The 40,486-nt window shown below is 43.8% G+C and carries 30 protein-coding genes and 1 pseudogene; 13 read left to right on the forward strand and 18 right to left on the reverse strand.

What is annotated here, in order from left to right; all coding sequences use genetic code 11:
• Nucleotides 1-223 (forward strand): hypothetical protein (locus tag LYNGBM3L_RS47515; protein WP_207554322.1); only part of this gene is annotated, 223 nt, incomplete at its 5' end.
• A gap of 39 nt (nucleotides 224-262) precedes the next feature.
• Here the strand turns inward: LYNGBM3L_RS47515 and LYNGBM3L_RS16560 are convergent.
• Nucleotides 263-742 (reverse strand): cupin domain-containing protein, encoded by a 480-nt coding sequence (locus LYNGBM3L_RS16560; protein WP_131827237.1) that lies wholly within the window; start codon nucleotides 740-742, stop codon nucleotides 263-265.
• 632 nt (nucleotides 743-1,374) lie between these two features.
• On the reverse strand, nucleotides 1,375-3,645 hold the full coding sequence (locus LYNGBM3L_RS16565; protein ID WP_008185526.1) for a zinc metalloprotease HtpX: 2,271 nt from the start codon (nucleotides 3,643-3,645) through the stop codon (nucleotides 1,375-1,377).
• 851 nt (nucleotides 3,646-4,496) lie between these two features.
• On the opposite strand from LYNGBM3L_RS16565, the gene LYNGBM3L_RS16570 reads away from it, so the two are divergent.
• The 3 genes from LYNGBM3L_RS16570 (at nucleotide 4,497) to LYNGBM3L_RS16580 (ending at nucleotide 8,604) form a co-directional block, all read left to right on the forward strand.
• Nucleotides 4,497-5,594 (forward strand): hypothetical protein, encoded by a 1,098-nt coding sequence (locus LYNGBM3L_RS16570; RefSeq protein WP_008185528.1) that lies wholly within the window; start codon nucleotides 4,497-4,499, stop codon nucleotides 5,592-5,594.
• A gap of 532 nt (nucleotides 5,595-6,126) precedes the next feature.
• Nucleotides 6,127-6,411, forward strand: coding sequence for a hypothetical protein (locus tag LYNGBM3L_RS16575; protein WP_008185529.1), 285 nt, complete (start codon nucleotides 6,127-6,129; stop codon nucleotides 6,409-6,411).
• Between the two features lie 42 nt (nucleotides 6,412-6,453).
• Nucleotides 6,454-8,604 carry an ABC transporter substrate-binding protein gene (locus tag LYNGBM3L_RS16580; RefSeq protein ID WP_008185531.1) on the forward strand — a complete coding sequence of 717 codons (2,151 nt, stop codon included), beginning with the start codon at nucleotides 6,454-6,456 and terminating at the stop codon, nucleotides 8,602-8,604.
• A gap of 11 nt (nucleotides 8,605-8,615) precedes the next feature.
• Here LYNGBM3L_RS16580 and LYNGBM3L_RS43725 read toward each other — a convergent pair whose 3' ends face one another.
• From LYNGBM3L_RS43725 to LYNGBM3L_RS16600, 4 genes are all read right to left on the reverse strand, one after another.
• Entirely contained in the window at nucleotides 8,616-8,765 is a 150-nt protein-coding gene (locus LYNGBM3L_RS43725) for a hypothetical protein (protein ID WP_154659825.1), read from the reverse strand.
• A gap of 1,113 nt (nucleotides 8,766-9,878) precedes the next feature.
• Nucleotides 9,879-10,112: a pentapeptide repeat-containing protein gene (locus LYNGBM3L_RS16590; RefSeq protein ID WP_008185533.1), complete on the reverse strand. Its 234-nt coding sequence runs from the start codon at nucleotides 10,110-10,112 to the stop codon at nucleotides 9,879-9,881.
• Nucleotides 10,113-10,250: 138 nt separating this feature from the next.
• Nucleotides 10,251-11,249, reverse strand: coding sequence for a 7,8-didemethyl-8-hydroxy-5-deazariboflavin synthase subunit CofG (cofG, locus tag LYNGBM3L_RS16595; protein ID WP_008185535.1), 999 nt, complete (start codon nucleotides 11,247-11,249; stop codon nucleotides 10,251-10,253).
• A gap of 285 nt (nucleotides 11,250-11,534) precedes the next feature.
• Nucleotides 11,535-12,212: a helix-turn-helix transcriptional regulator gene (locus tag LYNGBM3L_RS16600; RefSeq protein WP_008185536.1), complete on the reverse strand. Its 678-nt coding sequence runs from the start codon at nucleotides 12,210-12,212 to the stop codon at nucleotides 11,535-11,537.
• A gap of 1,098 nt (nucleotides 12,213-13,310) precedes the next feature.
• On the opposite strand from LYNGBM3L_RS16600, the gene psbA reads away from it, so the two are divergent.
• The 4 genes from psbA to LYNGBM3L_RS43730 all read left to right on the forward strand — a co-directional run bounded on the left by psbA (nucleotide 13,311) and on the right by LYNGBM3L_RS43730 (nucleotide 15,367).
• Nucleotides 13,311-14,390 (forward strand): photosystem II q(b) protein, encoded by a 1,080-nt coding sequence (gene psbA, locus LYNGBM3L_RS16605; RefSeq protein ID WP_008185538.1) that lies wholly within the window; start codon nucleotides 13,311-13,313, stop codon nucleotides 14,388-14,390.
• A gap of 343 nt (nucleotides 14,391-14,733) precedes the next feature.
• Nucleotides 14,734-14,919: a hypothetical protein gene (locus tag LYNGBM3L_RS16610; protein ID WP_008185541.1), complete on the forward strand. Its 186-nt coding sequence runs from the start codon at nucleotides 14,734-14,736 to the stop codon at nucleotides 14,917-14,919.
• 2 nt (nucleotides 14,920-14,921) lie between these two features.
• Nucleotides 14,922-15,182: a hypothetical protein gene (locus LYNGBM3L_RS16615; RefSeq protein ID WP_008185542.1), complete on the forward strand. Its 261-nt coding sequence runs from the start codon at nucleotides 14,922-14,924 to the stop codon at nucleotides 15,180-15,182.
• Nucleotides 15,183-15,190: 8 nt separating this feature from the next.
• Nucleotides 15,191-15,367 carry a hypothetical protein gene (locus tag LYNGBM3L_RS43730; protein WP_154659826.1) on the forward strand — a complete coding sequence of 59 codons (177 nt, stop codon included), beginning with the start codon at nucleotides 15,191-15,193 and terminating at the stop codon, nucleotides 15,365-15,367.
• A gap of 260 nt (nucleotides 15,368-15,627) precedes the next feature.
• Here LYNGBM3L_RS43730 and LYNGBM3L_RS16620 read toward each other — a convergent pair whose 3' ends face one another.
• From LYNGBM3L_RS16620 to LYNGBM3L_RS16655, 8 genes are all read right to left on the reverse strand, one after another.
• Complete coding sequence (locus LYNGBM3L_RS16620) at nucleotides 15,628-15,891, reverse strand: four helix bundle protein (protein ID WP_008185543.1); 264 nt, start codon at nucleotides 15,889-15,891, stop codon at nucleotides 15,628-15,630.
• 83 nt (nucleotides 15,892-15,974) lie between these two features.
• On the reverse strand, nucleotides 15,975-16,925 hold the full coding sequence (locus LYNGBM3L_RS16625) for a formylglycine-generating enzyme family protein (protein WP_008185545.1): 951 nt from the start codon (nucleotides 16,923-16,925) through the stop codon (nucleotides 15,975-15,977).
• Between the two features lie 145 nt (nucleotides 16,926-17,070).
• Complete coding sequence (locus LYNGBM3L_RS16630; protein ID WP_008185548.1) at nucleotides 17,071-17,334, reverse strand: four helix bundle protein; 264 nt, start codon at nucleotides 17,332-17,334, stop codon at nucleotides 17,071-17,073.
• Nucleotides 17,335-17,401: 67 nt separating this feature from the next.
• Nucleotides 17,402-18,337, reverse strand: a complete 936-nt coding sequence (locus LYNGBM3L_RS16635) for a formylglycine-generating enzyme family protein (RefSeq protein WP_008185549.1) — start codon at nucleotides 18,335-18,337, stop codon at nucleotides 17,402-17,404.
• A 27-nt stretch (nucleotides 18,338-18,364) separates the two neighbouring features.
• Nucleotides 18,365-20,986, reverse strand: coding sequence for a formylglycine-generating enzyme family protein (locus tag LYNGBM3L_RS47520; protein ID WP_008185551.1), 2,622 nt, complete (start codon nucleotides 20,984-20,986; stop codon nucleotides 18,365-18,367).
• 12 nt (nucleotides 20,987-20,998) lie between these two features.
• Nucleotides 20,999-22,096, reverse strand: a complete 1,098-nt coding sequence (locus LYNGBM3L_RS16645; protein ID WP_008185552.1) for an AAA family ATPase — start codon at nucleotides 22,094-22,096, stop codon at nucleotides 20,999-21,001.
• Between the two features lies 1 nt (nucleotide 22,097).
• Nucleotides 22,098-24,032 (reverse strand): VMAP-C domain-containing protein, encoded by a 1,935-nt coding sequence (locus LYNGBM3L_RS16650; RefSeq protein WP_008185555.1) that lies wholly within the window; start codon nucleotides 24,030-24,032, stop codon nucleotides 22,098-22,100.
• A gap of 9 nt (nucleotides 24,033-24,041) precedes the next feature.
• Entirely contained in the window at nucleotides 24,042-24,899 is an 858-nt protein-coding gene (locus tag LYNGBM3L_RS16655) for a lipase family protein (RefSeq protein WP_008185557.1), read from the reverse strand.
• Between the two features lie 886 nt (nucleotides 24,900-25,785).
• On the opposite strand from LYNGBM3L_RS16655, the gene LYNGBM3L_RS16660 reads away from it, so the two are divergent.
• On the forward strand, nucleotides 25,786-28,695 hold the full coding sequence (locus LYNGBM3L_RS16660; protein WP_008185559.1) for a glycerol-3-phosphate acyltransferase: 2,910 nt from the start codon (nucleotides 25,786-25,788) through the stop codon (nucleotides 28,693-28,695).
• Between the two features lie 104 nt (nucleotides 28,696-28,799).
• Here LYNGBM3L_RS16660 and recG read toward each other — a convergent pair whose 3' ends face one another.
• Both recG and LYNGBM3L_RS16670 read right to left on the reverse strand, forming a co-directional pair.
• Nucleotides 28,800-31,286, reverse strand: coding sequence for an ATP-dependent DNA helicase RecG (gene recG, locus LYNGBM3L_RS16665; RefSeq protein ID WP_008185561.1), 2,487 nt, complete (start codon nucleotides 31,284-31,286; stop codon nucleotides 28,800-28,802).
• A 65-nt stretch (nucleotides 31,287-31,351) separates the two neighbouring features.
• Nucleotides 31,352-32,227 (reverse strand): hypothetical protein, encoded by an 876-nt coding sequence (locus LYNGBM3L_RS16670; protein WP_008185564.1) that lies wholly within the window; start codon nucleotides 32,225-32,227, stop codon nucleotides 31,352-31,354.
• A 1,627-nt stretch (nucleotides 32,228-33,854) separates the two neighbouring features.
• On the opposite strand from LYNGBM3L_RS16670, the gene LYNGBM3L_RS16675 reads away from it, so the two are divergent.
• From LYNGBM3L_RS16675 to LYNGBM3L_RS16685, 3 genes are all read left to right on the forward strand, one after another.
• Entirely contained in the window at nucleotides 33,855-35,333 is a 1,479-nt protein-coding gene (locus LYNGBM3L_RS16675; RefSeq protein WP_131827441.1) for an ammonium transporter, read from the forward strand.
• Between the two features lie 134 nt (nucleotides 35,334-35,467).
• Nucleotides 35,468-36,337: a GDSL-type esterase/lipase family protein gene (locus tag LYNGBM3L_RS16680; RefSeq protein ID WP_008185568.1), complete on the forward strand. Its 870-nt coding sequence runs from the start codon at nucleotides 35,468-35,470 to the stop codon at nucleotides 36,335-36,337.
• A 168-nt stretch (nucleotides 36,338-36,505) separates the two neighbouring features.
• The gene (locus LYNGBM3L_RS16685) at nucleotides 36,506-37,714 is read left to right on the forward strand and encodes a 4-hydroxy-3-methylbut-2-enyl diphosphate reductase (protein WP_008185570.1); all 1,209 of its coding nucleotides are present in this window, start codon (nucleotides 36,506-36,508) and stop codon (nucleotides 37,712-37,714) included.
• Nucleotides 37,715-37,933: 219 nt separating this feature from the next.
• On the opposite strand, the pseudogene LYNGBM3L_RS50425 reads toward LYNGBM3L_RS16685, so the two are convergent.
• Together LYNGBM3L_RS50425 and LYNGBM3L_RS16700 are read right to left on the reverse strand one after the other, a co-directional pair.
• Nucleotides 37,934-39,054, reverse strand: a pseudogene (locus tag LYNGBM3L_RS50425) (LptF/LptG family permease).
• A gap of 598 nt (nucleotides 39,055-39,652) precedes the next feature.
• Nucleotides 39,653-39,865 (reverse strand): helix-turn-helix domain-containing protein, encoded by a 213-nt coding sequence (locus LYNGBM3L_RS16700; protein ID WP_008185577.1) that lies wholly within the window; start codon nucleotides 39,863-39,865, stop codon nucleotides 39,653-39,655.
• Between the two features lie 133 nt (nucleotides 39,866-39,998).
• On the opposite strand from LYNGBM3L_RS16700, the gene LYNGBM3L_RS16705 reads away from it, so the two are divergent.
• Entirely contained in the window at nucleotides 39,999-40,193 is a 195-nt protein-coding gene (locus tag LYNGBM3L_RS16705) for a hypothetical protein (protein WP_008185579.1), read from the forward strand.
• The last annotated feature ends 293 nt before the right edge of the window (nucleotides 40,194-40,486 follow it).

Here is a 40,486-nt window from a genome sequence, read left to right on the forward strand (position 1 = left end):
ATGTAACGAATATTTAGGAATAACGCAACATTTCTTAATGTTTTTTTCGGGAGTCGGGAATCGGGAGTGTGGGGAGTGTGGGAAGTGTGGGGCGCGGGCGCGGGGAGATCGGGAGATGGGGGAGATTTTTATTAAGGGTAATTGTCATAAAATGATATTAGCTTTCTATGACCGAAGAGTGTTTTTGCATCCATTGAAATGCACCCTAGAAACTGACGGCTGACCGCTGACCGCTTACCGCTTACCGCTTACATTTTATTCTTCACTTTTCCGGTTCAATTAAAATAGTTTTTGGTTGCTCAACATCAAATAGGGAAGCGGACAGAAGAATAACTGGTTTGTTTGTTTTGTTTTCACCATAGTGAACCATTCCGCTCGATTCAACTAGAGAATCTCCAACCGTTAGTTGTGTAGTTTGCCCTGCTTGCAGAATTAATTCTTTGCCATTAGCTTTCCTTACTTTAGCCTCTCCTTTCACAACAGTAAACGTTAACGTGCCAGCCTCTACTAGTGCAATTTGCATGCCGGTATGAGTATGAGTAGGCAGTTTTGTTCTGGGTTTGATGGTATGGCGAATAAGTTCCAGAATTTCCTTTTTTTCTTGAGTCGGATAACCACTGCCTAAAACGTCACTTGTAACCGATTGAGTGTAACTATTGGGTGAGGAGGTTTCTTGACTGTTAACAACTACACATCCAAAAGCTAGGATGGCTAATGGTAAAATTATAGACAGTTTTTTCATACTATAGTGTTTGGATTTTGGTTGTGAATACATGAACTAGAAACATGGTCTAGCAACTATCATCCCAGTGATTGATCCGTTCTGCGACCCTGCCGACCCTACATCTATATCAACCCCATCCGATGGTGGGCAGTGTCTAGAAACTATCATCCCAGTAATTGATCCGGTCTGTTCACTCCCTACATCAACCCCATCCGATGGTGGGCTGCTCTACTATTCCGATGATGGGCAGTGTTTAACCCAGCACCTTACGCAACTATGGTGGGCAGTGTATAGCAACTATCCTCGCAGTGATTAATCGAGTCTGATACACTGCCCACCCTACATCAACTATTCCGATGCTGGGCTGCTCTACTATTCCGATGGTGGGCAGTGTTTAACCCAGTGGTGCGTTACGGGGGGGACTTTCCCAAGGCTGGCTACGAGGTTGAAAATGACGGCGAGCCCCCCTAACGCACCCTACGCAACTATGGTGGGCAGTGTATAGCAACTATCCTCGCAGTGATTAATCGAGTCTGATACACTGCCCACCCTACATCTACTATTCCGATTCCCGATTCCCGATTCCCGATTCCCGTTCCCCTCCTGGGAGGGGTTAGGGGTGGGTTCCGATTCCCAATTCCCTAGTAATTTCAGGCTCCCACTTGGGAAATCAGATAAGCGCCGGATAGGGCTGCTACTGTGGCGAGGATGGTAATCCAAATGGGATAGTAGCTGCGAATTGGTTTATCTCCTTCGATACTGATGGTTTCAATATCAATCCAGGGATTAACACCCCGGCGAAACCAACCGGTGACGATTACGGTCTGGTTAACTAAATTACTAACACGGGTGGGTTGAGGTAGGATATTACCTAGTGGTCCGAGATAGGAACAGTAGTTTAGTCTGACTAAACCTGTCGAGGTTTGTAATATTAAATCTTGTCCGAGCCAATTGCGTAATCCCGAACGTCCTAATAGTTTTCCGCTTAAGAGAACAGGACGACTATCGGGAGGTAGAGTAGCGTTAGTGGCGAAATAATCTCCTAAGTCGGGGTCAGTACCGATATTGGTAGGTTTGAGGTCGGGAAAGTAATTATTAATCCAGAGAAAGACACTGATACTAAAGGCAATTAAGATACAAGCATCGATAAAGGAATTGGCGTTATGTAGCCAAATTAACTGCCAAATGTCGAACATGTCAGACAGTTTACCAATCATCCAAAGTATCCCTCTTAATGCTGCGCCCATAATTACGCCAAAAATTAGGGTACTTTGTAGCAGGGGTAAGGCTTTGTAACTGTTGCTGAGTTTAGAGAAAAATTCAGCTCGATTGCGACTGGCAGGAATTAAAGCTGGTAAATCTAGTTCGGCATGAAGCTTGAGAAAGTGGGCGTAGCGCTTAGGTAAATGTAAACGTTCTCCGAGTAGGGGATGGGCAGAGTTGATGATTAACCAGTAGCGGTAGGGATTAGTACAGTCCCATTTCAAGATGTCTTCAAAGGGGGTGGTGGGGGAAAAACTGCCGATAACCATGGCTTGCTGATAACCGACGGGGAGTAAGACATCAAAGCTTTCTAATAGCCCACTGGTTTGGCCGGAAATTTGGATGTCTTCGCTTATCCCTAGGGCAATTTTTAGTAAGGCGCGGGTCAAGCCATTGGGATTACCTGTGGTTGAGATGGCGATGCGATCGCTATAGTAAACCCTAGCTCTAGATAACCATAGCAGGGGTAAGCTCAATACCCAATAAATGCTGTAACTGAGGGAAGCAACAGTACCAGTAATTCCTAAAAGGATTGCGCTTAACCATCCCCTAGCACCAGGTAATTTAACTAGCAGTAATTCCTTTAGCTTCTCTGCCCACTGAGGGATTTGCCAATAGATAGTGTAAGGGATTTGAATAATTAGTACCCCTAGGGACATCAAGATGAAATCCCGATTGATAATATGTCCTAGCTGACCGGCGTAGATGTTGGCAATTTCATCATCTTTGAGCTGGTCTAATAATCCCTGACTAACTACAATCCGAGCAGTGCGAGGTAAGTTACCATAGGTCAGGGCTACGGTGGCGTCTGTGGGTAAGACTTTTAAGCTCGGTAAGGGCAGACGACGTTTGCGGCAAACCTTTTGTATAACTTTAGCGGATTCTGGATGGCGGGAAGCTAGTTGGGTCAAGGATAGGGCTTCAAGACCATGAAACTGCTTTAGCAATCCATCCATTAACCAGGGCGATAGGATAAATAGGATGGCTAAGGTAATTTCTAGGGCTACGGTTGGGTCACGGTATAACAATTGGAAGGGTTGGAACCAGGGTAACTCTACCAAGATGGAATTGATGGTTTCCATGGCGAATTCCACTAGAACCCGCAGTAGCCAGAAAAATGCGATCGCAACCGTGATTGCGACTAACCACAACCGTTCCATCTTGGCAGATTTCAGGGGATGCCAATGCTGTGCTCGTCCACAGTTGCGCCATCGAGGACGAGGAGTGTAGAGGGTGGGAATATCCGGGGGAGAGTAGGGAACTGGTAATAGGGAAGAAGATGAAGCAGTCTGGTTTGGTTTACGGCTCAGTTTCAGTGGGCTAGAAGCCTGATCCTCTAGGGGGGTAAACCCTGTGGCATCAGTAGGGGATTTAGCAGCAACCGGATACTTGGTAATTAACTCAGCCTCAGTTTTAGCTGCCCATTCCTGTATCTGGGGGTCAGGGTGTTCCCTCAGGTGTTGGCAAAGTGCGATCGCTTTTTCTGGCTGACCATGCTTAGGATAAGCCTCGACTAGGGATTGAGAGGCTTCCGTCACAATGGAGTCATCCAACTCCATCTCACAGACACCTTCTAAGTGTGCGATCGCATCCTGGTAATTGCCCTGTTTGAGAGCTGCTAGACCAGCTGCCAGAGTTGGATTAGGAATAGATGCCATGAGGTTAAGAGTGTTTGTCCCTATCTTCCTTTAAGATAACCTTGGGCTACGGATTTGATCGCGCCTCAGTTCGATGTAATGATTTCACAGGTGTTGAGCAGTAGGCACGATCCAGACTTCAGTAATAATATAGCTTTTATGAATAGGTCATAAAAACTTAGGCTCATTTAGCCTACATCAAAAAATCCTCGAATATCTTTCCTAGTCTTAGCTGGTCTTTGATCCGAATTTTTATTGCTCCATCATCTTTTGTTTACATTTCATTTAAAAACCATAATAGCCCCATTGATTAGGGTGTATGCTAATATTTTTTGCTGCTGAAATTAAGGATTAATGATTGAAAGCATCAGCCTCTACATCAGCCTCTACATTCACAACGTATGGGTGAATTTTAGATTTTTTTTCAAAAAAAAGTGGGGTTATAGGATAGCTTAATTATACCATAATTAAGCTACGCATGATAATGATATGTTGCTATAAACAACGCTTTTTCAGGGTGGAAAAATAATCTTTAAGCTGTTATTTTGTTACAAAAACGTTATTCCTTCGTAAATTAAGGAGTATATCTAGCGTTTATCGCCGTTATGAGGTACAGTATTCTTTGACGTTGATTCCCTGTTTTGATGCAGCGCATTCCTATTCCCTGTTCCCAGATCCGCTGTTCCCTAAAATCCCGAAATTTTGTACCTCATAGCTAGGATAATTGCTAGGAGGTACCTTTATTGATCCAATTCAGTGTGATATACTCATTTGAAAGTTGTGATCAAGGGAATGCATAATGTTAAATTACTAATCCAAGGGCTAGATAAATTACCCCGATTTATCCCATTTAATATTAAGGACATCATGCCATGACTTCACAAAATCCAATCCCGCCACAGTTAGGTGAGATGCCAAACCCAGAAATTCAGTCCACGGATAAAAATCCGTCTACTGAAGCACTAATAGAAGAAGGTGTTAACCGCATCGTCACCGAGATTGTTGATTCAGCGCTAGCACGGATTAGGGACCAGCAAGAGCGGCAACTAGTGCGCGATGGTATTGCTGATATCCTCGGTAACACACTCCAGGAATTGGTTGAGGAAAAACTGAATCAGCAGCAATCTCAGATATCCATGGTTGGAGGCATGGCTATCGGTGATGCTGTTAATACCGGTATTAATGCCGCCAAGCAAGTACAAGACCTAGGCTTTGTGGAGTTTACTGCTGGCTTAATTAACGGTACTTTCGATGCTATTATCGCTGCGACAATCAGACAGATCGAAGCCTATGCTGAGCTGGTTGCTAACCTAGCCAAAACCCTCAAGCAGTTTGAGGCTGAGAACGTCTCTGATGCGGAGATTAAGGCACACCTTAATGAAAACTACCCGGATGGAAATGGCGGCACTCTTGTACGGGCGAACTATATATTTCCAAACACACCTACAGACCAAAACACCGGCAATCCTGGCAAGGCTGGTGTTACTAAATTAAAGGAGGTAGCAAGAGCATTAGAAGCAGAAACGGTCAACCTGGAACAACCCCTTAAACTCACTATCACACCAGAGCAGAAGAATTCTTTCACAGTTCCTCAAGTCCAAGTAATTCGTCGCAAACTCTCTGAGTCACTGGCACAGAGCTTGATTGATCATCTCCGGGAGATGGCACGGCAGGGTATGGCACGGATTGTGATCACCGATGGTGAAATCCTTTCTAAACTTACCTTTAACGTTACTGCTACCGAAACAGAAACTAGACGAAAAAGCGAGTACGACCGTTTACAAGCTGGCGCTTCTATCCGAGCCAGTGCTAGGTGGGGATGGGGTCGTGCTTCTGTTGGAGCAAACTTCAACAAACTAAAAGTCAAAGCAACTAATGAAAGTTCATTTGATAACGTCACCATGAGTACTGAAATCATTGGTCAGGTTAAAATTCGCTTCCGCACCGAGACCTTCCCAATAGTAGAATAAAACGGATAAATTGATTACCTAATCACTTAAGTATTACAGCGGGATGATTGTTGCGATAGGTTAGCGCCTAGGGAATAGGAAAAGAGAGAGGAGTTTGGGGAGATTTGTTCCCTACTCCCTGCTCCCTGCTTCCTTATTAAGTAACTTCAATCATCCCCTATCTATCATTAGAGCACTACGCATTAAGAGGATATCTGAAAAGTTTTTTGATACTGAATTTTGCCCCCCTAGCCCCCCAATTCTGGGGGGAACAAGAATCCATTTGTTGGTAAAAGTCCCCCAAAATTGGGGGATTTAGGGGGCTTGAATGTAGCAAATGAGACTTCTCAGACAACCTCTAAGGTGTTTGACATTGTCTTGATGCAGTCGCTCATGGGGGGAACCCCCAAAACCGCTTAGGTGCGCTTTCCGCATTAAGAATTAAATTCGCCACGGGTCGCACCTCTGCATCGCTCCTAAACTCCGAAACTTAGTCATAACTTACTTCTAACTTCTGACTTCTAACTTCTGACTTGCGCGTAGCGCTATACCTATGGCTGACATCACACTAGGCAACTTGATTGCCCTGATCCTTGAAGAAGTATCTGACACCCTCGACCAGACAAATTCTGACAGCACTACAGAAACGAATTTAGAGGTTACAGATGTTTATTTTGATATTCCAGCCCATTTATACCTAAAAACCGATGGGCAATTTTTAAGTCAAGAGAAAACAAAATCACGAGTAATGATTAGTTTACCTTCAACTATAGAAACTCCCCCTGTCGGTAAACTAGGTCGCATCCGCATGACTATCGCTCCTGAAAAATCACGATAAGACTACTATTCCGAAGTTAAACACTTTTGCTAGTAAACTACTATGACTAATGAGGAATCATTAACAGCCAGCAACGGCAATACAAAAGGTAATACAAAAAACAATACAAACAGCAATACAGAGGAAAACACGGAATGGCAGCTAGCGGAGATGGTTGATGCGATCGCTGCTGAAATTGACCGTGCTGAAGATACTCTTTCTTTGAAATCTTATGCCCGTGGCAAGTCTATGGCGATTAAACAGCTTCAACTCGATATAGAAGTTAAGCTGCGCCGTACCTCTGACGGTAAAATCTTATTTCGGACTACAGACCCTGGGGAAAATAGCGCTACTGTTATCAAACTGGATTTTGCCCAAGTCCTAGAAAGCCAGTTACAAGGAGTGCGTAAGCAACTTGATCAACCGATCAGCACTAGGCCCCTGGCTACTCTACCTGGTATTACCGAGGCTGAGATCAAACAATTAAATGGCATTGGGATTTACTCAGTTAATGACCTTGAAGGCTACAGCCAAACAGCGGCAATGGTAGCTGAACTCAGCCGCAAAACTGGAATTGCTGATTCACGGATTCGGATATGGCGACAGCTACCGTTCTTGAGTGAGGTGAAACCAGCAAAAGGACTACCCGGAAGCCAGGTTGTGATTGAGGGAGGTAATTTTGGCGATCGCGACCCTAATGCCGCAGTTTTCTTCCAAGGTCAAGCAGTACAGATTCTTGAGTGGAGCAAGTCCCGTTTAATTGTTACCATGCCCGAAGTAACAGGCTCTGGTGTCTTGTTTGTAGTTATCGATGGTCAAAGCACCAATCTGCTGTCTTGGGAAGCAATCACCGTTGATTTACGAGTGCGAAATATTACTATCACACCAGATCAACCATTAGCAGGAGACCTGATTACCATTGAAGCGGATCTAATCAATCAAGGGAATAGTTCTTCTGATACCTTCGAGGTACAGTGGACAGTGGATAACAAGCCGCAGCCAATCCAATCCCACGGTCCGTTGCAGCCCAATCAGCGATCGCAAGACAGCAGTATCCGTCGCCAGCTCAGACTCGACCCTGGTTCCCACACCATCCGCTTCACTGCTGATCCACACCAGAAAAATTTAGACCTAAACCGAGCTAACAGCACCTTTACCAGAGAGATTGAGGTTAAAGGTCTAAACCAACTAACCATTGCTGATTTTCGTGATATCAATACCCTTGACCCACTACTCAATATTAACTACCCTTCAGCGAATATGAACTACGGTCCAGGGGATGTGTTGAGCCTAGTCTTCCGTGGTTTGGGTCGTCTTGATCCAAAAACAGGAGCTTTCGTAACCGATATTGCTACTCGTTGGTGGTGGATTGAAAATAAGGAAAATAATACTCGAATAATTTATTTCCAGCTTTCTGAAGAAGTGAGTTTCCATGACGGAAAACAGCTTACTGTAGCTGATGTAGAGTTTACCTATCAGGTATATAAAAAACTTAACTCAAGCCCAAATAAGCGGGTGATAAACATAATCAGAGATATCAATGTCGTTAATGATCGGATAATCAGCTTTGAAGTACTGTGGCCTTTTCTCAAAGAAGAGGAACGCAAAGACGATAATTCTGATCAAGTTGATATTGACAAAGATGATACCATTACGCCCATTGACCGGGAGCAGATTCAGTCTATCGAGAGCATTGATCAGATTGAGTCTATCGAAATCGTTGACCAACCACGCCCCCGCCCCATCGACATTGCTGAGTCTCCACTACCACGCTACATTGCCTCTGTGATGACTATCGGTATAGTACCGCGCCACGCTTACAATCAAAAAAGTTTTCAGCTGAAGCCCATTGGCAGTGGACCTTTCCAGGTTGAGAGATTTGACTCAGGCCAAGAAATTGTACTGAATGCTTTTCCCAAGTATGTAAAAGGTGCGCCACGATTGGATCGTATTGTTATTTCTGTCCTAGGGCAGCTTGATGCAGTCACAGAGGTAGTAAGTAGTAACAAGTATAATGCTGCGGTGCTACCATATACTGAGAAACTCTATAGCCAGTTCAATAACAGAAAAGATTGGACTGTAATCCCAACTCCCCTCAACAAACCGGAGCTACTTCACCTACAATCTTCTAGTCTTCAGGAGCGATTACCCAACGATTTCGATACTAATTGGAATGCCCATCTTTGGTACTTTTATAGGGAAATCGTATTATAGTGGTTATGCTATTATGAAGGTTGGCGACGGGTTTTTAGTGCGTAGGGTGCGTTAGGGGCGGACTTGCCCTTATTTTTATCCTCGTAGGGTGCGTTAGGGACGGGCTTGCCCTCATTTTCTGCCTCGTAGCCAGTGTTGGGATAGCCCGTCCCGTAACGCACCGTCAAAGTTGGGATAGTCCGCCCCGTAACGCACCACCAAAAGTGTAAAAAAAATCCCAATTAAAGTAGGGTGGGCAAATTGATATTATCTAGAATACTCACCCATAACCAAAATGTTTTTTTTTGCCCACCCTACAACCTACAAGTCAGTAGGGTGGGCAAATTGATATTATCTAGAATACTCACCCATAACCAAAATGTTTTTTTTTGCCCACCCTACAACCTACAAGTCAGTAGGGTGGGCAAATTGATATTATCTAGAATACTCACCCATAACCAAAATGTTTTTTTTTGCCCACCCTACAACTAATGTCAAAAAAAATCCCAATTAAAGTAGGGTGGGCAAATTGATATTATCTAGAATACTCACCCATAACCAAAATGTTTTTTTTTGCCCACCCTACAACCTACAAGTCAGTAGGGTGGGCAAATTGATATTATCTAGAATACTCACCCATAACCAAAATGTTTTTTTTTGCCCACCCTACAACCTACAAGTCAGTAGGGTGGGCAAATTGATATTATCTAGAATACTCACCCATAACCAAAATGTTTTTTTTTGCCCACCCTACAACCTACAAGTCAGTAGGGTGGGCAAATTGATATTATCTAGAATACTCACCCATAACCAAAATGTTTTTTTTTGCCCACCCTACAACCTACAAGTCAGTAGGGTGGGCAAATTGATATTATCTAGAATACTCACCCATAACCAAAATATTTTTGCCCACCTAATGTCAAAAAAAATCCCAATTAAAGTAGGGTGGGCAAATTGATATTATCTAGAATACTCACCCATAACCAAAATATTTTTGCCCACCCTACAACCTACAAGTCAGTAGGGTGGGCAAATTGATATTATCTAGAATACTCACCCATAACCAAAATGTTTTTGCCCACCCTACAACTCTGAAGAATAGGGGATTCTGATTCCAGAAATTTCAGGGAAATATGACCAGTTCGACAGAAAATGTGACTTGATAATACTGAGAGGTTGTCTGAGAAGTTTCATTTGTTACATCCAAGCCCCCGTTGGTCCCCCAATTTTGGGGGACTTTTAGAAGCAAATTGACTCTTGTTCCCCCCAAAGTTGGGGGGCTAGGGGGGCAAAATTCAGTATAAAAAAACTTGGGAGATATCCTCTGAGAGAAGTAATGAAAATCCCAGTAAAATAATTACCCAGTAATACTGTAATCCACTCCTAGCATGGCTAAAGGTCGCTCCTTTCAAAAGAGCATTGGTGAAGTCTACACCTCGAAGGTCAGCGTGGTTAAAGTTTGCTCCTGTAAGGTTTTGACCCTTAAAGGAGCGACCTTGGAGATTTTGGCCAGAGAAGTCGGATAACATAGTTGCTACGTACTTGTTGAGCACACTTCCTGTTTGACATCAGGCTTGTCGGTCAATCGTTTCACCTCTGACGAGACGAAATTATCGGAATCTTGGTTCCAGTGCTGTTCAACACCTCTACCAATTACCCATAACCAATTACCTATCACCAATTCGCCATCTCTCAACCACCCGTTGCAATCTCGCAGGTAACCAACTGTCATACTTAGGATAAACTGGCAAACGCGCTACTAACTTCCATCCAGCTGGTTCAATCACTTCGCGCAATCGATAACTATGGGGATGAGGATAATCGGGATTCACCTCATCCTTGGGACTAATTCCTCCTAAATCCCGTGCGCCAGCCTCCAAACACGCTAATAGAGCAGAAGACCGTTGAGGCAAGTTCCCAACAGTATCAACTAAATTGGGAGGAATTTGGATAGTAATATCCAAGGGCAAAATCTGACGCGCCTTCCGAATCACTTTTACCAGGTGATTAAGACCGAAAGACTGACTATGAAAGATTTCTGTAGTGCCCTCACTGTAAGGTTGCAGGATGACCTCTTGGATATGACCATACTCACCATGAATTTGTGCGATCGCATTTAAACTTTCCCACCAATCCTGCTCAGTTTCACCAATGCCAAACAACAAACCGGTCGTAAAGGGAATCCCCAATTCTCCCGCCCATTGCAACTGTTGTAGTCGCACCTCTGGTATCTTACTGGGAGCATAGCAGTGAACGGTTTTGAGCAACTCCGGTGTTAATTGTTCCAACATCAACCCCATAGACACATTCACCTGCTTGAGTCGCGCCATCTCCTCCCAACTCAACGGTCCAACATTAGTATGGGGCAAAAATCCCAGAGACAAAGCCAGGTCACACAAATCATAAATTAGTTGAAACCAAGCCTTGCGCCGTGAAGACCTAGGATGAACCTCACCACTAAGAATCAGAATTTCACAAACACCCTGACACTGAAGCAACCTTAACTGATTTTCCGCATCCTCCACACTCAACCAAGGACTGCTCCCCGCTTCCGCCCGAAAATTGCAGTAGCTACAGCGATTAAAGCATTCGTAAGTCGGAACCAAAGTGTAGGCAGGGCTGTAGGTAATGATGTGGGAATCAGATTGGGAATCAGAAACGTCCATAGCAACAAACACCCGTCAAAAGAGTCCTATGATAATTGTTAATTATCAAGTAACACTTTAAGCATTCAGCGGTCAGCGGTCAGCGGTCAGCGGTGAGCTAAAAGCTCACGCTACTTGAGGTGCGGTCAGTTGGCCTTGGGCTGATAGCACCTCAAGTAGCACCATCTGTAGCGCATAAGCACCTCAAGTAGCGTGCGCATTAGCTGATAGCTGATAGCTGATAGCTGAATGCTTTCTTCCCGACTCCCGATTCCCGACTCCCGATTCCCTACTCCCTACTCCCTATTAGCTACTAACTAATGCCTGTTGTTTAGCATAAATATTTTTCAGATGCTTCTTAACAGTATTGGTAGTAATATAAAGCCGAGCTGCAATTTCTTTGTAAGACATTTTAGCTTTCTTAAGCAACCAAACTTCAGCTTCTCGGTTAGTCAATCCATATTTTTTAGCATCAGTAATAGCAGCATTATAGTAAGAATGATGGCGATTTTCTAGAGTTACTAACAGATATGGTTCTGCTTGATTATCCAAAAATAACCATCTGACCCTAACTCGAAATGTTACTGAATTATCCATTTTGATTTCCGACTCAAGAATCATTTTCTGCCCAGAAAACCAATCGCGACTATCAATTAACCCTTCGCACACTCGCCAAATTGACTCAGGGATAGAACTCATCTGTGACTTATCTTGACAGAGTTGACGACAAATGCTAAGCCCACGTTCATTAGCATGAACCCACTTTCCTTGAGACGTCAGAATCAAGACACCGTCAACAAACCCTTCAAGAATAGCTTGTAGGAGGAATTGAGAGTTATTCGATGGTAAACTAGCAATTTTAGACTTATTTTCCGAATGACTGAGCTGATTGGCCTTCGGCCACACTACGCGATTGGCCTTCGGCCACGCTACGCGATCGAAACCTTTGACTTGGTAGTTAATCTGGGACTCTAAGCTATACATGTTGAATCTCCTTCAATACCCATAACTCTCCGAATTACCCAAGAACTCTATACAGAGATGGCTGAATTGAGTAACTCGTTCTGGCTTACTGATACAGTCATTTTTATAGGCGAACTCCTGTAGCTACAATGAGCAAGCTACAGATTTCCCAAATTCGTTGCATTTGTTTGCAATCAAGGGTAGCCGGGTGAAGGGACCGGAAGGAAGGTGAAGTTGGGTGCATCTCAGTTTTGAAAATTTTGCTAGTGGTGCTATAGGGGGGGCTTCATTTTTCGCCTCTTAGTCAGGGTTATGTTGCTGCCCGTAACGCACCACCGTGTCAAACAGCAAAAATGAGATGCACCCGGTGAAGTTTTTCGACAGTTATTGGTTTTTTATTTGTTTTGTGGCTTAAAAATCCGAAATTCTACTGTTTAGGGGTGTTGCTCTATATATATCTCTCTATAAATACCATTAGATCACGGCAATGTGTAGAAATAGTGAATGGGCTAGCTAAGCCAAGTCATGAAATGTAAGCATTCAGCCCTCAGTAGTCGGTCTAACTGCCCACCCTAGGATTAATCCTAGTGATTAATCCTAAATCTGGTCACGAAAGCGATCGCACTTTTTTTATTAAGTAATGTTAAGTATTAGGTGGGCAGTGCATCACACAGATAATGAAGCTTGAAAAGCCCTTTGCTAGGCACTGCCCACCCTACGATTCATCTAGGATTAATCCCTAGGATTAATCAAAATTGTCCCAGATATCAGTAAATATTGACAAAAGCAATCACTACTATCTTTGTTAAGCAATGTTAAGCTAATATAGCAGTGGTTCAAACGGATTAACCAAGCTGGCCATAACCTGGCTAAGCCATGCCTAGCCTAGGATTCATCCCTCTGATTCATCCCTCTGATTCATCACCATTGTGGGAGCTATCAGTCATCTTTCAAGAAAGCGATCGCCATTTTTTTATTAAGCAAAGTTAACTAGTTTTAAATAAAGTTACGATTAAACCTGGAAAATGTATTTATCTTCAGGATTGTATTAGGATAAATACAGACAGGCGAAACAAGCCTTCTGAACCTAGATAATCTAATAAACGCAATCATCCGAACATGACTACCACATTAAACCAGCGTAACGCTAACGTGTGGGACCGGTTCTGCGATTGGATCACTTCCACCAACAACCGCCTCTATGTAGGCTGGTTCGGTGTACTGATGATCCCTACATTGCTAACCGCTACCATCTGCTTCATCATCGCCTTCATCGCTGCTCCCCCTGTGGACATTGATGGCATCCGCGAGCCTGTTGCTGGCTCTTTGATTTATGGCAACAACATCATCTCTGGTGCTGTTGTTCCTTCTTCTAACGCCATTGGCTTGCACTTCTACCCCATCTGGGAAGCAGCTTCCTTAGATGAGTGGCTCTACAATGGTGGTCCTTACCAGCTAATCGTCTTCCACTTCCTTGTTGGTATCTTCACCTACATGGGTCGTCAGTGGGAGCTGAGCTACCGTCTAGGCATGCGTCCTTGGATCTGCGTTGCTTACAGCGCTCCCTTGGCTGCTGCTACTTCTGTGTTCCTAATCTACCCCATTGGACAAGGTTCCTTCTCCGATGGTATGCCTTTGGGAATCAGCGGTACCTTCAACTTCATGTTCGTGTTCCAAGCTGAGCACAACATTCTTATGCACCCCTTCCACATGCTGGGTGTAGCTGGCGTATTCGGCGGTTCGCTGTTTAGTGCTATGCACGGTTCTTTGGTGACCTCCTCCTTAGTGCGTGAGACCACCGAAACCGAGTCTCAGAACTATGGTTACAAGTTCGGACAAGAGGAAGAAACTTACAACATCGTTGCAGCTCACGGCTACTTCGGTCGTTTGATCTTCCAATATGCGTCCTTCAACAACAGCCGTGCCTTGCACTTCTTCTTAGGTGCTTGGCCTGTAGTAGGCATCTGGTTTACCGCTTTGGGCATCAGCACCATGGCGTTCAACCTGAATGGCTTCAACTTCAACCAGAGCATCATTGACTCACAAGGTCATGTAATCAGCACCTGGGCTGATGTTCTTAACCGGGCTAACCTAGGTTTCGAGGTAATGCACGAGCGTAACGCTCACAACTTCCCTCTAGACCTAGCTGCTGGTGAAGCTACTCCTGTTGCTTTAACTGCTCCAGTTATCAACGGCTAATCTAAACTTGGCTTAATTGGCTGAGTTTGAAAGAAGCGCTCTCCGTTTGGGGAGCGCTTTTTTGTTTGTATATAACGGGAATTTAGAATTTAGAATTTAGAATTTAGAATTTAGAAGTCCAGTAGGGTGCGTTAGGGGCGGGCTTGCCCTAATTTTAAGCCTCTTTGCGCCTGGTTGAAATAGCCCGCCCCGTAACGCACCAGCAGGTCAAACCGCAAAAATGAGATCTACCAATTCATTCACCCTACAAGATAAAAAGTATGGGTAGGTAAAATATAAAGGTGGTGAAGACACCATCCCGATAAGATACTGGTGCAAGTCTGTGGGTGCATCTATAAACTTTATGGGAAAGAAAAACCACAAAAAGGCAATTCGTAGCTTGAATCAGCGTATTGCTGAACACCAAGAAAAGATTAAACTAGAGTATGAAAAGGACTTTCCAGATCAAGGTTTAATAAGGCATTGGGAAACTGAGATTCGTGCCTTTGAGAAGGGCATTCAGCAAGCACTAAAACGATTGGGTAAATAATTATGCAGATTCGCGACCGCTCCCTTCCTATTACGAGCAATACTCTCAAAACATTAATTACAGAATTAGGCTCAGAATGCCAAACCGTTACCGCTTTAATTCATCAACTTCAGTCACCTCACCTCAGTGCTAGACAACAAGCGGAAATTTTGGCAGAATTGCTGGCTGCTGCAATTCATTTGAATGTTCATTGTGGCGAGGAATTTCAGACGCTAATTGCCAAGGAGATGGAAAAATTACCGGATGATGATGAAGAGGAGTAGATCGGGATGTGAAGTCAGAAGTTTCTATCAAGTCAGAAGTCAGAAGTCAGAAGTCAGAAGTGTTTATTAAGTCAGAAGTCAGAAGTTGGGTAGGGTGTGTTAGGGACGGACTCGCCCTGATTTTATCGGTAGCCAGTATTGAGACAGTCCGTCCCGTAACGCACCATCAGGTCAAACAGCTTTAATGAAGTCAGAAGTTTTTATTAAGTCAGAAGTCAGAAGTTTTTATCAAGTCAGAAGTCAGAAGTTTGAAGTCAGAAGTTTTTATTAAGTCAGAAGTTAGAAGTTTCTATCAAGTCAGAAGTCAGAAGTCAGAAGTCAGAAGTTTGAAGTTTTTAGAAAGTTTGAAGTCTATTCTTTGAGTTTTTTGACGGTGGTGACTAGGATTTTAATAATTTCCTCGGTTTCTTGGATTAGTGCTTTGAACTTTTCTAATGATACCAGTTCAGCTTCTATCAGAACCTAAGCGCCAGTATTTTGTTTCTCTTGCTTCTTTGAGAGCAATTTGATATTTACTGATAAAATCTCTTCGGGATTGGGCTGACTGAGCTTCACTACAATTAGCTCCGATAGAAGTTCCTGACCTTAATAACTGATTCGCTAAGGTTCTAGTAACCTTAGATTCTTCTTCTAACCAAACCCAAGCTTTGACTATTCTAACCGCAAACGTTTTTGTTCTATCCTGAATTGAAACTTGTTGATAACTCAAATTATTTCTTCAAACTTGGCCTTTGGCCACGCTACGCGAACAAACTTCAAACTTGGCCTTTGGCCACGCTACGCGAACAAACTTCAAACTTCTGACTTCATCCCGGCGCAAACTACACGAAAACCAAATTCCTTGTAGCGGTAGTCGCGCCTAACGTAGAGGTTGCGAATCGCAGAACGGCAGTAATCAGGATCGTTGACCCAGGAGCCGCCCCGCAGCACTGAATATGAGCTTTTATCCTGATTATTGGCTGAATATGACTGATTTTCAGTATTGACATTTTCCGCTTCATTACCATCGATCCAAGCACTGCCGTCAGTGGGCGCACCTTCGTAGTTAGAATGCCAATCATCAGCGCACCATTCCCAAACGTTCCCGTGCATATCACTGAGTCCAAAAAAGTTGACGACTTCAAAATATCCTACTAGTGTTGTTTCCTGACGGTATTCTCCTTTTGGCTCTCTACCATAAGATCCTGACCATTCAGAGTCTTTATCATCGGTCCCGCGATAATTAGCCAAATCTGTTGTGATGGTTTCTCCGAAGTGGAATGGGGGATAGGATGCTCCAGCTTCCAGGTTAAGGGGTTCTTTTACCCCTCTACAGGCATATTCCCATTGGGCTTCAGAAGGTAGTCTATATTCCCTTCCTGTTAGCTTAGAAAGGCGGTTACAGAACTCGACAGCATCATACCAATTGACTTGTTCAACAGGTCTTTGCCATCTATCGATCCCTTGATAGGGCTCTTTAAAATAAGAGGGGTCTGGATCTAAATGTTGATTGACCTTAAGGTCAGATCGAGATGCGATCGCTTTCCATTGATCTTGAGTAATCGGGTAACGTCCGATTAAAAACGATGAAATAGTTACATCATGTTGGGGTCTTTCATTATCACGACTCCCTTCTTCACTCTCTGGTGCGCCCATGGTGAAGGTTCCATCAGGGATTAAGACCATTTCGAGAGGTATACCGTCTATGTATTCTCTGTAGCCTCGAAAGGTTTGTTTTGGGCGTTTTATGGTCAGTTTCGCCATAATTAGTCAATGAAGTCAGAAGTCAGAAGTCAGAAGTTTGAAGTTTGAAGTCTATTCTTTCAGTTTTTTGACGGTGGTGACTAAGATTTTAATAATTTCCTCGGTTTCTTGGATTAGTGCTTTGAACTTTTCTAATGATACCAGTTCAGCTTCTATCAGAACCTAAGCGCCAGTATTTTGTTTCTCTTGCTTCTTTGAGAGCAATTTGATATTTACTGATAAAATCTCTTCGGGATTGGGCTGACTGAGCTTCACTACAATTAGCTCCGATAGAAGTTCCTGACCTTAATAACTGATTCGCTAAGGTTCTAGGAACTTTAGATTCTTCTTCTAACCAAACCCAAGCTTTGACTATTCTAACCGCAAACTTCTTTGTTCTGTCCTGAATTGAAACTTGTTGATAACTCAAATTATTTATTCAAACTTCTGACTTCTGACTTGGCCTTTGGCCACGCTACGCGAACAAACTTCTGACTTCATCCAGCGCACACTACACGAAAACCATAAAGGCTGAAGCGGTAGCCGCGCCTAAGGACGCTGAGGCGAATCGCAGAACGGCAGTTATAAGGATGGTCGTTCCAGGAGCCGCCCCGCAGCGCTGAATTTGAAATATTTTCATCATTTTTAGCTGAATATGACGAATTTTCAGCATTGACATTTTCTGCTTCATTACCATCAATCCAAGCACTGCCATCTGTGGGCGCACCTTTGTAGTTATCATGCCAATCATCAGCGCACCATTCCCAAACATTGCCGTGCATATCACTGAGTCCAAAAGAGTTGACGACTTTAAAATATTCTACTGGTGTTGTTTCCTGACGGTATTCTCCTTTTGGCCCTCTACCATAAGCTCCTGACCATCTAGAGTCTTTATCATCGGTTCCGCGATAATTAGCCAAAGCTGTTGTAATGGTTTCTCCGAAGTGGAATGGGGGATAGGATTCTCCGTTTTCCAGGTTCAGAGGTTCTGTAAACCCTCGACAGGCATATTCCCATTGGGCTTCAGAAGGTAGTCTATAATCCCTTCCTGTTAGCTTAGAAAGGCGGTCACAGAACTCTACTGCATCATACCAATTGACTTGTTCAACAGGTCTTTGCCATCTATCTATCCCTTGATAGGGCTCTTTAAAATAAGAGGGGTCTGGATCTAAATATTGATTGACCTTAAGTTCAGATCGAGATGCGATCGCTTGCCATTGAGCTTGAGTAATCGGGTAACGTCCCATTAAAAAGGAGGAAATAGTTACATGATGTTGGGGTCTTTCTTTGCCACGACTGCCTTCTTCACTCTCCGGTGCGCCCATGGTGAAGGTTCCATCAGGGATTAAGACCATTTCGAGAGCTATACCGTTGATGTATTCTCTGTAGCCTCGAAAGGTTTGTTTTGGGCGTTTTATGGTTAGTTTGGCCATAATTAGTCAAACTTCAAACTTCTGACTTCATCCAGTTCTCCCGGATACGCACACTACACGAAAACCATTAATGAAGTTGCGGACAGCGCGCCTATCGAGGTCGTCGCGAATCGCAGAACGGCAGTAAACAGGAATGTCAGCCCAGGAGCCGCCCCGCAGCGGTGAATATGAATTCTTTTCATTATTTTCAATCCAAGCACTGCCATTAGTGGGCGCACCGTCATAATTCTTATGCCAATCATCTAAACACCATTCCCAAACATTCCCGTGCATATCATATAACCCAAAGGGATTTGGAAGAAATTGATCCACAGGGGTGGTTTCCTTGCTTTCTTCTCCTTGCGGTTGATCCGCATAAGTGTATGAGGCATCGTAATTTGCTAACTGTCCGGTAATCGTCTCTCCACAGTAGAATGGGGGATAGGATTCTCCGTTTTCGAGGTTGAGAGGTTCTCTAACCCCTCGACAAGCATATTCCCATTGGGCTTCGGAAGGCAGTCTATACTCCCTTCCGGTTAGCTTAGAAAGCCGGTCACAGAACTCTACTGCTTCATACCAGTTGATCCTTTCAATGGGGCGGTTATCCCCTTTAAAGCGTGAGGGGTCTGGATCTAAGTCTATTTCTACTTTCAAGTCTGTCATTAATGCGATCGCTTTCCATTGGGCTTGGGTTACAGGATATTTCCCCATAAAGAAGGCTTGGAGTGTGACATTATGTTGGGGACGTTCACGACTACGGCTATCTTTTTCCCTTTCAGGGGAACCCATGGTAAAGGTTCCTCCAGGGATAGCCACCATTTCCAATTCGACATTATCGCTTAGGGTTTGGGTGAAGTAAGAGGCGGTGTAGGTTGTGGTTTTAATGATTTCCCCGTGATGGTTAACAGTAGGGGTTTCAAATGTCCACTGTTGTAATTTCTCTTCATCCTCCTCTGGCTCCTCTTCAAAAACAATGATGGGAACTTCCGCAACAAAATCAAAAGGTTCTAATCCCTTATCAATCTCTTCTTTCTCCCGTTTGCCTTGGGCTACTTTTTCACTAAGTTCCTGTGCTAAATTGGCGTATTCTCCTCCCCAAGTGGTGAAAACTGCTGCTTTGACTTCGGCAAAATAGAGCTCTCGATCCCCAGCAACACCTTGAACAGACCCGGCTGGGTTGGGAATCAGTGCTGGAAAATCCCGCAGACTACCATAATGGTGCTCTATGAAATCTCCAATTTCCCGCCAAATCTCAGTGGTGCGTTGAACTGGACTATTTCCTAGCAGTAACTCCCGAATTCCCGGACGAAATTCATACCAAGTTTCGGGAACAGTTGCCTGGTCTGGCCCCAAGGAAGACTTTTGGATAAGACCACTAAAAAAAACTTCTGCCAGATGCCAATGTTTGCTATCGGGTAAAAACCACTGTTGTGCCAAGCGCATCACTGGAGGAATCAGGGGAACAGCAGCCAGAACTTCCGCAAGTTCTCGGGCTTTGGGGCTAGCATTAGCCAAGAATCCTCTCAGTAACTGTTGGGGAGTTTCCGGCACTGATTCAGATTGTTCCGACCTTTGCTTTTTGGGATTCGTTTTGTCTGTTTCGGGCTTATCCTGTCTAATATCCTGTCTAATTAAAACCCCTTGAATAGAATTGCTGCCACTGCCGGTGGTAAAATTCGCCCAAGTGCTCAAGTGGTTCCTAGATAAATTGAAAATTGGAAATTGATATAACCTAGCAGTTGTACGAAGCCTAGCTCCTACTTGTAACATGGAGTTAGGGGACTCTGGCTGACGAGCAATTAATGGTCGTTGAATTGCCTGATCTAGAGCTGTGCGCTGCCATAGGGTTTGAGGAAAAACATGGGCAATACTAACAGGATGCTGTTCTCCTAATTCTGCTAAAACCTCAAAGGCTTGACTGGAATACCAAGCTTTTCCCAAAGTATCCGTTAAGGCAATAAAGAGTCGATGTCCTCCTGGTGCAATCAGGCTACGAACATCCCGTTCAATCCGGTCAACACCTGAAAACAATTGGGGCGTAGGTTCTCTTGTATCGAAGTGCCAAATCCGGACATCCCGGAAAAACCCTTGCCAGCGAAAAAGGGTTGCCACCCCTTCTGCTAAATCTCCCCAAAATGCCATGGAAGGGGAGCAATCAATCAATAAATGTACCTCAAACCATCGCTCTAGGGGAGAACGAAATGCCAGCATTGGCAATCCATCAGCTTCCGCTGTTTGTTCAACGGTTGCCTCAATATCCAGTTCATTGGCTAGCAGTCCAGGAACACGTTTAGATAAAGGCAACAGTGCTTTACTGATTTCCCTAGGTTTCGGTAAGGGAAAGGGGTCAGGAACACGAATAGGAGAGCTGTAATTACTGGAGGATGATTCGGGTTTTTCAGGGGAAGTCGGGGCATGGTCGGACTGTTTAGGATAAGTCCGAATGGGTATATGTTGTTCTAATTTTTCTGTTACTGAGGGAGGAATCTTTGGATAATTGTCTGAGGGATTTTCAGTGGATGATTCCGGAAGATAATCCTGTAAATCTTCTGGTTGTTTGATGTTTTCAGACAATGGAGGAGCAACAATACGATCTAAGTGAGCCAAGCACCAGATCAGCTCTGCCACTTCTCTATCATCTGGCCACCATTGATTTGTTTCACTCACCATTTACCCCTGACCTCACAGTGATTTGAAGATAGTATTCAATACATCTTTCCGTTTTTCTTCAGTCAGGTCATCTCCTTGTAGTAATAAATAGATAGCATTCAACAATTGATCCGTCGCTAACGTTGTGTCTCTTGCCTTAATCCGTGTCAAAAATTCCTTGATTAATTTCCGAGCTGGCTCATCCAGTTGCTTTAAATCGGTGGCATCAAAGCGGTTTTCTAAAATTTGATAAAAACCCTCTTCGGTATCAGGTTGCTTGAGAGATAACCGTAGACATCGGCGTAGAAAGGCTGGTGGAAACTCCCGTGCTTCATTACTGGTCATCAAGACTAAGGGAAACTCTTGACATTGAATTAATCCTTTGTCAACCGAAACTTTTTCATCACTATCATTGCTGTGACTGCGGTAAGGAAGTACCTTTTGGGAGTCCGTGTTTAAGCGAGAAAGTTCTGGAATCTCAAAAAATCCTTCCTCAAATATATGTAAGAGATCATTGGGCATATCAATATCACTCTTATCAATTTCGTCAATTAACAGCACTGCCGGTCTACCGGGTTGAGATTGATGAAATGCCATCCCCATTGGTCTTAATCTTAAATAGTCACCAATGTCAGGCTCTTTTATTCTCTCTGTGTTACCAACTTGTTGCCTCAGTAAAGACACTTCTTGTAGTCGCCCAATGGCATCGTAGGCATAGAGACCATCTTTCAAAGTAGTCCGAGAAACAATTGACCAGCGGTAAGGCCCCGGTAGTCCCAGTTCAGCTGCTACTGCATAGGCTAAGGATGTTTTGCCGCTACCGGGATTTCCTTCAATCAGTAAAGGGCGACGTAAACACAATGCAGCATTCACCAATTCTACCGCTTGCTTGGTCGGAACAAACCCCAATGCCCTTGGATTAATCTTTCTTACGATGTCTTGGGTATTTTTTGATTCTGCTTTTTCACGCCATTGCTCAACTGACAGACCAAAGGTGCGCCAAGGCGGGGGCGGTGGCATACGACTCAGATGTTGTTGTTGCTCTTCTGGAGTTGGTAAACTTTCCGCACTAAGGGTTAAGCCCCGGTAGATGCGAAGATCCTGCTGGTCAGATGTTGGGTCTTTTGGCATTTTAGTCCACTACGTCGGTATTCAAGGGTCTAGAGCTTCGGGAAGGCTTCGGATATAAATCATCCCAGAGAAGGGTTACTTCTAAGTCTTTGTATTTTTTGTCTTGGCGTAATTTGAGTATTTTGTTAGGCCAATTTTGCCATTCTGAGAGGTTTAGATGCTCTCCTTCAATCAGAGGTTGGTTCACGTTCCGACTCCAGACCGCAATGGGTAAAGCCTCTTCAATTCTTTCTAGATCGGAATCTGATGGGTCTGTACCCATATAATAGATATCATCCCCTTCAAATTCCCCAGGGACACTGGGTTCAGTTACTGGATTATTTACATCATTCCATAACCCTTGCTTCTTGACTTCAATCTCATCACGAATCTCAAGAAAATCTTGATCAAAATATCGTTCAAAGGAGTTGATAAAAATTGGATACTCCTCACCCAGGGGTGTTAGGTTTCTCCCTCGCTTAAACCTAATATTATCCAATTGTGTTTTGAAATAGTCGAAGGGAAGAAAATACTCAATTGTTAAATTAACCCGTGCAGGTAAACTATAACGAGCCTTGCGAATTAAGTTGGGCAAAATTTGTTCAAGATTAGTGTATAAACTCTCACTCTCTTGCTCAAGGAAACTCTCTTCACTTTCCCGAGGTTCTAAGCGTATCTTCTCTGCAAACCGACCAAGTGGTAAATCCTGACTTTCCAGCCAAAGATTCATACTCACAAGTAATGCACCAGAGGCTTGTCCTGTACCATTAGAATTATCAACCTCTGGTTCAATCTCAACTTGAAGTCGCGGTTTTTCTTTCTTAATCAGTTCTTGAAATTTTAAATCAGCTTTTTTAACAGATTCTTGGATTGTAGAGAGGTTTGCCTCTTCTCTATATTTTATAACTTCCTGTTGCCAATTTTTAATAGTATTAGCAAGTAGCCTCAATGATATATTATTCTGTTTATAAAATCTTTGGCGACACCATTCTGCACAAGCCACTAGAGGGCATATTCCTCTTGAAACTGGTTTTTCTCCTAATTCAGTCAGTCTTTTTTTGATTTCTGTACAATCCAGAATAAATTCATCGTATAAGACAAGATTTTCAATATTTTTCGAGCTTAAAATAAAGGAGTTAAGCTGAAGTAAGCTATCTTCTGGGTGTTTCTTTAATTCAGCAAAAAGTTTGCTAATCAGTTCATCTTGCTTTTCTTCCCATGTTTGTCTAGTCTTAGGCATAATTGGAAAGAAAATAGCAGATATCTCAGAGCCAGAAGCTGAGTAGGAAGCACGTTGATTTGAGCAAATAATCTGATTAATTTGGTCAACTAGATAATCTAGAGGAATATATAAATTATCGTAGTTTTTTAAATCGTTAATAACTTGCTCCAAAGCGCTAGAAAATACATCTTCTTTTGCTGTATCTTTGGCACGACAAGCCGCAATCCCATGAACTGCGATACCTGCTCCTTTTACCGGTTGGTATTTCTGAACAACTTGTGTAGTAAATTTAGAGACATCACTTATTCCGACCCCAGAATAACAAGTATCAATAATATACAGGATTTGTTTGATCTTAACTCCTTCATTGTTCAAAGGACGAACTAACTCTTCCGTTGGTAATGATGTCTGAGGAATTTGATTTAGAACCGTATCTTCCATTAAAAGATAATGTCTATCTCCTTGGCAATATTCACCATGACCGGAATAGTAAAAGATTACGCGATCGCTCTCACATCGTTCTTGCTGAAGCCAATTTGAAAATTCTTTGATTAACTCATCTTTCTTCGGATTTAAACGAAGATTTGTCAATGCTTCTTCATATCCAAATTGCTGAGTGAATAAATCAACCACTCTCTGTAAGTCTGTCGGCACACTATCCAAGTTATCTACATCGTGATCGTTGTAATTACTTGTGCCACAAGCGATTAAATAATACCTGGGTTTTCCCGCCATATACCTCGTCTACTCATCCATCAAGCCTAACTTAATAGCTTCTCCTGTTTCAGATGCTGTGAAATAGTTACTGGCATTGTGAGGATCAGATCTATTATAAATAAGTTTATCTTCGACTAATCCGTTAAATAAAGGATTTAACTCTTTTTCTAAAGCAACAATATCTCCTGCATCGGCAATATTGATCCACTTTTTTACACTTCCCGGCCAAGACCCCAAATTAGAGACCGGTGAGGGTTCCAGGCGATCAAAAATCAGCCCTTTTATCCCCAATGGGGAACCTAGAGTCACAAAAACCTCCACTGACCATTCTGGGTGTTGGCATAGGGCTTCGTAACAGACAACTGACCCCAGAGAGTGACCAACCAATACACGGGTATCGTGATCTATGGCTTCCACAATGCGATCGCGAATTTGCTGTCTTAACTCTGGATTATGGAAGTAACCTCCAACTTGTTTCAGAAAAGAAATCACGATTTTTTCAGCAACACCACCAAAAAACCTAGAACCACTTAAGGCATTTAAAGCTTTTTGAACACGTCTCGGTGTTGCCTTTTCTGTTGATAGATCGGCTGGGCCTTTAATATCGTCTTCTACTTTGGCTGCTTCTTCCCACCATTCCAGCAGGAGTTCCTTCTCCCAATCCGAGTCAATATCACTGGCGTCATAGTTAGGTATCCCTATTGCTGATTTCGAGCGGCCTCTGAACAGGTCTCCATAAAAGGCACAGCGGAATTCATGATCAGAATCTAATCTAGCTCCAACACGCTCCAAACCATCCTTTAGGGCTGGTAGCCATCGATCATAAATTGTATTACTACCTCTAAATTCTTGATTAATCCCATGAACACCCACAATCTTAGCCATACCATTACCTACCTATCTGTGTAAGGATTGGTTCAAATACTAGAATCTCAAAGAGCTTCCGCAGCCACAGGTGCTGTAGCAAAGCTAGCAACTCCTCCAGCAACTTTAGAAACTTTGTTGTTATCGAGAAAGTTCTGAAAACTTACCCTTATACAGAACTTACGTGGTTAAGTTGATTTCGCCCCCCTAGCCTCCCAATTTTGGGTGGGAAATAAACCTAACCGCGTAACTCCTGTTTATATTATCAATTTACAGCAGTCGCCAGGGCAGTTAGGACATCGACATTAGTCTCACACCCTTTGTAAGCGCAAGAGTTTGACTTCTGACTTCTGACTTCTGACTTCTGACTTCTGACTTCTGACTTCTGCTATACATGATCAATCGTTAAATAAAAAAAAAGAAAAGACTTTTACCATACCAAATATCGTACACTAATCCAAAAGTGCAACTACTGGGGGCAGGATAGGGTTTGACTGGCTGCTGGCATAGGAATCCAATTCACTATGGAAAATGCAGTTGATAATCCCTGTTTAAAAGCTGCGGTAATCAAAACAACTTAGGGACTAAATCAGGTTAAAATCTGGAATATAAACTATAATTATAACAGGTAATAATTATCTACCAGATGATATAAATACTTTACTCATAGTTTAGTTAAACCAAGCCATTTTATTAGACAGTTTGGCTTGATTTTGGTTTAGATAATTTTACAAACTAAACTTGTGATTACTAGTTGTGATTACTAGTTGTGATTACTAGACATTTTTCGATACCAGTAAGTTCAAGTAGTTCTTATATCCTTCTTATATACTGCTTATATACTTCTGATCAAGTAGTAGTTATTATAAAGTCCTCTCTATCTCACTAAGTGATTTCCATTAGTCCCATGACACTAAACCAGGTTTTAGGGTTTTTGCTCATTGTTACCGTCTGTCCTATCTTAGGCGGACTACCTCTGATTGCCTGGATTACCTATGTACTGACAAGGCGTAACCTAGCCCAGGTCGGTACTGGTAATATATCAGTTTCAGCCGCCTTTTACCACGGAGGAAATCTGGTTGGTGTCTTGGCAGTGCTCTCAGAGGCAGGAAAAGGAATTGCAGCAGTCTTACTAGCTCGCCACTTCTTTCCCAGTGAATCAGCCTGGGAATTGATCGCTCTAATCATGCTGGTCTTAGGTCGTTACTGGATAGGCAAAGGTGCAGGGACGACCAATGTAACTTGGGGAGTATTATGCCATGACCCCATTCTCGCATTGCTGGTATTTTTGATTGGAGGGATTAGCTTTACCATTTTCCGCAATCCCAAACATGGCAAACGGGTGATTTTAGTCTTGTTCCCAGTGATTCTGGCTTTATTGCATCCCCAGGATGTCTCCAGAATTGTAATTGCCACCAGCTTGAGTCTATTATTAGCTTGGATTTATCAAAAAATTCCCGATGACTTAGACCTTCCGAGTGGAGAAACTCAAGCAGAATCTAAGAAAGTGTTTCATTTTTTCCAAGGCGATAGTGCCGTAATTTCTCTGGACACCAAACTAGACCCTAAAAAAGTTGGGCAAAAAGCTGCCACCCTATCCCAGCTGAAGCGTTCTGGTTACTCCGTACCTGTGGGCTGGGTACTCCCTCCAGGGGATGATCCAGAACCTTTGCTCAAATACCTACCCGTTTCTGAATCTGAACCCCTGGTAGTGCGTTCTTCCGCAGTGGGAGAAGATTCAGCCCAGGCTTCAGCCGCAGGGCAGTATCAAAGCATCTTGCAGGTGACCAGCTCAGCGGCACTACTGGATGCCATTAATCGAGTCTTAGAGTCTTATCGTAATCCAGTAGCTGCACAATACCGTCGGGATCAGCAACTGCCAGATACAGCGATGGCTGTGCTCATTCAAAAACAAGTCAAAGGGGTTTTTTCTGGGGTTGCTTTCAGTCGTGACCCTATTTCCCAACAGGGAGAAGCTGTTGTGGTCGAAGCCCTACCTGGATATGCTACACAAGTTGTATCGGGTAAAGTAACACCAGAGCAGTACCAAGTTTATTTCCAGAAGTCAGGGCAGCAAGAGGATTCAGCAGAAAGTTTGCCCTCCTCACGGATTGAGGGGAGTGGTGATGTCCCCCCAGCCTTAATCAAACAAGTGGCGCTCTTGGCACGTCGGTTAGAAGACTATTACCAGGGTCTTCCCCAAGATCTTGAGTGGAGTTATGACGGTCAAACCCTTTGGTTACTGCAAGCACGACCTATCACTACTCTACAACCAACCTGGACTCGTAAAATTGCTGCGGAAGTGATTCCAGGAGTAATCCGACCCCTAACTTGGTCGATTAATCGTCCCCTCACCTGCGGTGTTTGGGGAGAGATTTTTACCATAGTGCTAGGGAAACGAGCTAAAGGAATGGATTTCACCGAAACCGCCACCCTGCACTATTCCCATGCTTACTTCAATGTTACTCTGTTGGGGGAAATTTTTCGGCGTATGGGTCTACCCCCAGAAAGTCTGGAATTTCTGACTAGGGGAGCTAAGTTTTCCAAACCACCGATAAATACCACTATAAAAAACGTACCTGGTTTACTACGATTGCTCGGTCGGGAATGGCGTTTAGACCAAGATTTTGAAGCGGATTACCAAACCCACTTTCTGCCCCTATTGAATCAGCTTTCAGCAAGAACCCAGTCGGAATTATCTCCAGTGCAACTCCTAGAACGCATCGACAGTATTCTGAAGGTGTTGAAACGAGCCACCTACTATAGTATTCTTGCTCCCCTTAGTATGTCCTTGCGGCAGGCACTACTCAAGATTGATGACAAAGAACTAGATAACAGCAAAACTCCAGAGGTCGATAGTATGCGAGCCTTAGCTAAGATAGCAGCAGATGCTCGCCATTTATTAAGCCACGAACAAATTATCTATGACAGTGGAGCCTCTCTGTTTGCCACCCTAGCAGAAATCCCAGATGGTTCCAGTATTTTAGAGCAGTTTGACCGCTTTCTTGAGGGCTATGGTTACCTTAGCGAAGTGGCAACCGATGTAGCAATTCCCCGCTGGCAAGAAGACCCCCGAGCTGTTAGAAAGTTGTTCGCTCAGTTTCTAGCTCATCCACTGCCCCAATCTCCAAAACCTATAGGGCAACACTGGAAAGCTGAAGTGGTACAAGCACGGCTGGATCTCAAAGGTCGAGTGACCCAAGTCTACTCTAAGCTGATGGCTCACCTACGTTGGAGCTTCTTGGCTTTAGAGGCACGCTGGCTGCTGTCAGGTTTACTATTGGAACCAGGGGACATTTTTTTCTTGGAGTTAGCCGAAATTCGCTCTCTAGTAGGTAGTGATAACCAGGAACTCAGACAACAGCTTCAAGAAATTGTGCAACAACGACGGACTAAATTTGAACAGGATGCTCAGCTGACTACGGTACCTTTCCTGGTTTATGGCAATAATCCTCCCTTACCCGCTGAACCCAAATCTTTAGCTGGGTCTGAGCAACGACTGCTACAAGGCATTGGTGCCAGTTCGGGACTTGTAGAGGGTTTGGTAAAAATAGTCAAAACCTTGCAAAGTGATATCACTATTGACCAGCAAACCATTGTGGTTGTACCCTACACCGATTCTGGTTGGGCAGCATTACTCGCTCGTGCTGGTGGCGTAATTTCTGAAGTAGGGGGACGTCTGTCCCACGGTGCCATTGTAGCCCGAGAGTATGGTATCCCAGCCGTAATGGATATTAATCATGCCACTGATATATTACGAGATGGTCAGCGGGTCAGGATTGATGGTCAGTTGGGGACAGTTGAGGTATTAGACTAGTATAGCGGGAGTAGGGAGTAGGGAGTAGGGAGTAGGGAGTAGGGAGCGGTGCGACCTACTCCCAGATCCGCTGTTCCCTACTTCTGAAACAAGTCTATGTTAAATTAAGTCATAATTGTTCCATCCATCAACTTCTGATACCGATACTCTAACTCGACTTTCATTAAAGGGTAATTATCCAATATTTCATCCTGAAGAATAATCTTTTCTGCTGCATCCCGCGCCAAATTTAATACCTCTTGGTCTTCTACCAAACTAGCTAGAGCAAAATCTGCTAACCCGGATTGGCGCTTACCTAAAACTTCCCCAGGACCACGAAAACGCATATCCATTTCTGAGATAAAAAAGCCATCCTGGGATTGTTCTAATACCCCCAAACGTTGTCTGGCTGTTTCAGTATTAGAACCACTGACTAAAAGACAATAAGATTTGTCAGAACCTCGACCCACACGACCCCGTAATTGGTGTAACTGAGATAACCCAAACCGTTCTGCATTTTCAATCATCATTACGGTCGCATTGGGTACATCTACACCCACTTCAATCACGGTAGTTGAAACAATAATTTGGCTCTTGTTATCCCGAAAAGCACTCAGTGCTTTATCTTTATCGGCTGAATTCATCCGACCATGAAGTAACCCAACCTTAAATTCTGGAAATATACTCTCAGACAGTCGTTTATGCTCCTCAATTACCGAGCGTAAATCTAATTTGTTCGATTCCTCAATCAAGGGCAATACCATATAGGCTTGCCGTCCTTGAGCCACTTCTCGACGAATCAAGTCATAGGCATGTTTTCTCTCTTTACCCCGTAGCACAGTTGTCTGAATCTTCTGACGACCAGGGGGCAATTCATCAATCTGACTCACATCCAAATCTCCGTGGAGGGTTAGCGCTAGGGTTCTGGGAATTGGTGTGGCGGTCAGAGTCAGCACATGGGGAGATTGACCTTTTTGCTGTAAACGAGCCCGTTGCTTTACCCCAAACCGATGCTGTTCATCAATCACCACTAAACCCAAATTGTTGAAGTTCACTGGGTCTTGAATCAAAGCATGGGTTCCTACCAACAAGGGAAGTTCTCCTGTTTCTAGCTGGGAATGAATTTTTCTACGCTTAGAAACTTTAGTGGAACCTGTTAGTAATTCAACGGGAAGGTGTAGTAAATTAAACCAATTTACTAACTTACGATAGTGCTGTTCAGCTAATACTTCAGTGGGAGCCATCAAAGCGGCTTGATAGCCCGATTGAATTGCGGCTATAATAGCATAAACTGCTACAATAGTTTTGCCGGAACCGACATCTCCCTGAACCAATCGATTCATGGGTGTCTCTGATTCCATATCCTTGAGAATCTCATTGATAACTCTTGTCTGAGCCCCGGTTAATTCAAAAGGAAGCAGTTGATTAAATTGGTCAAAGAGTTTACCAATCGGAGCCATGACCGCACTGCTTTGGGTTTTACGCTGAGCTTGGCGGCGCTGGAGAAATCCGAGCTGTAAGTATAAAAATTCATCAAAGACTAAGCGCCTTCTGGCATCAGCAAGGGTGTCTGCATTTTGGGGAAAATGAATGTTTGCGATCGCATCACAGACCCCCATCAACCCATATTCTTTACGAAAGGTTACTGGCAAGGGTTCCTTAATCAAAGAAGTGTAGGGAAGTGCAGCAATTATTGCCCGCCTGACCATGTCGGCTGGTACCCCTTCTGTTAGGGAATAAACGGGTACAACTCGACCTATTTTCATCGAGTCAATGGTACCCCCTGGATGCTCTAATACTTCCAGTTCCGGGTCTTCTAGGGTAATCCCATATTTATTTTTCTTTACCAAACCCGAAGCAGCTACCACTGCTCCCACTGGATACCGTCGCTTTTGTTGATACTGCCAGCTACGATTACTGTAACGAAAGCCAGCAAAAAAACGACTGAGCTTAATTTGACCAGTAGAGTCTTTTAAGACTATATCTAAAATAGTTAATTTTTTATTACGGGGGCTACTGAAGCAGTTACAGCGCTTCACCGTACCCATGATAGTGACTGTTTCACCAGGTACTAAGTCAGCCATATTGACCTGACGGGCATAGTTAATATGATCACGGGGATAGTAATAGAGCAAGTCACGCACTTTGTGCAGACCCAGACGTGCTAAATACTCACTGTTTTTACTACCCACTGCTGCCAACTTAGCCAGTGGTAGGTCAAGGTTTTTTTTACTACCAAGCTCTGAGGATGCCTGTTGTTTCTCCACCAAGGGCTTGGTTTTAGGCACTCTGACCATAGGATGTTCTGTTTGATATTTATCTTCAACTAAACGGCGTTGAGTGTTCTGCTTCAGGTCGTTGAGAAAGCGGCGAGTATCAGCTACCAGATGTTGCCTTTGCTGTAGCGTCATCTGAGAATAACGGGCAAACTGATTGCCGATGTCCTGCCAACGCCGTTTCTCAGTTGATGTTAGGACATTAGGAGTCTTACCAAAACTGAGGCAGAGGAATTCACTAAAGCGGTATTGATTCCCTTCCAAATCAGTAAAGCCAACTCTTGCTTCTACCGACAGGGCTTTTTGCAATCGCACCCAATCTGGTAATTCGGTCATTGGTCTTTGGTCATTGGTCTTTAGTCTTTGGTCTTTGGTTTTTAGTCATTGATCATTACCTCAGTTTAATCGTCAAACCAGCTGGCACGCCATGCTGCTTCGGCTTGAGCAACTGCCTTTTGCCGCTGTTTTTTGTAATACTCTCGCTTCAGTTGACTCATTTTAGCTAATAGATCTCTAATTTTCTTACGTCCAGGGGTCAAGTTAGGGTCTGCAAATTCTATCTCAGATAAGCGCAGCTTAATGGCAATAATACGGGTTAATCTGGATTCATCTGTTTCGCCATCACCTTTAGTTTCCATCATTATTTTGATAATATTGGGGGATTCAGCCGTTTCGATTGCAGATGCTTCGACTTTTGCCGCTGCTTCTAGGATTTCTTGGGGAAATTTGTCTGGTATAATTGAGGATTTATGCAAGATCCGATTGGTTTCCACAGAGACATCTTGAATAGTTTTGGTGATCCCACTCTCTAGGTGCTTGAGCCATTCTTCCAGTTTCTCTATGCTATTTCGTGGGTTACTCGTCAACTCAGCTGCTGGTGATGGCTCGGTTGGAGCATTAAGAAATGGAGAGTCTTCTGTAGATGAAGGTATTTCAGATGAAGGCATTTCAGAGTCATGATCAGAGTCATGATCAGAGCCATCAGTAGTAGCTGACCTTGACTCTTGCCACTGTTCTAGGAGTGATGGCAACTGTTGTTGAGTCTCTTGAGCCAGCTTTCGTAGGGATTGCTGTAACTGTTGCCGACTGTTAACCGACAAATTTAGAAAAGACTCAGGATACCCTTGAGTACAAATCCGATAGGCAGCCATAATCAGCTGCTGCCCGACGCATTGACCTAAAAAGGTCAAATAGTTAGAGTAGGTTGTTTGGAATTCTTTTGCCAAATGGGTGATGGCTTCCTCTAAGGCTGCCAATTCCTGGTCAATTCGATTCACTGCTGTTATTTATACAATTCCATAGCTAATCCCTTGAGCATATCAAATACATGCCTAGTCTACAGTATGCCCATTCTTATAGTTGTACCATGATCGGCTTCTACCCGTAGGAGTGTCAAATTCTCGTTCGCCCAATTAGCTCCCCAACTAGACGTTGCATCTGCCTAGTTTTAAGTACGATCATTTTTTGTGAAAAACAGTATATATTGATACAGAATTATAACAGAAAAAGATATTAGATCAAAACACCTCAAATACAAACCTATCAACTAGTCAATAACCTCACCTAATCCGAAAGGATGTAGATGGGTTACTAAAGAGGTAAGACTTTATTAGAGTTGACCAAAAATTTTGGGTTTCAAGCCTGGCCTTTGGCCACGCTACTTGAGGTGCCCTTCTAGGGCGACTTTTCCAGAGTTGATACATAATGAGGATGTAGCCTAGCACAGGCAGGATTCGTCGGTACTGCCAAGCTCCCCAACGACGTAAAGCGATGCTAGTACACGAGGCGCGAAAAACCTCATCGGTGCGCTTGACCCGTAATTAAATTCGCCACGGGTCGCACCGCCAAAACCCATGGATCAAGCGCGGATACCGAAGAACCAGTAAAGTCAACTTTCACCAATTAACGTACCGTGGGGCACAGGGGAACGTATTTAAACGCTTAGGGAGACAAGCCCACTGGGGTTAGTTAAATTAGGCTCGGTATTTGGTTCTTTAGAACGGATACTTGGTTTAAGTATTGCCTTTCGGATAGCTAATTTTAGCGATGCAGCGCGGTCTTGGGGGTTTCCCCCACTCGCTATTGCATCAAGACAAGGCGTGTCGTAGAACTAAGAATCTCCGCTCATAAGCGAGCAGGGAGTGTCAATAGACCACAAGCGTGTTTAGCTGGTAACCACTTCCTTTATATTTCCCCAGTTCGGATTATCAGCAAATTTTCGTGAGCATTAGTGCATGGTAGTTGAGAAATCGTGGCGTACGTGGTCGAGGGGAGTAATCACTTTTACACGAGAGGTTGATCAGCATGTATCGTGTACCAGTTTTATCGAAATTGCTTAGTCAATTTTCTACCAAGAAAACATGCTTACTTGAACCTAGAACTGGATTAATTTCAAAACCATTAGTCTAAACCATTAGTTAGAGGTGCAGCATGTCGGTTGGGGCTAAGTACTTTCAAGGTGGCTTCCATCCCTTGAAAGCACCGTCAGCAAATAACTCTACCAGTGTAGGTGGGGTATCCTGCAGCAATTTTTAATGAAAAATTTCATTTAATGAAATATTTCATTAAATAATGCTTTAATTCCCTTGACTATAGTCCCAGTTATTTGTAAGGTTTTGTCTTAAGACAAGGCTTTAGCTGAAGAAACTCCCTGATTACTGGCCCAGACAGGGGTCTAGCATCTAGCAATCAGGTATGTAAAGGTAGCAGGGTGAGGTCATGATGAGTCCTTGAAAAATGATGGACTATTAGGTTTCGGTGGCTAATTTTACAATTTGTTTCCTGAAGTTTCTCAGTGTGAGGAAGTGTATCAAAAAGAGAGGTAAGTTAACGCTTATTATGTCAAGTTCAAAATCTCAGCGAACAATGAAAAACAAGGGTACCCTAGTAAAATCTAGGCGACCGATGGCTCACCAATCCTCCCGCTCATCGTGGGATTCTCCTTATCTAGAGCCATTGAAAGCGATCGCAAAATCGTTTTCCCCTTACTGGCTCGCCTGTATTCCTCTGACAGGGATAATTGTTCTAGTTTGGCATACAGCTGCTGTTGCCCAGGATAGTGCGGCACCTAGCCCAGCCGAAATTCAGGGAACTCTCAATGCTATCTGGATATTGGTAGCTGCCATCCTAGTTATCTTCATGAATGCCGGATTCGGAATGCTAGAAACCGGCTTCTGCCGCCAGAAGAATGCGGTAAACATTCTCTCGAAGAACCTAATCGTCTTTGCCTTGGCAACCATTGCGTTTTGGGCAATTGGTTTCTCCTTTATGTTCAGCAAAGGCAATGCATTTATTGGGATGTCGGGCTTTTTCCTAAGCAGTGAAGATCCCGCTACCTATGGGTTAGACCCATTTCCGGCAGGTCTACCGATATCGGTATTTTTCCTATTCCAAGCTGCTTTTGCTGGAACTGCCGCAACTATCGTGTCCGGTGCGGTTGCTGAACGGATTAAGTTCCTAGACTTCTTAATCTTCAGCATCCTGATTGTTGGTTTTTCCTACTCCATCACTGGACACTGGGTTTGGAGCAGTGATGGTTGGCTTGGTGCCATGGGATTCTCAGACTTTGCTGGCTCAACCGTGGTTCACTCCGTTGGTGGCTGGGCGGCTTTGATGGGAGCTGCCTTCCTCGGACCCCGTAGCGGTAAGTACGAAAACGGTGAACCTCGTGCTATCCCAGGTCACAACATGAGTATTGCAACTCTTGGTTGCTTGATTCTCTGGATCGGCTGGTTTGGCTTCAATCCCGGTTCTGAGCTAGCTGCTAGTGAGGCAGTTCCCTATATTGCGGTGACCACTAACCTAGCCGCAGCAGCTGGTGGGATTACCGCCACCTTGACGGCTTGGCTAAAAGATGGTAAGCCAGACCTGTCGATGATCATCAACGGGATTTTGGCTGGATTAGTAGCAATTACCGCTCCCTGTAACAATGTCAGCTATCTCTCAGCAGTGATTATTGGTGCGATTGGTGGCATCATTGTTGTATTCTCGGTTTCCTTCTTTGACAACATCAAAATTGATGACCCGGTAGGGGCAATTTCAGTCCACTTGGTCAATGGTATCTGGGGAACCCTAGCCGTTGGACTCTTCGCTAAAGATTCAGGTCTGTTTACCGCCGGTAGTGCCGGTCAACTTGGCACCCAAATCCTGGGTATTCTAGCGATTGGTGGCTTCACGGTGCTGTTTAGTGGTATCGTCTGGTTCGTGCTCAAACTTACCCTCGGTATCCGGGTGACACCAGAAGAAGAACTGGAAGGCTTGGATATTGCCGAACACGGTATGGAAGCTTACGCTGGATTTGTCAAGGAATCCAGTGTGATCCCTAGTTCTAGCATGGGTAACTTCAGTAGTAGTACAGACATGGCTAGTAGCTCTGAATTTTAGAGTTTTGCTAGCATGGTCTATTGCTTTTAACTAGCTTTTGTTAACAGTTGACAGTTAAGCGTTAACTGTCAACTGTCACCTGATGGTATTACCTTTTCCCTAACGGATGTTAGAACAGAAATAATGCCAATTTTTTGTTCATTGAGTTGAAGCGTTGTCCACCTTGGGCTTTACTATCCCTTGCTGCCAATGGGTTTATGATTGTGACTCTCACCTGGGTACTACTGGGTGAGTATCAGCAGTCAACGTCAAATCCAGTTAGCCATCCTGTGGTAACTACCCGAATTTTAAATCCCACCCCTGAACCAGTAATTGAATTAGGACCACGACACCAGTTAAATTACCAACAATGGTTGGCACTGCTGGAGAGGGAAGCTAAGGTAGTGGCTAATCAACAACCGGAACAGTTAACCGTTCTGCTGGGAGATTCTCTAAGCCTATGGTTTCCCAATGCACTGCTACCCCCAAAACGCTACTGGCTTAATCAAGGACTGTCTGGGGAAACCTCAGCAGGGTTGCTCAAGCGCTTAGATATTTTGGATCAGACTAAGCCAGAAGCAATTTTTGTGATGATCGGCATCAATGACCTAATTCGGGGGGTCAAGGATGAAGCAATTCTAGAAAACCAACGGCTAACGATTCGCTACTTACGGCGAGCCCATACCGAAACTAAGATTGTCCTTCAATCGATTTTGCCCCATGGTGCTGAACAGGCAACCTGGGAAGGACGCGATCGCTTACTTACTATCCCCAACAGTCGCATCCAAAATCTGAACCAGCAGCTAAAAGCGATCGCTCACGAAGAAGGAGCAATTTATCTAAATCTCTATCCCCTCTTTGCTGATAGTCAGGGCAACCTGCAACCTGAGCTTAGTACCGATGGCTTGCATCTGAGTCCCCAAGGTTACTTAGTCTGGCGCTATGGTTTACAAATCTTTGAGCAACTTATCCTCCAAGAAGGATTAGCTATTCCTATAGCAAAGGGGACAGGGAGCAGGGAGTAGGGAGTAGGGAGCGGTGCGACCCGTGGCGAATTTAATTCGCCTACGGAAAGCGCACCGAGGGAGTAGGGAACAAAAATTATCACAATTCCTAAACGGATTGCGTCAGGGTTGATTAAAAGTAAATTAATAATAGCAGTGATTAATAAGTAATTTGCTTCAGGTAGCTCCATGGATACAAAAGCTTTCAAGCGCTCACTCCAAAAATCAGATAACTACCACCGTAAAGGATTTGGTCACGAAGCCGAAGTTACCTCTCAGTTGGAATCGGAATATCAAAGCAGTCTGATTGAACAGATTCGTGCCAATAACTATCGGCTGCAACAGGGAGATGTGACCATCCGACTAGCAGAAGCATTTGGCTTTTGCTGGGGTGTGGAGCGAGCTGTAGCCATGGCTTATGAAACCCGCACCCACTTCCCCAATGAACAGATCTGGATTACCAATGAAATTATTCACAACCCCTCTGTTAACCAGCGTTTGCGGGAAATGTCAGTAGGATTTATTGCCGTTGAGGATGGCAAGAAAGACTTCTCTGTTGTTGGTGCTGGGGATGTGGTGATTTTACCAGCATTCGGTGCTAGTGTTCAGGAAATGCAGCTACTCCACGAGAAAGACTGCAAGATTGTAGATACTACCTGTCCCTGGGTGTCCAAAGTGTGGAACACGGTAGAGAAGCATAAGAAAAAAGAATACACTTCGATTATTCACGGCAAATATAAACACGAGGAAACCGTAGCAACGAGTTCTTTTGCCGGAAAATATCTAGTGGTACTGAATCTACAAGAAGCGGAATACGTTGCCAACTACATTATCAATGGTGGTAACCGGGACGAATTTCTGGATAAGTTTAAAAACGCTATCTCAGCTGGCTTTGACCCAGAGCGGGATTTAGAGCGGATTGGGATTGCCAACCAAACTACTATGCTCAAGACCGAGACCGAGCAGATGGGCAAACTTTTTGAGCGCACCATGATGAAGAAATATGGTACGTCTAATTTAAACGATCACTTCCAAAGCTTCAATACCATTTGTGATGCCACCCAAGAACGGCAGGATGCCATGTTGGAGCTAGTGGAAGAAAAGCTAGACTTGATGATTGTGATTGGTGGCTTTAATTCCTCCAATACCACTCACCTGCAAGAAATTGCTATTGAGCGACAACTACCATCCTATCACATTGACAGTGTCAACCGGATTATTTCTGCTGATGAAATCGAGCATAAACCCCTACATCAGGAGGTAGAAGTAGCACGAAATTGGCTTCCCTCTGGTTCGATAGTGGTAGGAGTAACCTCTGGAGCGTCTACTCCTGATAAGGTAGTAGAAGATGTAATCAATAAGATTTTTGAACTTAAAGCGACTGCTGTAGCAGTTTAGAACTAACTGGGATTAGTTAAAATTGAAAATTTTAACTGGTTAATAGCCATTAATAATTTTCAATTTTAACAATTTTAAATTAACATCCAAGGGTATAAATTTAATCTAGGCATTCAGCTGACAGCTGACAGCTAAGGGCTGAATGCTTAATAAGGTACAGTCAATTTTATTCCCTCTACTCCCTACTCCCTACTCCCTATTCCCTACTCCAAATTACCATCAACCATTAGCCTCCAATCGCCACAATAACCATCCTCCTGCTCCGAAACCGAATAAATTAGGTAACCAGGCGGCTACAATAGGGGAGAGAATTCCCGCTATACCAAAACCTCCGATCACAAAGCTCAGTAAGTAGTAGCCAAAAATTACGATTAAACAGACCCCAAAGCTAGTCCCTTTGCTGATTCGTTTAGGTCGAATACTGATGCTTGCTCCCACTAAGCCAAAGATTATACAAATGAATGGAAAAGCAATTTTTTGTTGCATCCGCACTTGCAGCATCCGGAGTTTTTTGCGATCGCCAGCTACCTTTAGCAACTGGATCATTTCTATGGCTTGAAGAATATTCATCTCATAGGGGTCACGGGCTTTAGTGACTAAATCAAGGGGCGCTCTAGGAAATGGAATTTCTTGATGATCAAAGGTTACTATTTTTGGAAAGAGGTATTAGGACTAATAAAATAAATTGACCCATGGAAAAAATCCCAGGTATTTTGCTTAGAGTTCCAAAGAGCTGATTCCGATAGAATAATTTTGTTCAACTTACCCAGATTAGACCACTCCAAGACAGTCAAATCTTTCATGGTCTGACCATCAAATCCATTGGCGTAGAATAAGCGTTTGATTGTCTGAGTAGTTGTGCCATTGGGTTGGGGAAAAGTCTGATACTCTGGATACAGAATACCGTTTTCATCGAAAGCGGGTTTTTCCTGATTAAGAGCTTTTTCTAATGTTATAGTTGCCTGGTAGTTAGCCGCTGGAACAATTAATTCATTGAACAGGAAAGTAATCCCGGTGACCACTAGGCTGAGAACCAGAGCAGGGGCAACCAGTCGGTATAAACTCACACCGCAGCTGCGCAGGGCAATTAACTCACTGTCATTACTCAAGCGAGAATATGCTATTAGTGTCGCGAGAAGTACTGATATGGGTAAGGCATAGGACATAAACTCAGGAAACTTCAACAGCACGACTTGGGCAGCAATTGTCCAGGATAGTCCTAACTCAGTGATTTTGACTACCATATCAAACAGGCTACCCACAGCCACACCAATAGATGAAAACCCGCCAACACCAAATAGAAACGGTGGGATGAGTTCAGCAGCGATGTAGCGATCCATCACTGATAAGCTAGGAAAAACGAATTTGAGGAAGTAAGGTTTGCCGAGTTTCAATCTTGTTAAGTGGTTAGAGTTTCAAAAAGCATAGAAAACAATTTCATGCCTTTTGTTGCTAAGTTTTCCCAATCCAGTAAACCTACCATGTTTGTTATGGGAGTATCTGCAAACTATCGCAATTCTGATCACAAGTGGTGTGGGGTGTGGGGTGTGGGGTGTTTTATAGCAGAAGTCAGAAGTCAGAAGTCAGAAGTCAGAAGTAAAACTCTTGCGCTTCTTGATGCAGTCGCTCATGGGGGAAACCCCCAAGACCGCTTAGGTGCGCTTTCCGTTGGCGAATTAAATTCGCCACGGGTCGCACCTCTGCATCGCTTACAAAGGGTGTGAGACTTTTGTCATGTCCTAACTGCCCTGGCGACTGCTATACAAGGGTAGGTTTTTTACAAAGGGGCGAGTAGGTACTTTGGTTAGGTATAAATTATTCAAAATATGTATCAAAATACACAATAATTTCCGGGATAATTCTCCCCATTTCCCGCTTTTCCCGACTACCGACTACCTACTCCCGACTCCCTACTCCCGACTCCCGACTACCTACTCCCTACTCTTCGATAACCTCTACCAAATCTTCAACCATAACATCAAAAGCCCGGGCTAGCTTCAGAATTGCTGTAAAATCCGTCATACTCATGGCGTCACGTCGGGCATAACTAGCCACAGTGCTATAGGTTACTCCAGAACGGTCGGAAACTTCTTTCAACGTCCAACCCTTCTCCGCCGCTAATTCTCGAACTCGTAACCTAATTAATCCCATTTTGGACTTGACAAACTACGCAACTACATATTTAATAGTAAATAGAATATTCGGCGATCACCCAAGAGGCCGCAAAACTACTGGGCGATCGCCTTTCCTAAAACAACCCATAAAAAATGGGGTATTTAACAATATGATATCAACTCGACAAACTTACCGAGACCGATTGAAACCCTGGTGTGTCATTCGGCACCTACCTAAGATGCAACGGATAACTGTAGCGCGATTTAATCGGCGCAGTGATGCGGAAGCGTATCAGCAAGCTCTTAAGCGTTTGCTGCCCAATTTCAACCATGTGGTGATATTTGAAACACCCTTGAAGGAATAATCCAGTCCGTAGGGTGCGTGATAAGACGGGCTCGCGCTGATTTTCCACCTGTTCGCCCTTGGAACAGCGCGTCCCGTAACGCACCACCTTCCAGATCCGCTGTTCCCTAAAATCCAGAAATTGTGTACCTCATAGCTATGAGAATTGCTATATAGGTCAAAAATCCTATTGTTTTCCTATCGCCATGGGGAGTATTTTGGTTTGCTACAGATAATCTTGTTAGTTTGGAATGTTAACAGGGAACTATGTTACAATCTTAACAGAAAACTATGTAACTATAAAGAATGATAGTA

This window comes from Moorena producens 3L (genome assembly GCF_000211815.1).
GTDB classification, from domain to species: Bacteria; Cyanobacteriota; Cyanobacteriia; order Cyanobacteriales; family Coleofasciculaceae; genus Moorena; species Moorena producens.

Coding starts and splice junctions, on each gene's coding strand:
- LYNGBM3L_RS16560 (WP_131827237.1), bottom strand. CDS start 742: ATGAAAAAACTGTCTATAATTTTACCATTAGCCATCCTAGCTTTTGGA.
- LYNGBM3L_RS16565 (WP_008185526.1), bottom strand. CDS start 3,645: ATGGCATCTATTCCTAATCCAACTCTGGCAGCTGGTCTAGCAGCTCTC.
- LYNGBM3L_RS16570 (WP_008185528.1), top strand. CDS start 4,497: ATGACTTCACAAAATCCAATCCCGCCACAGTTAGGTGAGATGCCAAAC.
- LYNGBM3L_RS16575 (WP_008185529.1), top strand. CDS start 6,127: ATGGCTGACATCACACTAGGCAACTTGATTGCCCTGATCCTTGAAGAA.
- LYNGBM3L_RS16580 (WP_008185531.1), top strand. CDS start 6,454: ATGACTAATGAGGAATCATTAACAGCCAGCAACGGCAATACAAAAGGT.
- LYNGBM3L_RS16590 (WP_008185533.1), bottom strand. CDS start 10,112: ATGTTATCCGACTTCTCTGGCCAAAATCTCCAAGGTCGCTCCTTTAAG.
- cofG (WP_008185535.1), bottom strand. CDS start 11,249: ATGGACGTTTCTGATTCCCAATCTGATTCCCACATCATTACCTACAGC.
- LYNGBM3L_RS16600 (WP_008185536.1), bottom strand. CDS start 12,212: ATGTATAGCTTAGAGTCCCAGATTAACTACCAAGTCAAAGGTTTCGAT.
- psbA (WP_008185538.1), top strand. CDS start 13,311: ATGACTACCACATTAAACCAGCGTAACGCTAACGTGTGGGACCGGTTC.
- LYNGBM3L_RS16610 (WP_008185541.1), top strand. CDS start 14,734: ATGGGAAAGAAAAACCACAAAAAGGCAATTCGTAGCTTGAATCAGCGT.
- LYNGBM3L_RS16615 (WP_008185542.1), top strand. CDS start 14,922: ATGCAGATTCGCGACCGCTCCCTTCCTATTACGAGCAATACTCTCAAA.
- LYNGBM3L_RS16625 (WP_008185545.1), bottom strand. CDS start 16,925: ATGGCGAAACTGACCATAAAACGCCCAAAACAAACCTTTCGAGGCTAC.
- LYNGBM3L_RS16635 (WP_008185549.1), bottom strand. CDS start 18,337: ATGGCCAAACTAACCATAAAACGCCCAAAACAAACCTTTCGAGGCTAC.
- LYNGBM3L_RS47520 (WP_008185551.1), bottom strand. CDS start 20,986: ATGGTGAGTGAAACAAATCAATGGTGGCCAGATGATAGAGAAGTGGCA.
- LYNGBM3L_RS16645 (WP_008185552.1), bottom strand. CDS start 22,096: ATGCCAAAAGACCCAACATCTGACCAGCAGGATCTTCGCATCTACCGG.
- LYNGBM3L_RS16650 (WP_008185555.1), bottom strand. CDS start 24,032: ATGGCGGGAAAACCCAGGTATTATTTAATCGCTTGTGGCACAAGTAAT.
- LYNGBM3L_RS16655 (WP_008185557.1), bottom strand. CDS start 24,899: ATGGCTAAGATTGTGGGTGTTCATGGGATTAATCAAGAATTTAGAGGT.
- LYNGBM3L_RS16660 (WP_008185559.1), top strand. CDS start 25,786: ATGACACTAAACCAGGTTTTAGGGTTTTTGCTCATTGTTACCGTCTGT.
- recG (WP_008185561.1), bottom strand. CDS start 31,286: ATGACCGAATTACCAGATTGGGTGCGATTGCAAAAAGCCCTGTCGGTA.
- LYNGBM3L_RS16675 (WP_131827441.1), top strand. CDS start 33,855: ATGGCTCACCAATCCTCCCGCTCATCGTGGGATTCTCCTTATCTAGAG.
- LYNGBM3L_RS16685 (WP_008185570.1), top strand. CDS start 36,506: ATGGATACAAAAGCTTTCAAGCGCTCACTCCAAAAATCAGATAACTAC.
- LYNGBM3L_RS16700 (WP_008185577.1), bottom strand. CDS start 39,865: ATGGGATTAATTAGGTTACGAGTTCGAGAATTAGCGGCGGAGAAGGGT.
- LYNGBM3L_RS16705 (WP_008185579.1), top strand. CDS start 39,999: ATGATATCAACTCGACAAACTTACCGAGACCGATTGAAACCCTGGTGT.